This window comes from Pseudomonas sp. SDO52101_S400, from assembly GCF_054071635.1.
The window spans coordinates 1-47,021 of sequence record NZ_JBSVWF010000051.1; the positions used below are offsets into that span (position 1 = coordinate 1).

Here is a 47,021-nt window from a genome sequence, read left to right on the forward strand (position 1 = left end):
GTGACGGTACCGAATGGCGGTGACGAATGGCAGGGTTAAGACAGTTGCTCCCACAGGTATTTGTGCCGTACACAGAACTTGTGAACACCGGACACTGTGGGAGCGGGCTTGCCCGCGAAGAGGCCCGGCCAGACAACACAAAATCCAGGCTATTCGACCCGCATCTCGCCACTGAACACCAGCGTGTTACGGCAACGCCGGCACAGATAGCGTCGACCTTGCCTGACCAGGCTATGGCGCTGGGCCGAGAACGGGAAGTCACTGTCGGCACACGGGCATTTATAGATGTAGCGGGTCACGCTGCGGCGTTTGACTTCATAGGTATGGCAGCGATCCGGCGGCAGCTCGTAGACCCCGCGCATGATCAGTTGCCACTCCTCGCCATGGGGCTGGATGCGGTCACCGAACAGTTGATGGGCGATCAGGTGCGCGACTTCATGGGCCACGGTCTGCTTGAGGAAGTGTTCGGTGTTCTCCCGGTACAGCTGCGGATTGAAACGCAGCAGGTTCTCGTGCAGATGCGCGACCCCGGCTTTTTGCCCGCGCAGCTTGAGGCTCACCACGGGGCGTTTGAAAGGACGTTTGAAAAAGGATTCAGCGAGTTGGAAGCAGTCTTCGACGCGGGTATTGAGTTGCTCGGGCATGCTTGATGGATCTCCAGAGGCGTCGAGTATGCCGCAACCCCGGGGCGTTGCGAATCGCCGAGCTGCCGAATGGTCGTCGCTCTTTTTCACCCGGCACGAGAAGGCCGCCTCGCGGCGGCCTGTGTTGGCGGATCTTGTTCTTCTCGATTGTGCATTCAGCTAATTGGTGTAGACGGGCCCCACGCCCAGTCCCCAGACAATCACGGTGAACGCCATGATGGCGACCAGCACCACCAGACCCACCGCCAGCACCGAGCTGGAAAACAGGAATCCCTCGTCGGATGGAATGTTCATGAAGGTCGGCAGCCCCACATACAGCAGGTACACCGTGTAGCAGATGGCCGCCGTGCCGACGATCATCCCCAGCCACATATGCGGATACAACGCCGCCAGGCCACCGACGAACAACGGTGTCGCGGTATAGGTGGCAAAAGCGACGCAACGCGCCAGGCTCGGGTTGGCGTCATAAGTACGGGCCATCCAGTGCACGAAGGCACCCATGACCGCGACTCCGCCGAGCATCGCCAGGTAAGACATGACGGTCATCCAGATCGCGCTTTCGACGGTGAGCATCACCGGCGCACGGTTGCCGATCACCCAGCCGACCTGAGTTGTGCCGATAAATGCCGAAACGGCGGGGATGGCCGCCAGAATCAGCGTGTGCGTCAGGTACATGTGGCTGATGCTTTCCTCTTGGTCGCCACGGATTTCCTTCCATTCCTGATCGGGGTGGGTAAAAAGTCCCACTACGTGATGGATCATGCCAGTCACTCCTCTCGTTATTGCCATCGCCCCCCAGCGGAGCGCCTACGGGCCAATGTGGCCGAGCAAATACAGGTCTTCAGATTGTGTGCGACCTTATGTCGCAGTATAGAAAGGTCTTAACCGCACAGGTGATAGGGGCTTAGAGCAAATCGCGCTGTAAACGGGCGGGGTAATCGCGTCGGGGTCTGTGCAAACGGGCATTCGAGGGGGCGACAACCTGTGGCCACAACCCCGGTGTTTTTGCGTAAAATGCCCGCCTTTCGTCACACCTCACGGATTTCGCGTCATGGGCACTCTTACGGTCAACCAGAACAAACTGCAAAAGCGCCTGCGCCGCCTGGCCGGCGAAGCGGTCGCCGACTTCAACATGATCGAAGACGGCGACAAGGTCATGGTCTGCCTGTCCGGGGGCAAGGACAGCTACACCATGCTCGACGTGCTGATGCACCTGCAGAAGGTTGCACCGATCAAGTTCGAGATCGTCGCCGTGAACATGGACCAGAAGCAGCCGGGCTTTCCCGAGCACGTGCTGCCGGCCTACCTGAAAGAGCTGGGTATCGAGTACCACATCGTCGAGAAAGACACGTACTCGGTGGTCAAGGAGCTGATCCCGGAAGGCAAGACCACCTGCTCGCTGTGCTCGCGCCTGCGTCGCGGCACGCTGTACACCTTTGCCGATGAAATCGGCGCGACCAAAATGGCCCTCGGTCACCACCGCGACGACATCGTCGAGACGTTCTTCCTCAACATGTTCTTCAACGGCAGCCTCAAGGCCATGCCGCCGAAGCTGCGCGCCGATGACGGGCGCAACGTGGTGATCCGTCCGCTGGCCTACTGCAACGAGAAGGACATCCAGGCCTACTCGGACTTCAAGCAATTTCCGATCATTCCGTGCAACCTCTGCGGCTCCCAGGAAAACCTGCAACGTCAGGTGGTCAAGGAAATGCTTCAGGACTGGGAACGCAAGACCCCGGGTCGTACCGAAAGCATCTTCCGCAGCCTGCAGAACGTGATCCCGTCGCAACTGGCTGACCGTAACCTGTTCGACTTCACCAGCCTGAAGATCGACGAGACGGCGGCTTCGCGATTCGTCAATGTGGTGAACCTGTAAGCGATCCAGTCGCTCGAAAGAAACGGCGCTCGCGGGCGCCGTTTTCAATTCATTTTTTAGGAGAGGGCATGCGCGATTACAAGTGGCTGCACGAATACTGTCTGAACCGCTTCGGTTCGGCGGCTGAACTGGAAGCCCATCTGCCCGTTCCCAAGACCCCGGCGCAACTGCGCAAGGTCAGCGATGACCGTTACCTCTCGACCATGGCCCTGCGGGTGTTCCGTGCCGGGCTCAAGCACAGCCTGGTGGATGCCAAGTGGCCGGCCTTCGAAGAAGTGTTCTTCAAGTTCGACCCGGAAAAAGTCGTGCTGATGAGCGCCGAACACCTTGAGCGGCTGATGCAGGATGCGCGGATCATCCGACACCTGGGCAAGCTGAAAAGCGTGCCGCGCAATGCGCAGTTCATTCTGGACGTCGAGAAAGAGAAGGGCAGTTTCGGCGCGTTGCTGGCCGACTGGCCGGTGACCGACATCGTCGGCCTGTGGACCTACCTGAAAAAGCACGGCCACCAATTGGGCGGGCTGTCGGCGCCACGCTTCCTGCGCATGGTCGGCAAGGACACGTTCGTGCCGAGCTACGATGTGGTCGCGGCGTTGAATGCACAGAAGATCGTCGACAAGGTGCCGAGCAGTCTGCGGGACCTGGCCACGGTGCAGAACGCGTTCAACCAGTGGCATGAAGAGAGCGGTGGACGGCCGATGAGCCAGATTTCGATGATGCTGGCGTACACCGTCAATCACTAAGACCGCGTCGCCCGCATCGCTAGCAGGCCAGCTCCCACAAAAGATTCGTGAATAACGCAGATCCAGTGTGGGAGCCAGCCTGCTGGCGATAGCGGTCTGTCAGGCGACGGAGACTTCGCCTTCGCCGGACAGCTTGCGGTTCAACTGATACCGCCACCGCACATACAGCAGCGCCGAGCAGAACACCGCCAGACTGGCGATCATCTCCAGTACGCCAAACAGTTGCCGGCTCGGGTCATACGCCGCCAGTGCGCCCTTGATGAAATACAGATTCACCACAAAGCACATCCACGAATGCCCGCGTGCGCTGCCCATGATCATGCCCGGTGCCAGCACGATCCACGGGATCAGCTCGATCAGCAGAATCACCCACGGCCGCGCGCCGTGCAGGTCGGCGAACACCAGGTAATAAGCGGCGAGCAGTCCGGCCAGACCGAAAAAGCACAGCAGACTGATCACCCGCATCGCACGCACCCGTGGCTCCAGCCACTCGACGGCGGGCAGGACTTTCGGCTTTCTGGCCATTTCAGTTCCCCAGCTTCAAAGCCGTTTTGGCCAGGCGTGCGCCGAGTGCGCGGCACAGCGCCACTTCGTGCTGATCGAGACCGCTTTTGCCATTGGCCCCGGCATGATGGCTGGCGCCATAAGGCGTGCCGCCACCCTGGGTTTCCAGCAGCGCCGATTCGCTGTAGGGCAGACCTGTGATCAGCATGCCGTGGTGCAGCAGCGGCAGCATCATCGACAGCAGGGTGGTTTCCTGACCGCCGTGCAGGCTGGCGGTGGAGGTGAACACGCCAGCCGGTTTGCCGACCAGCGCGCCGGTCAGCCACAGGTTGCTGGTGCCGTCGAGGAAGTACTTGAGCGGCGCGGCCATGTTGCCGAAACGGGTCGGACTGCCGAGGGCCAGGCCGGCGCAATTCTTCAGATCATCCAGCGTGGCGTACAGGGCGCCTTCATCCGGAATGTCCGGCGACACGGCTTCGCACTCGGTGGAGATCGCCGGCACGGTGCGCAGGCGCGCTTCGAGGCCAGCCTGCTCGACACCACGGGCAATCTGCCGGGCCATTTCATTGGTCGAACCGCTGCGGCTGTAATACAGAACCAGAATGTACGGCGCACTCACGGCAACAGCTCCAGGATCTGCTCCGGTGGACGGCCGATGACGGCTTTGTCGCCGGCTTCAAGAATCGGTCGCTCCATCAACTTGGGATGTGCGGCGATGGCTTCGATCAATTGTTTCTCGGTGAGACTGGCATCCGCCAGGTTCAGGGTCTTGTATTCGTCTTCGCCGGTGCGCAGCAGTTGCCGTGCGCTGATCCCCAGCTTGCCGAGCAAGGCCTTGATTTGCGCGGCGTCCAGCGGTGTTTCGAGGTAGCGCACCACGTTCGGCGTCAGGCCACGGGCTTCGAGCAGTTCGAGCGCACCGCGGGATTTCGAGCAGCGCGGGTTGTGATAAAGCGTCAGATCGGTCATGGGCGGGTCGCTTCTTGCGTAGAGTGGCGGCTATTCTAACTGTGCAACGCGCAATCCAGAACCTTGGGAGGCGATGGGTCGCAGGCGCATTCAATTTTTGACAAGGAACATGACATGACACGGCGACTGGCAGCGGCATTGACGATCATCGGGGCGTTGATGCTGGGGGGCTGCGGTAACGACTACGGCATTGACCAGAACGGGCAGAAGGTGGCGTCCGAGCGTCTGGACAAGCAATGGGTCGTGCTCAACTACTGGGCCGAATGGTGCGGTCCGTGCCGCACGGAAATCCCGGAGCTCAATCATCTGGCCGAAGAACTCAAGGGCAAGAAAATCGGTGTGTTCGGGGTCAACTTCGACAACGTGCAGGGTGAAGAGCTGAAAGGTGCCAGCGAGAAACTCGGCATCAAGTTCACCGTGCTGGCGCAGGATCCGGCAGACCTGTTCGAACTGCCGCGCAGCGAAGCCTTGCCGGTGACCTACATCATCGACAACAAGGGCAAGGTGCGTGAACAGTTGATGGGCGAGCAGACGGCGGCGGGGGTGATGGCGAAGCTTGAGGCGTTGAAGGCGGCCAACTGATTCGTTTTTGAGGGCCCTCCCTCATCGGAACGCCGCCCGCCCAGCCCTCCCGAAACGTCGGACCGCCCGGAGGGAGAGGGAGCCGACCGAGTTGTCTGGCGTTATACGTCGACCTGAAAGAACCAGTCGATTATGGATTCGGCGAAGCCAAATCAAATCAATTTTGGATTCGCCAAGGCCGGGTCAGGTCGGTGTATTTCTGGAATATCCCCCAATCAGTCCCCTCTCCCAGTGGGAGAGGGTTAGGGTGAGGGGCTTGGCGATCTAAAAGATCAACCCTCTTCCAGCCACCAGCGCAAAGGCTTGCCTTCAGCCGGCCAGAAACGCATCTGCTCGATCGGCGAGATATCCCAGCGCTCCACTTTCTCCAGCGCCTGGAGGAAGCGTTGCTCCTGCTCCATCAGCGCCGGGGCACACAGTTTGCGGGTCTTGCCGATCTTGCCGAAGCTGAGCTTGTCGCCTTCCAGGGTGTAAGGCGCGAACCAGTGGTTGCAGCCGCCATTGCCATACGCCCGGCCATCATCGCCGAGGGTCACGGTCAGGTGGCTGTAGTCCATCAGTGGCCGCTCGCCGATCCACTCCAGAATGTAGCTGCGGTTCTGTTGCAGTTGCACAGGCTCCGCGGCGCAACCCATCAGGCCGGCGCCGACAGCGGCGGTCAGGGCCAGGTGTTTCATCACGCCGGCTCCTGGCATTTCGGGCACAGGTGCCTGTCACCGACCGCTTTCCAGCCCAGTTCGGCAATGCGCGCCGTGGCGGCCGGTTTTTCAGCCGGTTTGCCAAGCTTGGCATCCACCGCGAATTCGAAGCTCAGTTCCTTCGCGCAACTGTCGCAGTTGACCTGCCAGGTATGTATCGCCAGTTCGCCGAACACCGGGCCGGTGGTCATCGCGGTCCATTGACCTGGCGGGTTGATCAGGTGGCGGACGGTATCGACGGTCAGGCGCATGGACAAGTCCTTGCTGCCTTTGAGGGTCACGACCAGCACGTCGCCGATGCGGATCGAGCCACCGTTGCCGGTAACCTGATAACGGCCCGGTACAAGGGCGCGGCATTCGGTGAGGGTGTGTTGCGGGTTCATCAGGGTGTAGCGGAAATCGTGTTCGACCATGGGTCCTCCAAATATGCGCGACATGCTAGCACGGGCTGGATTGCAGAATAACGCGCGCTTGCGACCTTCGATCCGGTTCAAATCGACACCGCAGTCGTGGCAAACTGCCGCCTTCATTTCTAAGGAACGGAACATGGCGCTGATCGAATGTTATGAATGCAAGCGGAGCATCAGCCCCGAAGCGAAGACGTGCATTCATTGCGGGGCTCCGATGACGGGCGCGCACGTACCGGCAAAAGCGAACTCTGTCGCATCAACGATTTCCTTTGGCAGTTTGCCCCGGAACAAGGCGGTGACCGAAGCTTTCGTCGCAGAAGCCGCTCCTGCGCCTGCCCCGGAACACAAAGTCATGCCCGCCGCCGCTGGACGCCGGCGCCGGCAACAGGCCGAACAGGCAGCCGAGCAAGCGGTCGAGCAACAGTCGTATGTCGATGGTGTGCGCCCGGTAGAGGGCTGGCTGAAGATCATGGCGTTCCTGATGCCGATCATCTTTGTCTGGTTCCTGCTGCGCCGGGGGCATTCCCTCAAGCAGCGACTGTTTGGCTTCGGCTGGCTGGCGCTACTGATTTTATGCGTGGCGATTACCCCGACTCCGCCTCCGGCCTGACGATCGATTGTCAGCCCTCGACCTGGTTCTGCGGCGTTCCTGCCGCCCAGGTCGCGATGTTGTGCAGGGTGGTGGCGGCAATCGCGCCCAGCGCCTCGCGGGTCAGGAACGCCTGATGTGCGGTAATGATCACGTTGGGGAAAGTCAGCAGCCGCGCCAACACGTCGTCCTGTAACGGCAGGTCCGAGCGGTCCTCGAAGAACAGCTGCGCTTCCTCTTCATAAACGTCCAGTCCCAGATAACCCAGTTGACCGTCCTTGAGCGCATCGATCAGCGCCGGGGTGTCTACCAGACCACCGCGTCCGGTGTTGATCAGCATCGCGCCCGGTTGCATGTGTGCCAGTGAATCACGGTTGATCAGGTGTTTGCTCTGCTCGTTGAGCGGGCAGTGCAGGCTGATGATCTGCGATTGTTCGAGCAGTTGCGGCAGGCTGAGATAGCGCGCGCCCAAGGCTTCGACGGCCGGGTTCGGATACGGATCGAAAGCCAGCAACTCGCAGCCGAAACCGTGCATGATTTTCGCGAACGTCGCGCCGATCTGGCCGGTGCCGACAATGCCGACGGTTTTGCCGACAAGATCGAAGCCGGTCAGGCCATGCAGACTGAAATCGCCTTCGCGGGTGCGGTTGTAAGCTCGGTGCAGTCGACGGTTGAGGGCAAGAATCAAAGCCACGGCATGCTCGGCCACCGCGTGGGGCGAGTAGGCCGGAACGCGTACGACCACCAGCCCCAGGCGTTTGGCGGCGTTCAGGTCGACATGGTTGTACCCCGCCGAGCGCAGGGCGATCAGCCGGGTTCCGCCGGCCGCCAGACGTTCCAGCACGGGGGCGCTGAGGTCATCGTTGATGAAGGCGCAGACCACCTCGTGCCGGTCGGCCAGCGGCGCCGTGTCGAGACTCAGTCGGGCGGGTTGAAAGTGCAGCTCGATGCCGGCCGGGCAATCGGCGGCGAGGAAACTGTCGCGGTCGTAGGTCTGGCTGCTGAAAACGATCGTGCGCATGCAATCCTCCTGAAGCATCGACGCGGGCGCGAATCACCCGCGACAACTTTAGCCGCATCGGCGCGGATCGGCATTGCCGTGGATCAGGCGCTGATCTTCGCCTGCGCCGCCAGACGATTGATCGCCCGCTCCAGCTCATCCAGGGCGGTGGAAGCCTTGGGGTCTTCCTGTTTGAGCAGGGTTTCGCTGCGCTGGCAGGCCGCGCGCAATTGCGGCACACCGCAGTAGCGAGTGGCGCCGTGCAGGCGATGCACCCGTTCGATCAGGCCAGTCTGGTCGTGGCTGTCGCGGGCGCTGCGGATCGCTTCGCGGTCGGCCTCAAGGGACGCCAGCAACATGGCCAGCATGTCCGCCGCCAGATCCGCCTTGCCGGCGGCCAGACGCAGACCTTCTTCCTGATCGAGCACTGGCAGGTCCTGATGGCCTGCCAGGCTTTCGCTGTTGCGGTCCGGTGCCTGATTGCGCAGTGCCAGTCCTGTCCATTTCAACACCACTTGCGCCAGTTGGCGCTCGCTGATTGGCTTGGTCAGGTAGTCGTCCATGCCACTTTGCAGCAGTGCGCGTTTTTCGTTGGCCATGGCGTGGGCGGTGAGGGCGACGATCGGCAGCGGCGTGCAATGGCGCTCGCTTTCCCACTGACGGATCGTTTCGGTGCTCTGGCGCCCGTCCATGCCTGGCATCTGCACGTCCATCAAGACCAGATCGAAGGTTTCGCTCTGCACAGCCTTGACCGCCGCGTAGCCGCTTTCGACAGCGAGCACCTTGGCGCCCATGTCTTCGAGCAGCGTCTGTACCAGCAACAGGTTGGCCGGGTTGTCGTCGACGCACAGCACTTTCGGCGCACGGCTCGACAGCGGTTCGCCGGGTTCGCTGCGCATCTGGCGCGGGTTGACCATGTCCGACAATGCCCTGCGCAGTTTGCGGGTGCAGGCCGGTTTGGACTGGAGCTGGCTGTGCGGGTTGGGCACCGACAGATGAAACAGCGTCAGTTCGGTGGTCGGGCACAACACCAGTACCCGGCAGCCGAGGTGTTCGAGATCCCAGATGTGCTGGTTGAGGCGTTCCGGCGGCATGTCGTTGCTGGTGATGCCGAGCACCGCCAGATCGATGGCCTGATCGGTCTGGTGGGCGCCGGTGACGCCATTGGTCAGGCTTTCCAGGGTATTGAACGGGGTGACGTCGAGTCCGCAGTCTTCCAGTTGATGCTGCAACGCCTGACGCGCCAGTTCGTGGTTTTCCAGCACCGCCACCCGGCGGCCGAGCAACGGCGCGGCGGGCAGGTCTTCGGCATCGTCGCGGGTCTTGGGCAGACTGAGGCTGATCCAGAACTCCGAGCCTTCGCCCGGGGTGCTGTCGACGCCGATTTCGCCGCCCATCTGCTCGATCAGACGTTTGGAAATCACCAGACCCAGGCCGGTACCGCCGGGCTGGCGCGACAGCGAGTTGTCAGCCTGGCTGAAGGCCTGGAACAACGCGCGCACGTCCTGGTTCGACAGGCCGATGCCGGTGTCCTGAATGCTGATGCGCAGTTGCACGCTGTCTTCGTGTTCTTCTTCGAGCATGGCGCGGGCGACGATGGTGCCTTCGCGGGTGAACTTGATGGCGTTGCTGACAAGGTTGGTGAGGATCTGCTTGAGTCGCAGTGGATCACCGACCAGCGACAGCGGCGTGTCGCGATACACCAGACTCACCAGTTCCAGCTGCTTGGCGTGGGCTGCGGGGGCGAGGATGGTCAGGGTGTCCTGCAACAGGTCGCGCAGGTTGAACGGAATGTGGTCGAGGACCAGTTTGCCGGCCTCGATTTTAGAGAAGTCGAGGATTTCGTTGATGATTCCCAGCAGGCTGTCGGCGGACTTTTCGATGGTGCCCAGGTAGTCGAGCTGGCGTGGGGTCAGCTCGCTTTTCTGCAACAGGTGGGTGAAACCGAGAATGCCATTGAGTGGCGTGCGGATTTCGTGGCTCATGTTGGCGAGAAACTCGGACTTGATCCGGCTCGCTTCAAGGGCCTCCTTGCGGGCCAGATCCAGTTCGATGTTCTGGATCTCGATGGTCTCCAGGTTCTGGCGCACGTCTTCGGTGGCCTGATCGACGCTGTGCTGCAACTCTTCCCGGGCATTTTGCAGGGTGCCGGCCATGCGGTTGATGCCGGATGCCAGCTCGTCCAGTTCCTGGCTGCCGAGGGGCGGCAGGCGGGTTTCCAGATGACCGTCCTTGAGTTGCGCGACGGCTTGTTTGATCTGGCTGATCGGGCGGTTGATCGTGCGGCCCATGCGCAGGGCCAGCAGGGCGGCGCCGGCCAGTCCCGCCGCAATCAGCAGCAGGCTGGCGAACAGGCTTCGGTAACCGCGCAGCAACATGCCGTTGTGCGAGAGCTCCAGTTCGACCCAGCCGAGCAGACGGTCGGACTCTTCAGGGATCAGTTCGCCGGCGAGGTTGCGATGCTTGCCGAACACCGGCAGCAGATAGCGGGTGGCGTCGTTGCCGCTGCGGCGCAGCAGTTGTGTGCTGTCGCCGCTGGGGGCCTGGTTGAGCATGGTCGGGCCGGCGTGGGCCAGCGGCGAACGGTCGGGCGCGAGGAAGGTCACCGCGCGCACATCCGGCTGTTCAAGGGATTGGGTGGCGATGCGCTCGAGCAGATCGGAATCGCCGTGACCCATGGCTGGCGCCACGAGCGGAGCGAGTTGCTCGGCGATCATTTCGCCGCGCTGCATCAGTTGGGCCTGCAGGTCGGACTGCTGCGTCCAGGTGAAATAGCCGCCCAGCACCAGTGCCATCAGGCTGGTCGGCAACAGGGTCAGCAACAACACGCGACCTTTGATTCCCAGTTTCTTGAGCACGCCTATCTCCTGCATCCCGCTGATCGTTGACTCACACGTGCTTCCGGCACGCGGCATGGGCGCAGTGTAGCGATTTGCTTGCGGGCATTCCCGGGAAAAATGATGTCCTGATCCGTCGTTTCGGCGCCGGTCATTTGTCCGAGAGGTCAACCTTGGGTTGCCGGGCGACGGGCAATCTTGAATAATCGCCCAACTGAGAATTATTTGCAGATAGTCATGACTCCTGTCTCTGTTGGCCAGCCACGCATTCTTTCCATCGAAGACGATCCCGTGCTCGGTGCCTATGTGCACGAGCAACTGGGGCGCAGCGGCTTCCAGGTCACCTGGTGCCAGAACGGCAGCGAAGGCCTGAGCATCGCCCGGCGCCAGCCGTTCGATGTGGTGTTGATGGACATTCTGTTGCCGGGGCTCGACGGCCTGAACGTGCTGACGCAACTGCGTCAGAGTCATTCCACGCCGGTGCTGTTGATGTCGGCGCTGGGGGCCGAGGCCGATCGAATCAGCGGGTTTCGCCTGGGGGCTGACGACTATCTGCCCAAGCCGTTCAGCATGGCCGAGTTGCATGTGCGGATCGAGGCGATCCTGCGGCGGGTCGCCCTCGACCGCCGTCCGTCCGTCAGCGCAGAACCTCTGGCGGTGGGCGGTCTGCACTTCGACGACGAGCAGTGCGAGGTGTTCTATCGCAATCAACCGGCCGGCCTGACCCGCAGCGAATACCGCTTGCTCGAAACCCTCAATCGCAATGACGAAGAGGTACTGAGCAAGGCCTTCCTTTATCAGCATGTTCTTCAGCGCGGCTACGCGGCCCACGACCGCAGCCTCGACATGCATATCAGTCAGATCCGTCGCAAACTCAAATCGATCGGCTACACCGAACGGGAAGTGCGCACGGTATGGGGCAAGGGCTACGTTCTGAGCGCCGTCGATGAAGGTGTCTGACCTGCCGGGCCGGCATTCACTGTTCTGGAAGCTCGCCTGCCTGCTGGTGGCGTTCTGTCTGTTGATGATCTGGCTGAGCTGGTCCTGGGGCCGCTATATGGAGGAGCGCAATCAGTTCCTCTCCGATGAGGCTCGCGGCACGCTCACGCGTTATGCCACCGAAGCCGAAGAGGCATGGCGGCGCGATCGGCGTGATGGCGTCGACCGTTGGTTGCAGAGCATGGAATTGCGCGAAGCCGGTTGGGTCGGCGTGATCGGCGGCAACTTGCAGTCGCTGAGTAGCGATCCGCTGAATGAGCAGGAAATCCAGCACCTGACCTTTCTGCGGGGGCTCGACTGGCCGATTCACAAGAAAGGCCGGCCGTGGCTGCGTGTGCCATTTCCCACAGAACCGGCCGCTGGCAGTCTGGTCATCGAGCTGCCAGAGCGATTTCTGCCGGGCAAATACCGAGTGTTCTGGCGGGTGATCACCAACGGTGTGATTCCCGGTCTGTTCACCCTGCTGCTGTGCGTGGGCCTGTATCGCTTGCTGGTGGTGCCGCTGAACAACCTGCGCGAGCAGGCCAACGCATGGCGTGCCGATCAATTGAATGTGCGTCTGTCGAGCGGTATCACCCAGCGTCCGGACGAACTCGGCGAACTGGCCCGGGCCTTCGATTCGATGTCCGAACGCCTGCAATCCACCGTTGCCCTGCAACAGCAATTGTTGCGTGACCTGTCCCATGAACTGCGCACACCCCTGAGTCGTCTGCGGGTGGCCAGCGAAAGTGAGCAGGATCTGTTGTCGTTGCGTGAGCGCATTGGCCGCGAAGTCGATGGCATGCAACGGCTGGTCGAAGACACCCTGCAACTGGCCTGGCTCGAAACCGAACGTGCACCGCTGCCGGACGAAGCAATCCAGATCCAGGCCTTGTGGGAAATGCTCACGGAAAACGCCTGCTATGAAAGCTGTTACCCCGTGGGCCAGTTGCAGTGTGCGGTGGACTCATCGTGCTGGGTGCGCGGCAATCTCAACACCCTGGCCCAGGCGCTGGAAAACATCCTGCGCAATGCGATTCGTCATTCTCCAGCGGGCGGCATTGTGCGACTGGATGGCCGGCGTGACGGGGGCTATTGGCATCTATGGCTGGAGGACGAGGGTGGCGGGGTGGCCGAGGCGGATCTGGAGCGGATCTTCTCGCCGTTCACCCGGCTCGACGGCTCGCGTCCGGGGGATGGGGGATTCGGTCTGGGGTTGAGCATTGCGAGGAATGCGGTGCAGCGCCAGGGCGGGAGCCTTTGGGCTGAGAACGGCCCGTCGGGGTTGAGATTGAATCTGCGGTTGGTGGCTGATGATAGTGCTGTCAGTCCCGACGCGTTCGCTGGCAAGCCTGCTGCCACAGTGGACATGAATCGTCCGCAGATTGTGTGAGCGGCACAAGAGAGTGTCAGCACTGCTGACATTTTTTAAAAAGTCTCACCACTGGTGAGACTTTTGCTGCTTATTCCAAGAAACCATAAGCACCATACTTTGCGTGATATGGGCCGCGCAGGTTTGCCGGTATGATAGGCGCCCCCGCTGTCCGGATTGCGAAAAACGCCATGACCTTGCAGTACCCAACCATCGCCGATTGCGTCGGCAACACGCCGCTGGTGCGTTTGCAGCGCCTGCCCGGTGTCACCAGCAACACCCTATTGCTCAAGCTCGAAGGGAATAACCCTGCGGGTTCGGTGAAGGATCGTCCGGCGCTGTCGATGATCACCCGTGCCGAGTTGCGCGGGCAGATCCACGCCGGCGATACGCTGATCGAAGCGACCTCGGGCAACACCGGGATCGCCCTGGCGATGGCCGCCGCGATCAAGGGTTACAAGATGATCCTGATCATGCCGGACAACTCCAGCGCCGAGCGTAAAGCGGCGATGACCGCTTATGGCGCGGAGCTGATTCTGGTCAGCCAGGAAGAGGGCATGGAAGGCGCTCGCGATCTTGCTCAGCGGATGGAAGCCGAAGGCCGTGGCAAGGTGCTGGATCAGTTCGCCAACGGCGACAATCCCGAAGCGCACTACACCACCACCGGCCCGGAAATCTGGCGTCAGACCCAGGGCAGCATCACCCATTTCGTCAGCTCCATGGGCACCACCGGGACCATCATGGGCGTGTCGCGCTACCTCAAAGAGCAGAGCGACAGCGTGCAGATCATCGGCCTGCAACCGATGGAAGGCTCGGCCATTCCCGGCATCCGCCGCTGGCCGCAGGAATACCTGCCGAAGATCTATCAGGCCGACCGCGTAGACCGCATCGTCGATATGGCGCAAAGCGAAGCCGAGGACGTCACCCGTCGTCTGGCCCGCGAAGAAGGCATCTTCTGCGGCGTGTCCTCGGGCGGTGCGGTGGCAGCGATGCTGCGTCTGTCCAAAGAAGTTGAAAACGCGGTGATCGTCGCGATCATCTGTGACCGTGGCGACCGATACCTGTCGACCGGCATTTTCGACGCGCCCAACTGATGGCCAAGCATGAGAGAGGCCTGCGCTTCCAGCCCACCGGCGGCAGCAAGGCTCCGCAAATCCCGACCGGCAAAAAGCAGCGCTTGAAGATCGAGCGCCTGTCCAATGACGGTCGCGGCATCGCGTTTTTCGAAGGTCGTACCTGGTTCGTCCTCGGCGCCCTGGCGGGTGAAGAGGTCGAGGCGCGGGTGCTCGGTGCCCACGGCAAAGTGGTCGAGGCGCGTACCGAGCGTGTATTCACCGCCAGCGAATTGCGTCGCCCGGCCGCTTGTCAGCACGCCGGTCGTTGCGGCGGTTGCAGCGTCCAGCATTTGCCCCACGGCGAACAGCTTGCCCTGAAACAGCGCATGCTCGCCGAACAGCTTTCACGAGTCGCCGGTGTCGAGCCTGAAGAATGGGCAGCACCGTTGACCGGTCCGGAATTCGGTTACCGACGCCGCGCGCGGATCGCGGTGCGCTGGGACAGCAAAGCCAAAACGCTTGAAGTCGGTTTCCGCGCCGCTGGCAGTCAGGACATTGTGGCGATCAGCGAATGCCCGGTGCTGGTACAGCCCTTGCAACCGATCATGACCCGCTTGCCGGAGATGCTCCGTCGACTGAGCAAACCTCAGGCGCTGGGGCATGTGGAATTGTTCAGTGGTTCGTCCCTTGCCGTCCTGCTGCGTCACATGGCGCCGCTGTCCGAGGCTGACCTGACGATCCTCAAGGATTTCTGCGCGTTCCATCAGGCGCAGTTGTGGCTGCACGGCGAAGACGGGCCGCAACCGGTCGATGTCACGCAGTCGCTGGGCTATCGCCTGGAACCGTGGGATCTGGAACTGGCCTGGCGGCCGGGAGATTTCATCCAGGTCAATGCCGGGGTCAACGAAGCCATGGTTGCCCAGGCGCTGGAGTGGTTGAAGCCGACCGCCGACGAGCGTGTGCTCGACCTGTTCTGCGGGCTCGGCAACTTTGCCTTGCCGCTGGCCAAGGCTGTGCGTGAAGTGGTGGCGGTCGAGGGCGTGCAGACCATGGTCGATCGCGCTGCAGCGAATGCCGCTAGTAACAATTTGCATAACACAAAGTTTTTTCAGGCCGATTTATCCCAGCCTTTGACCGATGCCGAGTGGATCGGAAACGGCTTTTCTGCGGTACTCTTGGACCCACCGCGTGACGGTGCTTTCGAGGTAGTGCGCAAGCTCGCGACCCTGGGTGCCGAGCGGCTGGTTTATGTGTCGTGCAACCCTGCAACTCTGGCGCGCGATACGGTCGAATTGATCAAGCAGGGCTACCGGTTAAAACGTGCCGGGATTCTCGATATGTTTCCTCAGACGGCACATGTCGAGGCCATGGCGTTATTTGAAGCGAGCTAGGATGGCTCGTCTGATCCGACTGGTCCGCCTGTGCAGCGCTCGTCTTAGCCCCGCGAGCGCGAACGGGCAATGAAGGTCAGTGATTTGACGCATTGAATCTGCGTCGTAGGGAAGGTAAAGCAAGATGGTACAGGTGAGAGCACACCAGCCGATCAACACCGACGGCAGTATCAATCTCGAGGCTTGGCTCGATCATGCGGTCAGTGTCGATCTGGCACTGGATCGCGAAGCCTTGAAAGAAGCCTGTGAGTTCGCTCGACAGGCCGAGCAACAGTCCAACGCAGCGAAGAATCTCTGGACCGAAGGCAGCGGCAGTTTCAGCACCGGCCTCGAAATCGCGGAGATTCTCGCCGACCTCAAGCTGGATCAGGATTCGCTGGTCGCGGCGGTGCTTTACCGTGGCGTGCGCGAAGGTCAGATCGAACTGGCAGCGGTCAGCCAGCGCTTCGGTCCGGTGGTCGCCAAGCTGATCGACGGCGTACAGCGCATGGCGGCGATCAGTGCCAGCCTCAGTCCGCGCCAATCGATGGTGATGGGCACTCAGGGGCAGGTGGAAAACCTGCGCAAGATGTTGGTGGCGATGGTCGACGACGTACGCGTCGCGCTGATCAAACTGGCTGAACGCACCTGCGCGATCCGTGCGGTGAAAACCGCCGATGACGAGAAGCGCAACCGGGTCGCCCGGGAAGTCTTCGATATCTATGCGCCGCTCGCCCACCGACTCGGTATCGGCCATATCAAATGGGAACTGGAGGACTTGTCCTTCCGTTACCTGGAGCCCGACCAATACAAACAGATTGCCAAGCTGCTGCACGAGCGGCGACTCGATCGTGAGCGTTTCATCGCCGACGTGATGACCCAGCTCAAGGACGAATTGCAGGCCACTGGCGTCGACGCCGACATCAGCGGCCGGGCCAAACACATCTATTCGATCTGGCGCAAAATGCAGCGCAAGGGTCTGGAGTTCAGCCAGATCTACGACGTGCGTGCGGTGCGGGTGCTGGTGCCGGAAATGCGCGACTGCTACACCGCGCTCGGCATCGTCCACACCCTGTGGCGGCACATTCCGAAAGAGTTCGACGACTACATCGCCAACCCGAAAGAAAACGGCTACCGCTCGCTGCACACGGCGGTGATCGGTCCTGAAGGCAAGGTGCTGGAAGTCCAGATCCGTACGCATTCGATGCACGAAGAAGCCGAGCTCGGCGTCTGCGCGCACTGGCGCTACAAGGGCACCGACGTCAAATCCGGCTCGAATCACTACGAAGAGAAAATCTCCTGGCTGCGTCAGGTCCTCGAGTGGCACGAAGAGCTGGGCGACATCGGCGGTCTCGCCGAACAGCTGCGGGTCGATATCGAACCGGACCGGGTCTACATCTTCACCCCGGACGGTCACGCCATCGATTTGCCGAAGGGCGCGACGCCGCTGGACTTCGCCTACCGCGTGCACACCGAAATCGGTCACAACTGCCGTGGCGCGAAGATCAACGGGCGCATCGTGCCGCTCAACTACAGCCTGCAGACCGGCGAGCAGGTCGAGATCATCACCAGCAAGCACGGCACGCCGAGCCGCGACTGGCTGAACTCGAACCTCGGTTACGTCACCACGTCCCGGGCGCGAGCGAAGATCGTTCACTGGTTCAAGTTGCAGGCCCGCGATCAGAACGTCGCGGCGGGCAAGACCCTGATCGAGCGCGAACTCAATCGCCTCGGTCTGCCAGCGGTGGATTTCGACAAACTGGCCGACAAGGCCAACATGAAAACCGCCGAAGACATGTTCGCCGCCCTCGGGGCCGGCGACCTGCGACTGGCGCAACTGGTCAACCTGGCACAGCAACTGGTCGAGCCGGAACGCGGCAACGAACAGCTGGAACTGATCCCGCGCAAGGCCACCGGCTACAAGCCGGGCAAGCGCGGCGATATTCAGATCCAGGGCGTCGGCAACCTGATGACCCAGATGGCCGGCTGCTGCCAGCCGTTGCCGGGCGATGCGATCGTCGGTTACATCACCCAGGGCCGCGGCGTGAGCATTCACCGTCAGGACTGCGCCTCGGTGCTGCAACTGTCCGGGCGCGAGCCGGAGCGGATCATCCAGGTCAGTTGGGGCCCGGTGCCGGTGCTCACCTATCCGGTGGACATCGTCATCCGCGCTTACGACCGTTCCGGTCTGCTGCGTGACGTTTCGCAGGTGCTGCTCAACGAGCGGATCAACGTGCTGGCGGTCAACACCCGCTCGAACAAGGAGGACAACACCGCGCTGATGTCCCTGACCATCGAGATTCCGGGGCTGGACGCACTGGGGCGGTTGCTGGGGCGGATTTCCCAGTTGCCGAACATCATCGAGACGCGGCGTAACCGGACTCCATGAAACCGACCTACAGCCTTGAAGACCTGTTGTACCTGATGAACCGTCTGCGCGACCCGCAGTTCGGTTGCCCGTGGGACATCAAGCAGACCTACGCGACCATCGTCCCGCACACCCTCGAGGAAGCCTACGAAGTCGCCGACGCCATCGAGCGCGGCGACTTCGATCACTTGCAGGGCGAGTTGGGCGATCTGCTGTTTCAAGTGGTGTATTACAGCCAACTGGCCCGGGAAGAAGGGCGGTTCGAATTTGCCGGGGTGGTCGACAGCATCACCCGTAAACTGATCCGTCGCCATCCGCACGTATTCCCGACCGGCGATCTGTATGCGCCGTTGGACGTGCCGCGTCTGAGCGAAGAGCAGGTCAAGCAGCGCTGGGAGGAGATCAAGGCCGAAGAACGCGCCGAGAAATCCGCCGAGCCGCAACAACTGTCCCTGCTCGACGACGTACCTGCTGCGTTGCCGGCCTTGTCCCGCTCGGCCAAGTTGCAGAAGCGCGCAGGGCAGGTCGGTTTCGACTGGCCGGACGCGTTGCCGGTGCTGGACAAGGTGCGCGAAGAGCTCGATGAAGTGCTCGAAGCCATGTCCGAGAATGACCCGCAAGCGGTGGCCGACGAGATCGGTGACCTGCTGTTTTCCGTGGTCAATCTGGCCCGGCACCTGAAGGTCGATCCGGAAACCGCATTGCGTGGCGCCAACGGCAAGTTCGAACGACGCTTCCGTTTTATCGAACAGGCATTGCGCGACACCCACCGCCCCATGGAAGATTGCACCCTCGAAGAGTTGGACGCCCTGTGGGGTGAAGCCAAACGTCAGGAAAAGAATTTGCCCAGCTGCGGCTGAGCCGTTGCCCAAGTGAGTAAGCATCAATGAGCCTTTCCCTTCGCGACCAGTTGCTCAAGGCAGGACTGGTCAACCAAAAGCAGGCCAAACAGGTCAGCAAAGACAAACAGAAGCAACAGCGCCTGGCCCACAAAGGCCAGATCGAACTGGACGACTCCCAGCAGCGCGCTGCCCAGGAAGCTCAGGCCGAGAAGGTCAAACGCGACCAGGAGCTGAACCGCCAGCAGCAGGAAAAGGCCGAGGCCAAGGCCCGCGCCGCGCAGGTCAAGCAGTTGATCGAAGTCTCGCGTCTGCCGAAGCTGACGACCGAGGACTACTACAACTTTGTCGACGACAAGAAGGTCAAGCGCATCTCCGTCAACACGCTGATGCGCAACAAGCTCAGCAGCGGTTCGCTTGCGATCGTGCATCATGCCGGCGGCTACGAAGTGATTCCACGTGAAGCAGCCCTGAAGATTCAGGAGCGCGATCCTCAGCGCATCGTGCAGCTCAACGAGAAGGTCGAAGAGGTCAATGCCGAGGACGATCCGTATGCGGCTTATGTGATCCCTGACGATCTGATGTGGTAATCGGGACTCGCCGGGCTGCCAAGCGGCTCTGAAACACCCAATAACGACAAACCCCGCTCATTGGCGGGGTTTGTCGTTTTCAATGCTGTGGTTTCGGTTCAGGCGGATTTCAGATCCCGCTGCCGTTCTTGCAGTTCCAGTTCGGCCTTGTAGTTGTGGGCGTCGATCTCGTTGTGGAACATGCCGACCAGCAAGTCTTGTTGATGCACATCCCAGATCCGTACACCGGCGGCTACGCCTTCATGGGACATGTGTGAATCGTCGCGTTCAGTTACTTTTACAGTCATCTGCTAGCTCCAATCTCTGTTATCTGCAGCAAGGCGTGTGCAGGCCTCTGTTATAGAATTTGTTAGCCTGCTAAGTAAACGTTCGATTTGTGCAATGTATCCTTGCGAAATCTGCAACAGTCCTGGAGCCCGCCAAATACGCGACATTCGGTCGCAGGGCATTGAGTTCCATGACAAAAGCTTCATGTTCCTGACGGCGATTTTCAAGCAATACACCGACCCTGTGGGAGCGGGCTTGCTCGCGAATGCGATTTAACATTCAACATTTTTGTCGACTGACCCACCGCTTTCGCGAGCAAGCCCGCTCCCACAGGAGGTCGTGTTTATGGCTGGCGAAAAAAAACGCCCCGAACCAGTCGGGGCGTTTTCATGTGCGGCTCAGCGCAAGGGAATTACTTGCCTTCCCAACGCTTCAGCACGAGGGTGGCGTTGGTGCCGCCGAAGCCGAAGCTGTTGCTCATCACGGTGTTGATGGTGGCGTTTTCGCGGGTCTTGGTCAGCACCGGCAGATCGGCCACTTCAGGGTCCAGCTCGTCGATGTTGGCGGAACCGGCGATGAAGTTGCCTTCCATCATCAGCATGCAGTAGATCGCTTCGTGAACGCCGGCGGCGCCCAGGGAGTGACCCGACAGGCTCTTGGTGGAGCTGATGGCCGGTGCCTTGTCGCCGAACACTTCACGCACACCTTTCATTTCCGCGACGTCGCCGACCGGAGTCGAGGTGCCGTGGGTGTTCAGGTAGTCGATCGGGGTGTCGACAGTAGACATTGCCATCTGCATGCAGCGGATGGCGCCTTCGCCGCTTGGAGCCACCATGTCGTAGCCGTCGGACGTCGCGCCGTAGCCGACGATTTCCGCGTAGATCTTCGCGCCACGGGCCAGAGCGTGCTCCAGCTCCTCGACCACGACCATGCCGCCACCGCCTGCGATGACGAAACCGTCACGGTCGGCGTCGTAGGCGCGGGAGGCTTTTTCCGGGGTGTCGTTGCGCTTGCTGGACAGGGCGCCCATTGCGTCGAACAGGAACGACTGGCTCCAGTGCTCCTCTTCACCGCCACCGGCGAACACGATGTCCTGCTTGCCCATCTGGATCTGTTCCATGGCGGTACCGATGCAGTGAGCACTGGTGGCGCAGGCAGATGCGATGGAGTAGTTCAGGCCCTTGATCTTGAACGGAGTGGCCAGGCACGCCGAAACGGTGCTGCTCATGGTCCGCGTTACACGGTATGGGCCGACGCGCTTGACGCCTTTCTCGCGCAGGATGTCCAGCGCTTCCATCTGGTTCAGGGTCGACGCACCGCCCGAACCTGCGATCAGGCCGGTACGTGGGTTGGACACCTGCTCTTCGGTCAGACCGGAATCGGTGATGGCGTCTTTCATGGCCAGGTAGGCGTAAGCCGCTGCGTGGCCGACGAAGCGATAGATCTTGCGATCGATCAGTTCTTCAAGGTTGAGGTCGATGGAGCCGGAAACCTGGCTACGCAGACCCATTTCGGCATATTCCGGGTTGAACCGGATGCCAGGGCGGCTTGCACGCAGGTTAGCGGAGACGGTCTCTTTGTCATTGCCCAGGCACGAAACAATGCCCAGACCAGTGATAACGACGCGGCGCATGCGAATAACCCTTAGAAGTTGTCAGTGGAGGTGAACACGCCGACGCGAAGGCCTTCGGCGGTGTAGATTTCGCGACCGTCGACAGTCACCGAACCGTCGGCAATGGCCAGGTTCAGCTTGCCCTTCAGGACGCGTTTGATATGAATGTTGTAGGTGACTTTCTTGGCGGTCGGCAGGACCTGGCCGAAGAATTTCACTTCGCCCGAACCCAGCGCACGGCCGCGGCCCGGCAGGCCTTGCCAGCCCAGGAAGAAGCCGACCAGTTGCCACATGGCGTCCAGACCCAGGCAGCCCGGCATCACCGGATCGCCCTCGAAGTGGCAAGCGAAGAACCACAGGTCAGGGTTGATATCCAGCTCGGCGACCAATTCACCTTTGCCGTACTTGCCGCCTTCTTCGCTGATCAGGGTGATGCGATCCACCATCAGCATGTTCGGGGCGGGCAGTTGCGCGTTACCTGGGCCGAACAGCTCACCGCGACTGCAGCGCAGCAGGTCTTCCCGAGTAAAGGCGTTTTGTTTGGTCATGCGAGCTCCTCAATAATCCCATGCGGCAGGTGGGGCAAATCTTCCCGACCGATCGACGCGTTCATGCCTCGAACCGGCAGCCTACTCATAGACTATTGCGTTGTGGTGAAAGTCACAGCACCAAGGACATGAATGTACACTTGTGCACTGAAATTTTTATTCAAGCCCCTTTTGAGGCTCGTTCGGGTGCCTAAGACTGCCGCACTTTCGCATTTCACGCCAGTCGCAGATGCTCGAAAGGGCCTCCCTACTGCACCCAGCGCTGCAGAATCTGCTGCAGGTCGTTACGTTTGAACGGCTTGGCCAGGTAATCATTCATCCCCGCCGAGAGGCAGTTTTCCCGGTCACCCTGCAACGCGTTGGCGGTCAGGGCGATGATCGGTACATGACCGCAGCCGGGCAGGCGACGAATCTGTCGGGTCGCCTCGTAACCGTCGATGATCGGCAGTCTGCAATCCATCAGAATTGCTTCGAAACGATTGCCTCCAGCACTGCGCACGGCCTGCATGCCATCGGTGGCGACGCTCACAGTGAAGCCCAGACTGCGCAACATGGCTTCGATCACGGTCTGGTTGACCGGATTGTCCTCCACCAGCAAGACATTTCGTCCTTCACCGTGAGCGTTGCCATTTATAGCCCGTGGCGCCGCCAGCGCAGGCAATGCCTGCTTATATAGAGCCAGCGGAATTTCCAGGGTAAACACCGAGCCGCGACCTTCTTCGCTTTGCGCACGCAAGGTGCCGCCCATCCGTTCGGCAAGGGTGCGGGCAATCGGCAGGCCCAGACCGGTTCCGCCATAACGACGCGAAATCGAGCTGTCGGCCTGCTGGAACGCGTTGAACATCAACTCCAGGCTCTCGGAGGAAATCCCGATGCCGCTGTCGCGCACCGAGCAGGTGAACCAGAGCAACTCGTGATCCAGCGACTGCCACTGTGCCTCGATGCTGACGCGACCCTGTTCGGTGAACTTCAGCGCATTGCCCACCAGGTTGACCAGAATCTGCCGGATCCGCGTCGGGTCGCCCTGTACCTGCAAGCCGCGCAGGTCTTCGGGAATCCGCAGTTGCAGGGTAAGGCCGCGCTGCGCCGCACTGTGCTGGAACGACTGGGCGCAGGCGCCGATCAAGTCGGCGAGGTTGAACGGAATGTGCTCCAGCTCCAGTTCCGAACGCTCGATGCGCGAGAAATCCAGAATGTCGTTGATCACCTTGAGCAAATGCTCGGTGGACTCGGAAGCCAGCGCCGCGTATTCGATCTGCTCCTCGGTCATCTCGGTGGTTTCCAGCAGTTGCAGCATGCCCAGTACACCGTTCATCGGGGTGCGCAGCTCATGGCTCATCATCGCCAGGAAATCCGATTTGGCGTTGTTGGCCTTTTCCGCCTCTTCGCGGGTCTGGATCAGTTGCGCCATGGCCTGGTGCTGTTCGCGGCTGGCCTGCTCCAGCGCCTGGGCCAGATTGTTGATGTGCTGCGACAGGGTGCCCAACTCGGTGTCATCGACAATTGGCAGCGGGGTCTTGTAGTCACCGTCCTGGATCGCCTTGACCGCATCGCTGATATCGCGGATCGGCTGTGACAGGCTGCCGGCCAGTCGCCGCGCCAGGACAAAGGTGAAGAGCAGAGCGAACAGCGCCAGAATCCCGGCCTTGAGCAGGATTTCCTGCTGACGCTGACTGAAGGCATCGTTGGACAGGCCGACGATCACCCGGCCCAGATAATCTTCGCTGGCGCCGCCGTTGGTGCTTTTGCCGTCCTGAAAGAAATCATTGTGCAGGGCAATCCGTTGCAGCCGCACCGGTGACTGGAACACTTCGACCTGATGCGGGCGCTTGTGCGCATCCGCCGGTTGTTCGACATACGCCAGAATGCGGTTGGCGCTGTCCTGCACTTCAAGAAAACGCACGTTCGGTGTCGCCAGCGTGGCTTTGAGCAGGCTTTCCAGTACTTCGTTGTTGCCGGAAATCACCCCGTACTCGGTGGCCGGCGCGAGCTGGTTGGCGATCAGTTGACCGGTGTGGTTCAGCTCCTGGCGCAAATCCTGGATGCGCACGAAGGTGAAAAAACTGATCAGCAGCAGGGTCAGCAACAGCGCAGGGCCCAGGCTGATCAGTTGGGTGCGGGTATTGATGTCCCAACGGCGGAAAATCATGGGCGGCGCTCTCCTTCGGCCAGCTCTGCGGCAACAGACGCTTCATTCATCGGTTCTATCCCTAATGAACGAGCCACCTGCGCATTGCTTGATACTTTAAAACGCTCGGGGTAGAGCGCTCTCGGCCAAGTGGTCGGTGGACGGTCGAGCAGTTCGTCGAGTACCGCCAGCCAATCACTCTGGTCGCTGTAAGTACTGGCGAGGCTGCCGGCACGCACGAACGAGACGTTCGGGCCGATCAGCGCCAGTTGCCGCGAATAGCTGCTGAGCAGCAGGTTCTTCGCGGTTTTCGGGTTGTACAGGTCGGGATCGTCGAGACCCAGCAGCACATCGCTGTTTTTCAGCACGGTCTGCAACGGGCGGCTGTCCAGGGTGTTGTCCCAGCGCTGCGGGACGATTTGCAGATTCATTGGCTGGGCGGCCGATTGCAGCTCCTTGAGCAGGAACTCACTGTGCTGATCGAACAGCACGCCGACCCGCACGGCCTGGGGCAGAATCCGTCGGATCAACTGCATTTGGCGACTCAGCGGCGGATCGCTCCACAGCAGGCTCAAGTGCGGCGGCTGCGTGGTGCCGAAGCGCTGCCGGGCTTGCAGCCGGCTGATGCGCAGTACCAGAGTGGCCGGGCCCTGGCTTTCTTGCATGCGCCAGTCGAGGCTCGGCAGGTCCAGCAGGATCAGACGCAGGCTGGACGGCAGCTTGCCCGGCGCCGGCAGGCTCGCCAATGGCTGGAAATGTACGCGGTCGGTGGGGCGCAGCTCGCTCAGGGCCTGGACGAACGATTGCACGCCGGGGCTTTCCTCGGCGCCGGTCAACAGAATGTCGGCGGCCTGCACCGCCACGCCGTGCAGCCAGGCAGTCAGGAACAGACACAGTCCGGCCAGCCATTGGCTGACCGTTGGCATCTTCCGTGACAGGGCGTAACGCATCTAGAACTCCAGCTCGGCGCTGAAGTACATCACTCGGCGTTCGTCGTAATTGTTGTCGACGAAAGTGGTCGGCTCATTGTCCAGGCGCTGTTGCAGCACCCCGGCCAATTGCAGTTGAGCCTTGCCCAGCGGGATGCGTTTGGCGATGCGGGTATCGACTCGCTCGAAGCGATAGCCGTTGAGTGCGTTGTCGCCGTAATAGAAGAGGGCGCTGTTCCAGCCCTGACCCCAGTCGCGCAGCCAACCGGCCGAGCCGCTGTTGCGTGCGGTGAACTGCTGGTCCAGCGGGTTGCTCGCCTCGGCGTCGACGTAGGCGTAGGTCAGGCGCAGTCGATCGGCCGCACTCAGGCGCCAGTCCAACTGGGTTTCGGTGCCGCGAAAGCGCGAGTCGTTGGCGTTGCTGGCGATGTACTGATTGTTGCGCAACGGCTCGCTGATCATCCCGGTGATTTCGTCGTAGAACAGCTTCACGTCCAGCGCCAGGCCCCACTCGGGGAAAAAGCCGTTGTAGCCCAGTTCCCGCGAGCGCATGTGCTCCTGGTCCAGATCGCCGGGGCCCCGGGTCTTGACGAAGTAGCGGGCCGAAGACTGGCCGTAGGCGGAGGGGCGCAGGTTGGTCACCTGATAACTCCAGTTGACGTTGTTCTCGAACATGTCCGGCGAGCGGATGGCTTCCGAGTACACCGCACGCAGGCTGTGGCGCGGGTTGATCAGGTAATTGACGGCAAACCTGGGTGTCAGCGAACTGCCGATCAACTGGGTGTTTTCAAACATGGCGCCGCCCTGCAACAGCCAGTGTTCGCTGGCGCGCCATTCCAGTTGGCCGAACGTGCGCCACGTGGTGTCGTCCAGCGTTCCGTTGAAATAGGTCTCGGAGTCGGCCCGGTCGTAACGATAGTTCAGGCCGCTGACCAGGCGCAGACTGTCGGACAGGCTGAGGGTGTCCTGTAATTCCAGGTCATAGCGCGACTCACGGGCGCTCTGGTCGATGTCGCCGCACAGGGTCTGGCGCGCACCATTACGCCACTGATCCAGGACCTGATTGGCCAGGGCCATTTGTTGCGGCGTTCCGGGCGGTGCGCCGGGGCCGGTGAACATGGTCATGTTGCGCGCCAGGCGCTCGGTGTAATTCGGGTTGAGTTGCCACAGCTCCGTGAGTTGCGGGCTGAACGACACTTCGGCGTCGCAGGCGCGCCAGGTTTGCTGGCGGTCCCAGTGTTGCGCCGAGCCTTGTACATAAAGGCTGTGATCGGGATTGATGTCCAGGTTCCAGCGCACCGATCCGGCGTAATCCTTGGCGATCACGTCGGAATTGTTCCCGGCGGCGGTAATCCCGGAGAACACCGGACGGTAGGTATAGGGCCGCTGGTTGGTCCCGTCCTTGGCGTTAAGCTGCCAGTCCACGCTCTGGTTGTCGCTAAGGGTCTGGCTGACCGCAAGGCTGAAGCGGTTCAAGCGGCGGCTGTCGCGGTAGTCGGCGCCGGTGCGGTCGCTGTCGAAGCCGTCGTCCTCCTGGCCGGACAGCGACAGGCGCAAGTCACCGCCATTCCAGCCCGTTCCTTGGCTGGCATAGAAGTCGTTGATGCCCCGTTGACCACGGGTGATTTTCAGCCGTGTGCCGTGGCTGTCGGCCGGGTTGCGGGTGATGATGTTGACCACCGCCATCAGCGCGTTGGCGCCATAGCTGACAGTGTTCGGGCCGCGGAAAACTTCGATGCGTTCGATGTCTTCCATGGCCACCGGGATGTCGCTCCAGTCCACCGTCGCGAGGCCGGCGCGGTACACCGAGCGGCCATCGATCAGCACTTGCATGCGCCGCGCTTCAGTGGCGTTGGTGCCGTGATAGTTCACCACCGCCTGATTGCCGCTGATGTTGCCGACCATCATCCCCGGCACCAGGCGCAGCAGTTCGCTGATGTCGCGGGCGCCGCTGGCACTGATCAGTTCGCTGTCGATCACGGTCATGCTGCCGGGGACTTCTGCCGGCGACTGTTTCAGGCGTGTGGCCGTAAGGATCTGGGGCAAGGCCTCGCTGTCGAGAAACAGGTCGTCCGCCAGCAACATCGGGCTGAACAGCAGCGCCAATAGCAGGGACGAACGCGGGGAGGGAGTGCCAGAAAACACGACGCAGCCTTGATAGCAAAGAATTGGCGCGCATGTTAACCGAGGACAGTGACTTTTCCAGTCACGTTGCAGGCATTTTCCTCGGTTTTATTGGTCTTCTTCCTACAAGTGCCGGTAATTGACGTCGGGGCTGTCCGAGAAGGGGCCGCTCCGTATAATGCCCGCATCGCCACTGGTATGGATTAACGGATTACATATGACTGAACAGCGCCCGATTGCGGTCCTGGGAGGCGGAAGTTTCGGTACCGCCGTGGCCAATCTGTTGGCCGAGAACGGCCATCAAGTCCGGCAGTGGATGCGTGACCCCGAGCAGGCCGAGGCCATCCGGGTCAATCGCGAGAACCCGCGTTATCTCAAAGGCATCAAGATTCTGCCCGGCGTGACGGCGGTCACCGACCTGCAGGAAACCCTCGACGCCTGCGAACTGTGTTTCGTGGCGTTGCCGTCCAGCGCGCTGCGCACGGTATTGGCGGCGCATGCCGAGCGCCTGAGCGGCAAGATGCTGGTCAGCCTGACCAAAGGCATCGAAGCTCACACCTTCAAACTGATGAGCCAGATTCTCGAAGAGATCGCCCCGCAAGCACGCATCGGCGTGTTGTCCGGGCCGAACCTGGCACGGGAAATCGCCGAGCACGCGCTGACCGCCACGGTGGTCGCCAGCGAAGACGAAGAACTGTGCAAAGAAGTGCAGGCCGCGCTGCATGGCAGCACCTTTCGCGTCTACGCCAGTGCCGACCGTTTCGGTGTGGAGCTGGGCGGTGCATTGAAAAACGTCTACGCGATCATCGCCGGCATGGCGGTAGCGCTGGAGATGGGCGAAAACACCAAGAGCATGCTGATCACCCGCGCCCTGGCTGAAATGACCCGGTTTGCGGTGAATCAGGGGGCTAATCCCATGACCTTCCTCGGTCTGGCCGGGGTCGGTGATCTGATCGTCACCTGCTCGTCGCCGAAAAGCCGCAATTATCAGGTCGGTTTCGCCCTCGGCCAGGGCTTGAGTCTCGACGAAGCGGTGTCGCGCCTTGGTGAAGTGGCCGAAGGTGTCAACACCCTGAAAGTGCTCAAGGCCAAGTCCCAGGAGGTCGGCGTGTACATGCCGCTGGTCGCCGGGCTCCACGCGATCCTGTTCGAAGGGCGCACGCTGGAACAGGTGATCGGCCTGTTGATGCGTGCCGAGCCGAAGACTGACGTCGACTTCATTTCCACCAGTGGTTTCAACTGATTGCCTTTTATTTCAGGGCAGGGGAGCTAGACATGAACGATCCGAAAACCGAAGCCAAGTACGAATCCATCCTGCTGCGGGTGTTGTGGATGATCGTCTACATCGTGGTCTGGCAGGTGGCGCAGTTCATCCTCGGCGCGGTGGTGCTGGTGCAGTTGATCTATCGTTTGATCTATGGCGCCCCGAGCGCCAGCCTGATGAATTTCGGCGACAGCCTGAGCCAGTTCCTGGCCCAGATCGGCCGTTTCGGCAGTTTCCACAGCGACCAGAAACCCTGGCCGTTCGCCGACTGGCCGGCGCCGCGTACCCCGGAAGGTGAAGCGCCACACGTTGTCGCGCCGGCACCGCATCCGGCCCGGGATGAGGAACCCAAGCTATGAAACTCTGGGTATTGCGTCACGGCGAGGCCGAGCCCTATGGCTCGCGCCCCGACTCGGAGCGGGAACTGACTGCTCACGGCCGCAAGGAAGTGCTCAGCAGCGCCGCCCGATTGATGGGCCAGCCACTGACGGCGATCTACGCCAGCCCTTACTTGCGGGCGCAGCAGACCGCGCAACTGGTACGCGAGGCGCTGGGTTTCGAACCGGAGATCCGCACGGTCGAGTGGCTGACGCCCGAGGTCGATCCGGATCGCGTCGCCGAGCAACTGGTATCGGTGAGCAACGTGCTGCTGGTCAGCCACAACCCGCTGGTCGGGCATCTGCTCAGCTACCTGCAGCATGGCGCCGGTTATCCGCCGGAAAAGGTCAGCACCGCCGGGCTGGCCGAGCTTGAGCACAGCGAGTTGCTGATCGGGTCGATGACGCTCAACAGCCTCAAGCATCCGTGAAATTTTTTGTATGAAATAGTCAACCAAGCACTTGCTTGGTTGACTACGCTTGCTCCATCCCAAAAAGAAAGGAGCGAGTCGCATGTCTGCTGCTTTTCGATTGCCGCTGGACGTGTTCTACGAGCGCGAGGCCCGGCACCCGCGCCAGCGTTTCCTGGTGCAGCCCATTGGCGGCGGGCAGGTCGAGACGCTGACCTGGGCCGACGTCGGCCATCAGGCCCGTTGCGCCGCGCACTGGCTGCGCTCCCGGGAGTTGCCCCAGGGCAGCCACATTGCCCTGATCTCGAAAAACTGCGCCCACTGGATCATCGCTGACCTGGCGATCTGGATGGCCGGGCACGTTTCGGTACCGCTCTATCCCAACCTCACTGCCGACTCGGTCAATCAGGTCCTCACCCATTCTGAAAGTGTATTGGCGTTCATCGGCAAACTGGATGACTGGCCGGCCATGTCGACCGGTTTACCGGCGAGTCTGCCGACCATCAGCCTGCCGCTGCATCCGCCGGGCACGTTCGATTTCAACTGGGACGACCTGCAACGCAGCTCACCGATCCAGGACGACCCGCGCCCCGCCGCCGATCAACTGGCGACGATCATCTACACCTCCGGCACCACCGGCCTGCCCAAGGGCGTGATGCACAGTTTTGCCAATCTCGGTTTCGCCACCACTCGCGGTACGCAACTGTTCGGCCTCAATGAAAACGACCGGCTGCTTTCCTATTTGCCGCTGTGCCATGTGGCTGAACGAATGTTTGTCGAACTGGCGTCGATCTATACCGGGCAGACGGTTTTCTTTGCCGAGAGCCTCGATACTTTTCTCACCGATCTGAAACGGGCTCGGCCCACGGCGATGTTTGGCGTGCCGCGGATCTGGACCAAATTCCAGATGGGCGTCTACAGCAAGATCCCGGCGAAACGTCTGGATTTTCTCCTGGGTCTGCCCTTTATCGGTAAACGGATCGGCCACAAGGTGTTGGCCGGATTGGGGCTGGATGCCCTGCGTGTGGCGTTGTCCGGTGCAGCGCCGGTGCCACTGACACTGTTGCGCTGGTATCAGAAACTCGGGCTCGACGTGCTGGAGGTCTACGGCATGACCGAGAGCTGCGGTTACTCGCACATCTGCCTGCCGGGGCAATACAAGGAAGGCTGGATCGGCCGGCCATGTCCCGACGTCGAGGTGCGAATCGACGAGTCCGGCGAAGTGCAGGTACGTAGCCAGGCGAACATGCTCGGCTATTTCAAGGAGCCGCAGAAAACCGCCGAAACCCTGACCACCGATGGTTTCCTGCGCACCGGCGACAAGGGTGAGCAGGATGCCGATGGACGCTTGCGCCTGACCGGGCGGCTCAAGGAAATCTTCAAGACCAGCAAAGGCAAGTACGTCGCCCCGGCACCGATCGAAAACCGCCTCGCCGTGCACACCCGGATCGAGCAGGTCTGCGTGGTCGGCGATGGTCTGAGTGCACCGCTGGGGCTGTGTGTGATCTCGGCAGCAGGGCATGAAGACGCACGGCCGCAACTGCATTCGAGCCTGGAAAAGCTGCTTGAGGAGGTCAACGCCGTCCTCGACAAGCACGAGCGCCTGCGCCGTCTGGTGGTGGTCAAGGACAGCTGGGCGGTGGAGAACGGCTTCCTCACGCCGACCCTGAAGATCAAGCGCAATGTCATCGAAGACACCTATGGCGCGCGCTTCGAAGAATGGAGCGAGCGCAGCGAGGCGGTGCTGTGGCAGGATTGAGCGTCGATCAAAACAACAAAGGAAGCCTGCGATGACCTTGTGGCGCACCACTCCGAACATCGAGCAGTTGAACGCAATCCAGAAAAACACCATCGGCGAAGTGCTGGACATCCGTTTCGAGTCCTTCGACGAAGAATCGCTGACGGCCAGCATGGTCATCGACCATCGGACCCACCAGCCTTACGGCCTGCTGCACGGCGGCGCCTCGGTGGTGCTGGCCGAAACCGTCGGCTCGATGGCCAGTTACCTGTGCATCGATGCCAGCAAGTTCTATTGCGTGGGACTGGAGATCAACGCCAACCATCTGCGCGGCCTGCGCAGCGGACGGGTGACTGCGGTGGCCAAGCCGATTCACATCGGTCGCACGACCCACGTCTGGGACATCCGCCTGACCAGCGATGAAGGCAAGGCCAGTTGCGTGTCGCGGTTGACCATGGCGGTGGTGCCGCTGGGCGAGCAACCGCCGGCGCGTTGACCGATCCGTCATAGCTCTGACCGGACTGTCATCATTCCTGGCAGTTACGGTCATTGCTGTGGAGCGCGGTCTTACGGACAATCAACGCCACGTTTACCGCCGATGGATTTGCCCGTATGTCGCAACCGATCTTCTTCGCCCACGCCAACGGTTTCCCTTCCGGTACCTACGGCAAGCTGTTCTCGGCGCTGGCGCCGGAGTTCCGGGTGACGCATCTGGAGCAGCATGCCCACGACCCGCGATTTCCGGCGGGTGACAACTGGTATCACCTGGTCGACGAGCTGATTCATCACCTGCAACAACAGGACGAGCCGGTCTGGGGTGTGGGTCACTCCTTCGGCGGGATGCTGCATTTGCACGCCGCACTGCGGTGCCCCGAGCTGTATCGCGGGGTGGTTATGCTCGATTCGCCGGTACTGACCCGCACCGACCGCTGGGTGATCCGCGCTGCCAAGCGTTTTGGCTTCATCGACAAACTGACTCCGGCCGGCCGCACTTTGGGGCGGCGCGAAGAGTTTGCCGACCTCGACAGCGCCCGCAGCTACTTTGCCGGCAAGACCCTGTTCCGAAGCTTCGATCCCGAATGCTTCGATGCCTACCTGCAACACGGCTTGCACAAGGTCGGCGACAAGTTGCGCCTGCGTTTCGATCCGGCCACTGAAATCAGTATCTATCGCGGCGTGCCGCACACCAGTCCCGGGCGCCCCCGGCAGCTTCAGGTGCCGTTGGCGGTGGTGCGCGGACACAAGAGCCGCGTGGTGATGAACCATCACACCCGCTTCGTCGGCCGTCTGCCTCAGGGCGAGTCGCTGACCGTGCCCGGCGGCCACATGTTTCCGCTCGAACGCCCGCAGGACACCGCACAACTGCTGAAAAACCTGTTCACTCGCTGGGAAAACCGCCAGCACAAGGATTGCGCATGAGCCCGGCGGTCGAAGAGGTGCGCCTGAGCTTGCCGCATATCGAACTGGCGGCGCATCTTTTCGGCCCTGAAGACGGCATGCCGGTGATTGCCCTGCACGGCTGGCTCGACAACGCCAACAGCTTCGCCCGCCTTGCACCACGGCTCAAAGGCCTGCGTATTGTTGCGCTGGACATGGCCGGTCACGGTCACTCGGGACATCGTCCTAACGGCGCCGGTTACGCGTTGTGGGACTATGCCCATGACGTGCTGCAAGTCGCCGAGCAACTGGGCTGGCAGCGTTTCGGCCTGCTCGGGCACTCGCTGGGGGCGATCGTTTCGCTGGTGCTGGCGGGTTCGCTACCGGAGCGCATCAGCCATTTGGCGTTGATCGACGGGGTGATTCCTCCTACGGATAAAGGCGAAAACGCTGCCGAACGCATGGGCATGGCCCTGCAGGCACAGCTCGATCTTCGGGAAAAACGCAAACCGGTCTACAACACTCTCGACCGGGCTATCGAGGCGCGCATGAAAGGCTTGGTAGCGGTCAGTCGTGAAGCCGCCGAACTGCTGGCGCAACGAGGCCTGATGCCAGTGCCCGGCGGTTACACCTGGCGTACCGACAACCGTCTGACCCTGCCATCGCCGCTGCGTCTGACTCAGGAACAGGCGATGGCCTTCATCCAGCGCATTGCCTGTCCGACGCAATTGGTGGTGGCGGCCGACGGCATGCTGGCCAAACATCCCGAGCTGCTGGAACGTCTACCCTTTAACCGGGAACAGCTGCCGGGCGGGCACCATCTGCACCTGAACGACGAGTCGGGTGCGGTCCTTGTCGCAGACTGTTTCAATCGGTTCTTCGCCATTCCTTGACTTGCCTCGGGCAACTGTCGAGGCTGGGCGGGTTGAAATGGGAGACAACCACAATGGATTACTACACCGCTGCGAACCCGAATAGCCAGAAAGACGCCCCGGCCATGCCGATCCGATGAGCCTGTCCATGCGATCTTTCAGTCTGCTGGTGCTGTGCTGTTTCAGTCCCGTGTTGCTTGCTGCCGACCTGCCGGGCAGTCAGGATCTGCCGATCGTGCCGCGTCTGGCCGATGCGCAGATCGTCGACTATCGCCCTCCCGTGGAGCTGGGGCGGATTTACCCGATGGGCTCGATCCGCAAGATCAGTGGCCAGTTGCGTTTCGATGGCCAGGTCGGCGCCCGTGGGCAAACCACCTCGGTCACCTACGAATTGCCCCCCGAACATTCTGCCAACGAAGCTTTCACCGTCGCCCGCGAGGCCCTGCAAAAGCAGGATGCCGAGCTGTTGTTCTGGTGTCAGGCCAGGGATTGCGGCGAAAGCAGCCTGTGGGCCAACGAAGTGTTCGGCAATGCCAAGCTGTACGGCGCCGACGAGCAGCAGGCCTATCTGCTGTTGAGGCTGGCGGCGCCCCGCGACAACACGCTGGTGGCGCTCTACAGCATCACTCGCGGCAATCGCAAAGCATATCTGCACGTCGAGCAGTTCGAGTCCGCTACACCGTTGGGTGTTCTCCTGCCGACGTCCGCGACCCTGTTGCGTCAGTTGAAAGATACCGGTGAGCTGAAACTGCCGAAACTGGCCGGCGATCCCGATGACACCTGGCTGCGCCTGCTGTCCCGTGGCCTGAACCTCGACACCACGTTGCGGGTCACGGTCTCCGGGCTCAAGGCCGAGGCCTGGCGTCAGGCGCTGATTGCGCAGGGGGTGCGCGCGGCACGGATGGAAACCGGCAATGTCGAAGGTGCCGGCCTGCGCATCGATCTGTTGCGATAAGGTGTTTCTGGCGGACACGTCCGGCGTGTTCGCCTACTCTTTGCCTGACTGATTTTTTCGAGATTTCACATGCCCAATAATGATCGTCTGCTGGTGCAGATCCTGTTGCTGGTGTTGTTCGGCGCCAGTTTCTGGGTGATGGCGCCGTTCTGGTCGGCGCTGTTCTGGGGCGCGGTGCTGGCGTTCGCCAGTTGGCCGTTGATGCGCCTGCTGACGCGCTGGCTCGGCGGCCGCGAATCTCTGGCGGCAGGTATCCTGACCCTGGGCTGGATGCTGCTGGTGGCGGCACCACTGGTCTGGTTGGGTTTCAACCTGGCCGATCACGTGCGCGATGCCACGGTGTTCATCAAGGATGTGCAGGTCGATGGTCTGCCGGAAGCACCGGCCTGGCTCGGCACGATTCCGCTGGTGGGTGAGCGGCTGGTCGGGTTCTGGAACAGTGTCGATCAGCAGGGCGCGGCGCTGATGGTGTCGATCAAGCCTTATCTGGGGCAGGTCGGCAACTGGTTGCTGGCGCGCAGTGCGCAGATCGGCGGCGGGATTCTCGAGCTGACCCTGAGCATTGTCTTCGTGTTCTTTTTCTATCGTGACGGTCCGCGACTGGCGGCGTTCGTGCACAGCCTGCTGGAGCGGTTGATCGGTGATCGTGCCGGGTACTACATCGAGCTGGTGGCCGGCACTGTACAGCGGGTGGTCAACGGGGTCATCGGTACGGCGGCGGCGCAGGCGGTTCTGGCGCTGATCGGGTTCCTGATTGCCGGGGTGCCGGGGGCTCTGGTGCTGGGGATCGTGACGTTCCTGCTCAGTCTGATTCCGATGGGGCCGCCGCTGGTGTGGATTCCGGCCACGGCGTGGCTGGCCTGGAAGGGTGAGTACGGGATGGCGGTGTTTCTCGGGATCTGGGGGACGTTCATCATCAGTGGCGTGGACAACGTGCTCAAGCCGTATCTGATCAGTCGTGGCGGGAATCTGCCGTTGGTGATTGTGTTGCTCGGGGTGTTTGGCGGGTTGATTGCGTTCGGGTTTATCGGGTTGTTTATCGGGCCTACGCTTTTGGCGGTTGCTTATAGTTTGTTGACGGATTGGAGCAAGAGTCAGGTTCGGGTTGAGGATCGGCGTTGACGGTGGGCCTTGGCGGCCTTCGGGCCGGCCAGGCTTTGGGTTGTTTTGGGTGAATATCCGTTTCTTCGGGTGGTGCCGCTGGCGGTTTCGCTCTTACAGCGACTCACTTTTGCAGACGCCCAAAAGTAAGCAAAACGCTGGGCCCCGGCGTTCGGCCTCTCGCTGAGGCTCGAGGTTCCTTCGTTCCGGGATTCATCCGGGGGCATCGCCTCCGGTTTGCTTCGCTGCACCTCCTCTCGATGTGTTTGGCTTCGCCAAACGGCGCTACGCGCCCACCCCCGGATAAATCCCTCCACTCAGCCTTCCGATGGGGCCGGCACGTCAAAAGCTTTACTCGAGCTAACGCTCATCGTGTTGAGTGGTGGAAAGCCAAAGCCAAAGCCAAAGCCAAAGCCAAAGCCAAAGCAGAGGTAGAGGTAGAGGAGGCAGGTGCGGGATGTGTGCTTTTAAAGACCCGAGTTCACCTCGGTATGCCACGTCGGCGTACCTCTCCCAAACAACTCGGTCAGTCCCCTCTCCCTTCGGGAGAGGGCTAGGGTGAGGGCCGCTTTGATGACACACCGCAAAGCCAAAGCAAACCACTCACCCAGCCAGAGTTAATCGCTCCTCAGGTCTTAACTCGAGAGCAATTCTTCTCATCCAATCTCAAGTCGCCACATTCAAATACTTGCCCACCGACGCCGTACTATCGAGCGAATACTGCTTGCTCAAATTGGCAATCATCCGGTTCAACGCTTCGGTCGTGGTTTGAGTGGTACTGGCGGTCTGTTCATCGTTCGGTCGCTGACGCCCCGCGTGTAACGCAGCCTTCAATTCATCACTGCTCACGCCACCACTGCTGTCGCTATCCAGTACCTTGAGCAGCGCCGCGCTGCTATCGGTGCTGGAGGACGATGTGCTGTCGCTGGTCTGCAACACGCTGCTCAACTCAGTCGCCGTCACATTTCCATCACCGTCCGCATCAAGCTGGCTGAACAGTTCGTCACTGGAAACCCGGGGCGGCGGTGGTGGCGGGGTGAGGCTGGCGGTGAGTTCGTCCTGGCTGACGACGCCGTCCTTGTTCTTGTCCAGGGCGGAGAAGATTTTGCTGCTGTCGGCGGTGCTGCCGGCGCTGGTCAGGCCGCTGCTCAGTTCGTCGCCGCTGATGGCGCCGTCGCCGTCGGTGTCGAGGGCTTTGATCAGGGCGTCGGCCAGGTCGGTGTCGGGGGCCTGGTCGTGATCGGGTGGCGGTGGTGGCGTCATGGCGGCCATTTCGTCGGCGCTGAGGCTGCCGCTGCTGTCGCTGTCCAGATCGCCGAATTGTTTGCTCAGGTTGACCAGCAATCCGTCGTTGGATTTTTGCGACAGGGCGCTGCTCAGTTCGTCCTGATCCACCGCGCCGTCGCCGTTGCTGTCGAGTTTGGCGAACAGTTCCTTTTGCAGTTGCTGGCTGCGAGTGTTTTGCGTGGTGGTGCTGCTGGTGCTGGTGTAGTTCGTGTAGTTGCTCACGCTACCGATCATCGGGCTCTCTCCTTGGGCTGGAAAACCGGTTTGTGTACCGGCTCAGGCAGCGTCAAGGCGCGAGGTGTCTTGGGTATGTGGATTTTGTACCGGGCGGTACACAGTCGGCTTCAGTGGCGGGGCAGGCGAATCACGGCGGTGAGGCCGCCGCCGGGGGTTTCTTCGAGGTTCAGTTGTCCACCCTGGCGTTGCGCGGCTTCCCGGGCGATGGTCATGCCCAGGCCGACGCCGCCGGAGTTGCGATTACGTGAGCCTTCCAGGCGGAAGAACGGTTCGAACACGGCTTCACGCTTGTCCGCAGCGATGCCCGGGCCGTGGTCGATGACGCGGATCAGCAGTTGTTCGCGCTGATCCTGCAGTTCGATGTGTGCCTGCCCGGCATAGCGCAAGGCGTTGTCCATCAGGTTGTTGATGCACGAGCGCAAAGCCATCGGCTGCACCTGCAAGGGCGCGCAGTGGCCGCTGACCTGTACGTCGGCGCCCTGGTCCTGGGCGTTCTCGCACAGGGACTCGACCAGCGCCTGCACGTCCATCAATTGCAGCGCTTCGCTGGTGCGTTGTTCGTGCAGGTAGGTGAGGGTGGCGTCGAGCATGCCGATCATGTCGTTGAGGTCCTGACGCATCTGGCCCTGGAGTTTGTCGTCGTCGATCTTTTCCAGGCGCAGTTTCAGCCGCGACAGCGGTGTGCGCAGGTCGTGGGAGACGGCGCCGAGCATGCGTGCGCGTTGCTGTACCTGCTCGCGAATCCGTTGCTGCATCAGGTTGAAAGTGTGCGCCGCCTGGCGTGCTTCGCGCGGGCCGGACTCATCCAGCGGGGGGCTGTCGAGGTTTTCACTGAGGCGTTCGGCTGCGTTGCTCAGCCGCTGGATCGGTCGGCTCAGCAGTTTGGCGCCGTACCACGCAGCGATCATCAACGAGATGAACTGAAAGGTCAGCGGCACCAGTGGCCCGCCAAACCATGGGCGTGGGGGACGCCGTGCGAAGCGCGGGTCCGGCGGCGGCTGATGGCCGTCGAGACCTTCGGAAAACGTCGGCGGTGGAGGCGGTGGTGGCGGGCCGTAATGGTGGAACCAGGCGAAAGCCAACAGGTGCGCCAGGACGATCGCCACGAACAGCATGCCAAACAGGCGGCCGAACAGCGTGTCGAAGCGCGCCCGCATCAGCCGATGTCCCGTGCGTCGAACAGGTAACCTTCACCGCGTACGGTTTTGATCAGCTGTGGGGCTTTCGGGTCGTCGCCGAGTTTTTGCCGCAGGCGCGAGACCAGCAGGTCGATGCTGCGGTCGAAGGCTTCGATCGAGCGGCCCCGGGCGGCGTCCAGCAATTGTTCGCGGCTGAGTACCCGACGCGGACGCTCGATGAATACCCAGAGCAGGCGGAATTCGGCGTTGGACAGCGGCACGACCAGACCATCGTCAGCGATCAACTGTCGCAGGACGCTGTTCAGGCGCCAGTTGTCGAAGCGAATGTTCGCACGCTGTTCGGTGCGGTCGTCGCGCACCCGACGCAGAATCGTCTGGATCCGCGCCACCAGTTCCCGGGGTTCGAACGGTTTGGCCATGTAGTCATCGGCACCCAGTTCCAGGCCGATGATCCGGTCGGTGGGTTCGCAGCGAGCGGTGAGCATCAGGATCGGGATGTCCGATTCGGCGCGCAGCCAGCGGCACAGCGACAGGCCGTCTTCGCCGGGCAGCATCAGGTCGAGCACCACCACGTCGAAATGTTCGGCCTGCATCGCCTGGCGCATGGCCGCGCCGTCGGTGACACCGCTGGCGTGAATGTTGAAACGGGCCAGGTAGTCGATCATCAGTTCGCGGATCGGCACGTCATCGTCGACGATCAATGCCCGGATGCTCCAGCGCTTGTCGTCTTTCTGCTCTTCATTCACGGAGACTTGGGAGTTGTGCATGGGGCTGTTCATCTGCCAGTAGGCCGCCAACCACAAAGATAGGCTGCGAGGTTGTGGTTTCAGCATAGGCGTCCGGCCGTGAGGCGGGAAGGGCTGCTGTAAGGACATGTTGCGGCTGGCGAGGCTAGCGCGGACGCATGTTGTCGGCGTGTCGGTTGTGTATCGGCTTCGACACAATACCCTGCAAGGCTATGCTGATCACGTCCGGCGCGACGATTTACCGATCATCGGGTGCCGCGCCGCCGCCGGTTCCGCTACAATGCGCGCCGATTTCGACTTGCCTGAGAGCCCATCCATGTCCGCCTGCCAGACTCCTATCATCGTCGCCCTGGATTTTCCCACCCGTGACGCCGCACTGAAGCTGGCCGACCAGTTGGACCCGAAACTGTGCCGGGTCAAAGTGGGCAAGGAACTGTTCACCAGTTGCGCCGCGGAAATCGTCGGCACCCTGCGTGACAAGGGTTTCGAGGTGTTCCTCGACCTGAAATTCCATGACATTCCCAACACCACGGCGATGGCGGTCAAGGCCGCTGCCGAGATGGGCGTGTGGATGGTCAACGTTCACTGCTCCGGCGGCCTGCGCATGATGGCGGCCTGCCGTGAAGAGCTGGACAAGCGCAGTGGCCCGCAACCGTTGCTGATCGGTGTCACCGTGCTGACCAGTATGGAGCGTGAGGATCTGGCGGGTATCGGTCTGGACATCGAGCCGCAGGAGCAGGTGCTGCGCCTGGCAGCACTGGCCGAGAAGGCTGGTATGGATGGTCTGGTGTGTTCGGCGCTGGAAGCCACCGCGCTGAAAACCGCGCATCCGTCGCTGCAACTGGTGACCCCGGGGATTCGTCCGGCGGGCAGTGCGCAGGACGACCAGCGTCGCATCCTGACCCCGCGTCAGGCGCTGGATGCCGGTTCCGATTATCTGGTGATCGGCCGTCCGATCAGCCAGGCGGCAGATCCTGCCAAGGCGCTGGCCTCGGTGGTTGCAGAACTGGCCTGAGCGAACAGCTGAAGATGCAAAGAAGGGAGCCCGATGGCTCCCTTCGTTGTTTTCAGACCTTCAACACCAGTTTGCCGAAGTTCTCGCCGCTGAACAGTTTGCCCAGGGTTTCCGGGAACGTTTCCAGGCCGTCGACGATGTCTTCTTTGCTCTTGAGCTGCCCCTTGGCCATCCACCCGGCCATTTCCTGGGCGGCGCTGGCGTACTGCGCCGCGTAGTCCATCACCACGAAGCCTTCCATCCGAGCGCGGTTGACCAGCAGCGACAGATAGTTGGCCGGGCCTTTGACCGCTTCCTTGTTGTTGTACTGGCTGATGGCGCCGCAGATCACTACGCGCGCCTTGAAGTTCAGACGGCTCAGCACCGCGTCGAGGATGTCGCCGCCGACGTTGTCGAAATACACGTCCACGCCTTTCGGGCATTCACGTTTAAGGCCCGCCAACACGTCTTCGCTCTTGTAGTCGATGGCACCGTCAAAGCCCAGTTCGTCAATCAGGAACTTGCACTTGTCGGCACCGCCGGCGATGCCGATCACCCGGCAGCCTTTGATTTTGGCGATCTGCCCGGCAATGCTGCCGACCGCCCCCGCGGCACCGGACAACACCACGGTGTCCCCGGCCTTCGGTGCGCCGACATCGAGCAGGGCGAAGTATGCGGTCATGCCGGTCATGCCCAGTGCGGAAAGATAAACCGGCAGCGGTGCCAGTTTCGGATCGACCTTGTAGAAACCTCTTGGCTCGCCGAGGAAATAATCCTGCACGCCAATGGCACCGTTGACGTAGTCGCCGACCGCAAACCCAGGGTTGTTCGACGCGATGACTTTGCCTACGCCCAATGCGCGCATGACTTCACCGAGACCGACCGGCGGGATGTAGGACTTGCCCTCATTCATCCAGCCACGCATGGCGGGGTCGAGGGACAGGTATTCGTTCTTGACCAGTATCTGTCCCGCCGTCGGCTCACCCACCGGCACTTGCTGATAAGTGAAGGTTTCTCGGGTGGCGGCGCCCACCGGGCGTTTGGCAAGCAGGAACTGACGATTGGTCTGGTTAGTCATGACAGGCACTCAACGGGATGAAGCCTTGTTGATAGACCGTCCCGGGGGATGCTGCAAGGTTGGCTGACGAGGCGAATGCAGGTCGATCAAACAGGGTGATAGTGGGCGGCACAGGTTTATCACTGCAATTCATGGGCAGTTAAACGGCCTTTTGATAGTGCTGCCGCCGGGGAGGTGGCTGTGACTATGCTGCCCTCATCAATCCCCGCATTCGAGGACATCGCAATGAACATGACGTTTTCCGGTCAGGTAGCCGTAGTCACGGGCGCCGCCAACGGTATCGGCCGCGCGACCGCCCAGGCGTTCGCCGCCGAAGGTCTGAAAGTGGTGGTGGCCGACCTGGATGCCGCCGGGGGCGAGGGCACTGTGGCGCTGATTCGTACAGCCGGAGGTGACGCGACCTTCGTACGTTGCAACGTTACCGTCGAAAGCGATGTGAAAAATCTGATGGACGAGGTGATCAAGACCTACGGCCGTCTCGACTATGCCTTCAACAACGCCGGCATCGAAATCGAGAAAGGCAAACTGGCCGAGGGCTCGATGGATGAGTTCGATGCGATCATGGGCGTCAACGTCAAAGGCGTCTGGCTGTGCATGAAATACCAGTTGCCGCTGTTGCTGGCGCAGGGCGGTGGGGCGATCGTCAACACCGCGTCGGTGGCCGGGCTGGGCGCCGCGCCGAAGATGAGTATCTACGCCGCCTCCAAGCACGCGGTGATCGGTCTGACCAAGTCTGCCGCCATCGAATATGCCAAGAAGAAAATCCGCGTCAACGCCGTTTGCCCGGCGGTGATTGATACCGACATGTTCCGTCGCGCCTATGAGGCTGACCCGAAGAAGGGCGAATTCGCCAACGCCATGCATCCGGTCGGCCGCATCGGAAAGGTCGAGGAAATTGCCAGCGCCGTGTTGTACCTGTGCAGCGATGGCGCAGCTTTCACCACCGGTCATTCACTGGCCGTAGACGGTGGTGTTACCGCATTCTGAAAAAGTGTCTGTTGATGCAGGAAAAGACCCGCCTGCCGGCGGTTTTTTTCGTCTGTAGTCAGTTCCATATCATTGATAAACAATGTGTTTCAAATAGTTAGAACGGTGGCTTTTGACGGTTTTGTCGCACAGCCTGACCGGCGCGGCTGTGATTTACTGCCGCGAGTAAAACGGACAGGAGTTTGGCCACTCATGGAATTGAGAATTGACCGACAGGCAATGGTGCCGGTCGTACAGCAGATTGTTGATGGGTTGATCGAATGGATCGTGCAGGGACAGGTGCCGCCGGCAACGCGCTTGCCTTCCGTGCGACAAATCGCTCGGTCGAATCTGCTCAGCCAGTCGAGTGTCATGGAGGCCTGTGAGCGTCTGGTGGCACAGGGGGTTCTGGCCTCGCGCCAGGGCTCGGGGTTCATGGTGGCGGCTGGCAAGGTATTCGGCAATTGCGCCTTTGAAGACGAACGCCATGGCTGTGATGCTGATTACGAATGGCGCGGAGGTCTTAAGCTGGGCGACGGCGCTTTGCCGGAGAGTTGGCGAGAGCCGGATGATCTCAGCTATGCGATCCGTCAGGTGGCCCGCACTGATATGGCCAGTCTGTTCAACTACAACACGCCTCTGGGGCTCCTGTCGCTGCGCGAGCAAATCGTCAAACGACTCGGATTGCTCGATATCAAGGCTGACGACCAACGGGTGCTGACCACGGCAGGCGCCAGCCACGGTCTGGATCTGATCGTGCGTACCCTGTTCCGGGCTGGTGACTGCGTGGTAGTCGAAACACCGGGTTATGCGCCGCTGTTTGACCTCCTGCGGCTGCACGGTGTGCGCATGCTGGAGGTTCGCCGTACGCCTGGTGGGCCGGATCTTGAAGCGCTTGAAGTGTTGTTGCAGCAGTTCCGGCCGGCGGCGCTGTTCATCAACAGTCATCACCACAACCCCACGGGGAGTTGTCTGGCACCGGCAGTGGCGCGGCGCATTCTGCAATTGAGCAAAACCTACGAACTGCGGCTGATCGAAGACGACGTCTACGCCGACCTGCATAACGGTAGCGGCACGCGGCTCGCGGCACTGGATGCAGAAGAGGGGCGGGTGATCTATGTCGGCAGTTTCTCCAAGACGCTGAGCAGCTCGCTGCGGTCTGGCTTTGTATTGGCAAGTGTCGAGGTGATCGAGCAACTGACGCGGGTCAAGATGATCAGTTGCATGGGCACTTCAAGGTTCAGCGAGGCGGTTCTGGCGGTACTGCTGGCCAGTGGCGCCTATCGAAAACTGGTGCAGCGCCAGCGCCTGCGGCTCAACACTGACCGTACGGCGGCCTTGCAGGCGCTGGAAGATGCCGATTGGGAGGTGTTTGGCAAACCGACGGGCGGCCTGTTCATTTGGGCTCGCTCGCCGCTGGCGGACGAAGGGCGTTTGCGCAGGCAGGCCTCTCGTCATGGCGTGCAATTGTCCTGTGCTACATCCTTCAGTCCCAGTGGCGAAGCCAGTGACTGGCAGCGCATCAATGTGGCTTACGCCTGCGATCCGCGGGCGCGCCAGTTTTTTCGCAGTGCGGCCGTGGATCGACCTCAAGTGTTCTGAAAACGACGCGTGCGTAGCTTTTTGCCATTATTCCGACGCCAGAGACTTGTGCTGCTTCATGGCCGTTGCGACTCTTCGGCAACAGACTTTGGCAGGGGACTACGCGCAATGATTTCGGCCGTGCAAGGACGTTTTGCCAACCTCGGTATGGCGAAAAAACTGGGTATCGGGTTCGTGCTGGTGTTGCTGTTGACTGCCTTGGTGGCGGCCATCGGCGTCTGGTCCCTGCAGACCATCAGTCAGCGCTTCGACGGGCTCAAACAGATGTCCTCACTCAACAGCGGCCTGCTCAAAGTGCGCCTGCTGGAGCAGGACTACGCCTTGCACGGCAATCCGAAAACCGCCGATGCCTTGCACGAGGGAGTGGATGGCCTGATCGCCATGGCTGACCAGCTCAAGGCTTTGTCTCCGGGCAATGAGTCGGTCATGAACGATGTCCAGCAGTCGCTGGGCGCTTACCGTAAAGCCTTCGATGAGTTCGTTTCGCTGACCCAGGCCAAGGATCTGGCGCTGGAGATGGCCAGTTGGTCGGTGTCCAGTGTTGCCAACAACCTCGACGTCCTGCAGGCCGGGCTTGCCGATGATGGCGCCTATACCCTGAAAGACAGCGAGGGCAAGGACGGGGCGCAGTTCATTGAACAGGCGAGCCAGGTCAGCCAGGTATCGCGGCTGATGCTGCAGGCGATGAACGAAGCGCGGGTCCGGCTGGATCAGAGCCGCAAGGGCGACGACAGCGCCAAGGGCAACATCGAACAGGCCGCCCAGGCCCAGGCACAAGCCGAACAATTGAAGTCCACGGTCAAGGACGAAGGTTATCTGACGGTCCTCAATGAGGTGTCAGGGCACATCGCCGGTTTCAATGACAAACTTGCCGAGTACACCGGGCTTCTGGCTCAGGAAAAAACCGTCTACGAGCAGCTGCATCAGCGTGCCGCCCAGGTGGTGGAACGGGTCGATCAGGCCTATGTCGCCCAGGACGTCGCGATGCAGGGTGAGTTGAAGAAGAACTCGGTGCTGATCATCGGCTCGTCGGCGTTGGCATTGCTGGTCGGGCTGATTGCGGCGTGGGTGATCACACGATTGATCGTCGCGCCGTTGCGCAGCGTGATGCATGTCGCTCAGCGGATCGCCGCCGGTGACTTGAGTGCAACCGTGGAAGTGACTCGTCGTGACGAGATCGGTCAACTGATGCAGTCCATGCAGCAGATGGGCGCGGGCCTGAGCACCATCGTCAGTGGGTTGCAGGCTGGCATTGAACAGCTGGCCAGTTCCGCGCAATCACTGTCGGCGGTGACCGAGCAGACCAACCTTGAAGTCAGCAGCCAGAAAGAGGAAACCGAGCAGGTCGCCACGGCGATGAACGAGATGACCGCCACCGTACACGACGTGGCGCGCAATGCCGAAGAAGCGGCGCTCGCAGCGCAGACTGCCGACGACAAGGTCGAGAGTGGCCAGCAGGTGGTGCGTCAGAGCATGGCTCGGATCGAGCAACTGGCGGATTCGGCGACGTCGGCCAGTTCAAGCATCGAAAGCCTGAGCGCAGAAATCCAGAACATCGGTACGGTGCTCGAGGTGATCAAGAGTGTTGCCGAACAGACCAATCTGCTGGCGCTCAACGCCGCTATCGAGGCGGCGCGGGCGGGCGAGCAGGGCCGGGGTTTTGCGGTGGTCGCCGATGAGGTACGGGCGCTGGCCCGACGCACCCAGCAGTCGACCGAGGAGATCGAGCGACTGGTCAGCGCCTTGCGTTCGGCGGCGCATTCGTCGGTGCAGCAGATTCAGAGCAGTGGCGAGCTGGTGAAGCTGGCGGTGAGTGATGCGTTGCAGACCGAGAGTGCGCTGGGGAGTATTGCGGCGGCGGTTTCGTTGATTCAGCAGATGAATCAGCAGATTGCGGCGGCGGCCGAGGAGCAGAGTTCGGTGGCCGAGGAGATCAATCGCAGTGTGACCAGTATTCGGGCGAGTGCGGATCAGTCGTCGATTGCGATGCGCGGGAATGCGGCTTCGAGTGTTGAGCTGGCGCAGTTGGGGAGTGAGCTGAGGGGGATGGTTGGGCACTTCAGGCTTTGATTTGTTTTGACCTTGGCGGCCTTTGGGCCGACCAGGTTCCCGTTTTATTGCGTTCATATCCGTTTCTGCGGGTGCTGCCGCTGGCGGTTTCGCCCTTACGGCGAGTCCCTTTTTCAAACGCCAAAAAGGAACCAAAAGGCTGGGCCCCGGCGTTCGGCCCCTCGCTGAGGCTCGGTGTTCCTTCGTTACGGGATTCATCCGGGGGCATCGCCTCCGGTTTGCTTCGCTGCACCTCCTCTCGATGTGTTTGGCTTCGCCAAACGGCGCTACGCGCCCACCCCCGGATAAATCCCTCCACTCAGCCTTCCGATGGGGCCGGCACGTCAAAAGCGGTACTCGAGCTAACGCTCATTGTGTTGAGTGGTGAAAGCCAAAGCCAAAGCCAAAGCAGGTGCGGGATGTGGGCTTTTTAAGACCTGAGTTCACCTCGGTATCTCACGTCGGCGTACCTCTCCCAAACAACGCGGTCAGTCCCCTCTCCCACCGGGAGAGGGTTAGGGTGAGGGCGCTTTTGATTTTGATTTTCCCCGCAGCCAATAAAAAAGCCACCTCCCGGTGGCTTCTCTCTTTGACTGCACTCAGTCGTAAATAACTTTCTTCTTCCAGTCCGCATCAGCCTCGACATCCTTGAGGCCGGCAGTCAGCTGGTTTTCTTCGCCTTCGACCGGGGCGATCTTGTCCATGACCTGGGCGTTGGCGCGGGCCAGGAGTTTTTCCAGGTATTGGAGTTGTTCGGCGTAGATCTGCGGGTCCTGCTGTTTGCGCAGGTATTGCACGCCACGTTCGAAGGCGAGGCGGGCCTGGCCCGGCTGGTTCTGTTGCAGGGCGTGCTGGCCGAGGTTGTTGAAGAACTCGATGTGCAGCAGCACGAGGATGTGGCGTACTTCGCGAATCCAGTGCTTGGCTTCGTTCGGTGGCAGGAAGCCGTCCTGGGCGGCCCGGGTGATCTGGCCGTGGAGGGCTTCGAGGAGGAAGCGCACGTCCTTGGCCTTGGCTTCGGTCTGGATCGGGGCCGGCGGGTTGTTGACCGGAATCGACTCGCCCTGGGCGACGAGGGCGCTCAGTTCGGTGATGCGGGCCTTGGTTGTGGCGCTGGTCTTTTCCAGGTTCAGCAGGCGCTGACAGACGTTCAGTTCCAGGCGGGTCATCAACAGCTTCAGGGCCGGGGTCATGAACTGGCCGGGGAAGGTTTCGGTCAGTTCGCCGCAACGGCGCAGGCGGTCGTTGAGTTCGACCTTGGTACGGGCCTTCTCCAGTTTGGTGTTTTCCACCACATGGTTCATGTAGCCAATGGCGATCAAGATTGCGATCCCGGCTATGACTAGCAGGGTGATCATGAGTGGTGTCACCGGTAAGACCTCTTTATAGGGTTCGCGTGCGAGTGTAGTGGCTTGGCATATAAGAGCCTAGCGCCGCTCGACGGGTTGGATCGGCGAAGCTCAATCTGTATCGGCCGCAGGGCTGCTTATATAAATGCTGGCCCTTGGGGTGCAGATTGCCATCACGTGTGCGGTGGACTATAACGCCTTGGCGAGTGTCGGAATATAGGCGTCAATCGTCGGGCGACGGAAAAGTCCGAATGGGCTCGTAAAGCGGGGCGAAGTCATTGATTTAAATAAATTTATATCAGGGGGTTGACGACCTTCCAATCCATCCATAGAATGCGCGCCACTTGCAGCGTAAAGCACACAGCGATACGAAGCAGGGAGTGAATGTTGTAGTGTGTCCCCTTCGTCTAGTGGCCTAGGACACCGCCCTTTCACGGCGGTAACAGGG

The 47,021-nt window shown here is 61.3% G+C and carries 44 protein-coding genes and 1 pseudogene; 25 read left to right on the forward strand and 20 right to left on the reverse strand.

What is annotated here, in order from left to right; translation table 11 throughout:
• Positions 1-149: 149 nt before the first annotated feature.
• Together ACW9HX_RS22295 and ACW9HX_RS22300 are read right to left on the reverse strand one after the other, a co-directional pair.
• Positions 150-644, reverse strand: coding sequence for a SprT family zinc-dependent metalloprotease (locus ACW9HX_RS22295; RefSeq protein ID WP_007957760.1), 495 nt, complete (start codon positions 642-644; stop codon positions 150-152).
• A gap of 159 nt (positions 645-803) precedes the next feature.
• Positions 804-1,406 carry a Yip1 family protein gene (locus tag ACW9HX_RS22300; protein ID WP_007917515.1) on the reverse strand — a complete coding sequence of 201 codons (603 nt, stop codon included), beginning with the start codon at positions 1,404-1,406 and terminating at the stop codon, positions 804-806.
• Between the two features lie 289 nt (positions 1,407-1,695).
• Here ACW9HX_RS22300 and ttcA point away from each other — a divergent pair, with 289 nt between their 5' ends.
• Positions 1,696-2,520, forward strand: a complete 825-nt coding sequence (gene ttcA, locus ACW9HX_RS22305; protein WP_096818033.1) for a tRNA 2-thiocytidine(32) synthetase TtcA — start codon at positions 1,696-1,698, stop codon at positions 2,518-2,520.
• 68 nt (positions 2,521-2,588) lie between these two features.
• Positions 2,589-3,263, forward strand: a complete 675-nt coding sequence (locus ACW9HX_RS22310; RefSeq protein WP_457382278.1) for a DNA-3-methyladenine glycosylase I — start codon at positions 2,589-2,591, stop codon at positions 3,261-3,263.
• Positions 3,264-3,362: 99 nt separating this feature from the next.
• On the opposite strand, the gene ACW9HX_RS22315 is transcribed toward ACW9HX_RS22310, so the two are convergent.
• From ACW9HX_RS22315 to arsC, 3 genes are read right to left on the reverse strand one after another with little or no spacing between them, the layout of a single operon-like run.
• Positions 3,363-3,788 (reverse strand): DUF2069 domain-containing protein, encoded by a 426-nt coding sequence (locus ACW9HX_RS22315; RefSeq protein WP_457382279.1) that lies wholly within the window; start codon positions 3,786-3,788, stop codon positions 3,363-3,365.
• Between the two features lies 1 nt (position 3,789).
• A complete protein-coding gene (gene wrbA, locus ACW9HX_RS22320; protein ID WP_457382280.1) occupies positions 3,790-4,386 on the reverse strand; it encodes an NAD(P)H:quinone oxidoreductase in 597 nt (198 codons plus the stop codon).
• Complete coding sequence (gene arsC / locus ACW9HX_RS22325) at positions 4,383-4,736, reverse strand: arsenate reductase (glutaredoxin) (RefSeq protein WP_011335489.1); 354 nt, start codon at positions 4,734-4,736, stop codon at positions 4,383-4,385. Before arsC ends, wrbA begins: the two co-directional genes overlap by 4 nt.
• A gap of 114 nt (positions 4,737-4,850) precedes the next feature.
• Between arsC and ACW9HX_RS22330 the strand changes: the two genes are divergently transcribed.
• Positions 4,851-5,318 (forward strand): TlpA family protein disulfide reductase, encoded by a 468-nt coding sequence (locus ACW9HX_RS22330; RefSeq protein WP_457382281.1) that lies wholly within the window; start codon positions 4,851-4,853, stop codon positions 5,316-5,318.
• 272 nt (positions 5,319-5,590) lie between these two features.
• Here the strand turns inward: ACW9HX_RS22330 and ACW9HX_RS22335 are convergent, their stop codons facing one another.
• Together ACW9HX_RS22335 and ACW9HX_RS22340 are read right to left on the reverse strand one after the other, a co-directional pair.
• The gene (locus ACW9HX_RS22335) at positions 5,591-5,995 is read right to left on the reverse strand and encodes an META domain-containing protein (RefSeq protein WP_457382282.1); all 405 of its coding nucleotides are present in this window, start codon (positions 5,993-5,995) and stop codon (positions 5,591-5,593) included.
• A complete protein-coding gene (locus tag ACW9HX_RS22340; protein ID WP_457382283.1) occupies positions 5,995-6,429 on the reverse strand; it encodes a hypothetical protein in 435 nt (144 codons plus the stop codon). The genes ACW9HX_RS22335 and ACW9HX_RS22340 overlap by 1 nt, the downstream gene beginning before the upstream one ends.
• A gap of 133 nt (positions 6,430-6,562) precedes the next feature.
• On the opposite strand from ACW9HX_RS22340, the gene ACW9HX_RS22345 reads away from it, so the two are divergent.
• Positions 6,563-7,036 (forward strand): hypothetical protein, encoded by a 474-nt coding sequence (locus tag ACW9HX_RS22345; protein WP_457382284.1) that lies wholly within the window; start codon positions 6,563-6,565, stop codon positions 7,034-7,036.
• 10 nt (positions 7,037-7,046) lie between these two features.
• On the opposite strand, the gene ACW9HX_RS22350 is transcribed toward ACW9HX_RS22345, so the two are convergent.
• Positions 7,047-8,036: a 2-hydroxyacid dehydrogenase gene (locus tag ACW9HX_RS22350; protein WP_457382285.1), complete on the reverse strand. Its 990-nt coding sequence runs from the start codon at positions 8,034-8,036 to the stop codon at positions 7,047-7,049.
• A gap of 83 nt (positions 8,037-8,119) precedes the next feature.
• Positions 8,120-10,873: a response regulator gene (locus tag ACW9HX_RS22355; RefSeq protein ID WP_457382286.1), complete on the reverse strand. Its 2,754-nt coding sequence runs from the start codon at positions 10,871-10,873 to the stop codon at positions 8,120-8,122.
• Positions 10,874-11,089: 216 nt separating this feature from the next.
• On the opposite strand from ACW9HX_RS22355, the gene ACW9HX_RS22360 reads away from it, so the two are divergent.
• The 7 genes from ACW9HX_RS22360 (at position 11,090) to ACW9HX_RS22390 (ending at position 19,424) form a co-directional block, all read left to right on the forward strand.
• Positions 11,090-11,812 carry a response regulator transcription factor gene (locus ACW9HX_RS22360; protein WP_457382287.1) on the forward strand — a complete coding sequence of 241 codons (723 nt, stop codon included), beginning with the start codon at positions 11,090-11,092 and terminating at the stop codon, positions 11,810-11,812.
• On the forward strand, positions 11,799-13,223 hold the full coding sequence (locus ACW9HX_RS22365; protein ID WP_457382288.1) for a histidine kinase sensor domain-containing protein: 1,425 nt from the start codon (positions 11,799-11,801) through the stop codon (positions 13,221-13,223). The genes ACW9HX_RS22360 and ACW9HX_RS22365 overlap by 14 nt, the downstream gene beginning before the upstream one ends.
• Positions 13,224-13,393: 170 nt before the next feature.
• Positions 13,394-14,296, forward strand: a complete 903-nt coding sequence (cysM, locus tag ACW9HX_RS22370; RefSeq protein ID WP_457382305.1) for a cysteine synthase CysM — start codon at positions 13,394-13,396, stop codon at positions 14,294-14,296.
• On the forward strand, positions 14,296-15,648 hold the full coding sequence (gene rlmD / locus ACW9HX_RS22375; RefSeq protein WP_457382289.1) for a 23S rRNA (uracil(1939)-C(5))-methyltransferase RlmD: 1,353 nt from the start codon (positions 14,296-14,298) through the stop codon (positions 15,646-15,648). The genes cysM and rlmD overlap by 1 nt, the downstream gene beginning before the upstream one ends.
• A gap of 124 nt (positions 15,649-15,772) precedes the next feature.
• Positions 15,773-18,016: a GTP diphosphokinase gene (relA, locus tag ACW9HX_RS22380; RefSeq protein ID WP_096818008.1), complete on the forward strand. Its 2,244-nt coding sequence runs from the start codon at positions 15,773-15,775 to the stop codon at positions 18,014-18,016.
• Positions 18,013-18,855, forward strand: a complete 843-nt coding sequence (gene mazG, locus ACW9HX_RS22385; RefSeq protein WP_457382290.1) for a nucleoside triphosphate pyrophosphohydrolase — start codon at positions 18,013-18,015, stop codon at positions 18,853-18,855. Before relA ends, mazG begins: the two co-directional genes overlap by 4 nt.
• Positions 18,856-18,881: 26 nt before the next feature.
• Positions 18,882-19,424 (forward strand): DUF2058 domain-containing protein, encoded by a 543-nt coding sequence (locus ACW9HX_RS22390; RefSeq protein ID WP_007957793.1) that lies wholly within the window; start codon positions 18,882-18,884, stop codon positions 19,422-19,424.
• Between the two features lie 98 nt (positions 19,425-19,522).
• Here ACW9HX_RS22390 and ACW9HX_RS22395 read toward each other — a convergent pair whose 3' ends face one another.
• From ACW9HX_RS22395 to ACW9HX_RS22420, 6 genes are all read right to left on the reverse strand, one after another.
• On the reverse strand, positions 19,523-19,711 hold the full coding sequence (locus ACW9HX_RS22395) for a hypothetical protein (protein WP_007957795.1): 189 nt from the start codon (positions 19,709-19,711) through the stop codon (positions 19,523-19,525).
• 392 nt (positions 19,712-20,103) lie between these two features.
• Positions 20,104-21,324, reverse strand: coding sequence for a beta-ketoacyl-ACP synthase I (gene fabB, locus ACW9HX_RS22400; protein ID WP_096818004.1), 1,221 nt, complete (start codon positions 21,322-21,324; stop codon positions 20,104-20,106).
• Between the two features lie 11 nt (positions 21,325-21,335).
• Positions 21,336-21,851 carry a 3-hydroxyacyl-[acyl-carrier-protein] dehydratase FabA gene (gene fabA / locus ACW9HX_RS22405; RefSeq protein WP_003227150.1) on the reverse strand — a complete coding sequence of 172 codons (516 nt, stop codon included), beginning with the start codon at positions 21,849-21,851 and terminating at the stop codon, positions 21,336-21,338.
• 247 nt (positions 21,852-22,098) lie between these two features.
• A complete protein-coding gene (locus tag ACW9HX_RS22410; RefSeq protein WP_457382291.1) occupies positions 22,099-24,000 on the reverse strand; it encodes an ATP-binding protein in 1,902 nt (633 codons plus the stop codon).
• On the reverse strand, positions 23,997-24,929 hold the full coding sequence (locus ACW9HX_RS22415; RefSeq protein ID WP_457382292.1) for an ABC transporter substrate-binding protein: 933 nt from the start codon (positions 24,927-24,929) through the stop codon (positions 23,997-23,999). Before ACW9HX_RS22415 ends, ACW9HX_RS22410 begins: the two co-directional genes overlap by 4 nt.
• Entirely contained in the window at positions 24,930-26,993 is a 2,064-nt protein-coding gene (locus ACW9HX_RS22420) for a TonB-dependent receptor plug domain-containing protein (RefSeq protein ID WP_457382306.1), read from the reverse strand.
• Positions 26,994-27,249: 256 nt separating this feature from the next.
• Here ACW9HX_RS22420 and ACW9HX_RS22425 point away from each other — a divergent pair, with 256 nt between their 5' ends.
• The 9 genes from ACW9HX_RS22425 (at position 27,250) to ACW9HX_RS22465 (ending at position 35,147) form a co-directional block, all read left to right on the forward strand.
• Positions 27,250-28,275, forward strand: coding sequence for an NAD(P)H-dependent glycerol-3-phosphate dehydrogenase (locus ACW9HX_RS22425; RefSeq protein ID WP_457382293.1), 1,026 nt, complete (start codon positions 27,250-27,252; stop codon positions 28,273-28,275).
• 32 nt (positions 28,276-28,307) lie between these two features.
• The gene (locus ACW9HX_RS22430) at positions 28,308-28,655 is read left to right on the forward strand and encodes a DUF4389 domain-containing protein (RefSeq protein ID WP_457382294.1); all 348 of its coding nucleotides are present in this window, start codon (positions 28,308-28,310) and stop codon (positions 28,653-28,655) included.
• Entirely contained in the window at positions 28,652-29,104 is a 453-nt protein-coding gene (gene sixA / locus ACW9HX_RS22435) for a phosphohistidine phosphatase SixA (RefSeq protein ID WP_085710970.1), read from the forward strand. Before ACW9HX_RS22430 ends, sixA begins: the two co-directional genes overlap by 4 nt.
• An 82-nt stretch (positions 29,105-29,186) precedes the next feature.
• Positions 29,187-30,842 carry an AMP-binding protein gene (locus ACW9HX_RS22440; protein WP_457382295.1) on the forward strand — a complete coding sequence of 552 codons (1,656 nt, stop codon included), beginning with the start codon at positions 29,187-29,189 and terminating at the stop codon, positions 30,840-30,842.
• Between the two features lie 31 nt (positions 30,843-30,873).
• Positions 30,874-31,317 (forward strand): hotdog fold thioesterase, encoded by a 444-nt coding sequence (locus ACW9HX_RS22445; RefSeq protein WP_007957810.1) that lies wholly within the window; start codon positions 30,874-30,876, stop codon positions 31,315-31,317.
• A gap of 116 nt (positions 31,318-31,433) precedes the next feature.
• A complete protein-coding gene (locus ACW9HX_RS22450; protein ID WP_457382296.1) occupies positions 31,434-32,240 on the forward strand; it encodes an alpha/beta fold hydrolase in 807 nt (268 codons plus the stop codon).
• Complete coding sequence (locus ACW9HX_RS22455; protein ID WP_457382297.1) at positions 32,237-33,091, forward strand: alpha/beta hydrolase; 855 nt, start codon at positions 32,237-32,239, stop codon at positions 33,089-33,091. Before ACW9HX_RS22450 ends, ACW9HX_RS22455 begins: the two co-directional genes overlap by 4 nt.
• 127 nt (positions 33,092-33,218) lie before the next feature.
• Positions 33,219-34,025 carry a DUF4892 domain-containing protein gene (locus ACW9HX_RS22460; RefSeq protein WP_457382298.1) on the forward strand — a complete coding sequence of 269 codons (807 nt, stop codon included), beginning with the start codon at positions 33,219-33,221 and terminating at the stop codon, positions 34,023-34,025.
• A 69-nt stretch (positions 34,026-34,094) separates the two neighbouring features.
• Positions 34,095-35,147, forward strand: coding sequence for an AI-2E family transporter (locus ACW9HX_RS22465; protein ID WP_457382299.1), 1,053 nt, complete (start codon positions 34,095-34,097; stop codon positions 35,145-35,147).
• A 645-nt stretch (positions 35,148-35,792) separates the two neighbouring features.
• Here the strand turns inward: ACW9HX_RS22465 and xopAW are convergent.
• The 3 genes from xopAW to ACW9HX_RS22480 form a co-directional block, all read right to left on the reverse strand.
• A complete protein-coding gene (gene xopAW / locus ACW9HX_RS22470) occupies positions 35,793-36,647 on the reverse strand; it encodes a XopAW family type III secretion system calcium-binding effector (protein WP_457382300.1) in 855 nt (284 codons plus the stop codon).
• 110 nt (positions 36,648-36,757) lie between these two features.
• Entirely contained in the window at positions 36,758-37,807 is a 1,050-nt protein-coding gene (locus tag ACW9HX_RS22475; protein ID WP_457382301.1) for a sensor histidine kinase, read from the reverse strand.
• Positions 37,807-38,556 (reverse strand): response regulator, encoded by a 750-nt coding sequence (locus tag ACW9HX_RS22480; protein WP_085710962.1) that lies wholly within the window; start codon positions 38,554-38,556, stop codon positions 37,807-37,809. Before ACW9HX_RS22480 ends, ACW9HX_RS22475 begins: the two co-directional genes overlap by 1 nt.
• A 295-nt stretch (positions 38,557-38,851) precedes the next feature.
• Here ACW9HX_RS22480 and pyrF point away from each other — a divergent pair, with 295 nt between their 5' ends.
• On the forward strand, positions 38,852-39,550 hold the full coding sequence (pyrF, locus tag ACW9HX_RS22485; protein WP_007960372.1) for an orotidine-5'-phosphate decarboxylase: 699 nt from the start codon (positions 38,852-38,854) through the stop codon (positions 39,548-39,550).
• 52 nt (positions 39,551-39,602) lie between these two features.
• Here the strand turns inward: pyrF and ACW9HX_RS22490 are convergent, their stop codons facing one another.
• A complete protein-coding gene (locus ACW9HX_RS22490; protein ID WP_457382302.1) occupies positions 39,603-40,607 on the reverse strand; it encodes an NADP-dependent oxidoreductase in 1,005 nt (334 codons plus the stop codon).
• 225 nt (positions 40,608-40,832) lie between these two features.
• Here ACW9HX_RS22490 and ACW9HX_RS22495 point away from each other — a divergent pair, with 225 nt between their 5' ends.
• The 4 genes and pseudogenes from ACW9HX_RS22495 to ACW9HX_RS22510 all read left to right on the forward strand — a co-directional run bounded on the left by ACW9HX_RS22495 (position 40,833) and on the right by ACW9HX_RS22510 (position 45,245).
• Entirely contained in the window at positions 40,833-41,594 is a 762-nt protein-coding gene (locus ACW9HX_RS22495) for an SDR family oxidoreductase (RefSeq protein ID WP_457382303.1), read from the forward strand.
• Between the two features lie 192 nt (positions 41,595-41,786).
• Positions 41,787-43,175, forward strand: coding sequence for an aminotransferase-like domain-containing protein (locus ACW9HX_RS22500; protein WP_457382304.1), 1,389 nt, complete (start codon positions 41,787-41,789; stop codon positions 43,173-43,175).
• A 147-nt stretch (positions 43,176-43,322) separates the two neighbouring features.
• Positions 43,323-44,384, forward strand: a pseudogene (locus ACW9HX_RS22505) (HAMP domain-containing protein); the annotation flags it as partial.
• Complete coding sequence (locus ACW9HX_RS22510; protein WP_457382307.1) at positions 44,382-45,245, forward strand: methyl-accepting chemotaxis protein; 864 nt, start codon at positions 44,382-44,384, stop codon at positions 45,243-45,245. The pseudogene ACW9HX_RS22505 and the gene ACW9HX_RS22510, both read left to right, overlap by 3 nt.
• Positions 45,246-45,823: 578 nt before the next feature.
• Here ACW9HX_RS22510 and ACW9HX_RS22515 read toward each other — a convergent pair.
• On the reverse strand, positions 45,824-46,582 hold the full coding sequence (locus ACW9HX_RS22515) for a hypothetical protein (protein WP_065261849.1): 759 nt from the start codon (positions 46,580-46,582) through the stop codon (positions 45,824-45,826).
• Positions 46,583-47,021 lie beyond the last annotated feature (439 nt).

What these genes read in the sequence shown, in the direction of transcription:
- ACW9HX_RS22340 (WP_457382283.1), bottom strand. Translation starts at nt 6,429, where the DNA reads ATGGTCGAACACGATTTCCGCTACACCCTGATGAACCCGCAACACACC.
- ACW9HX_RS22425 (WP_457382293.1), top strand. Translation starts at nt 27,250, where the DNA reads ATGACTGAACAGCGCCCGATTGCGGTCCTGGGAGGCGGAAGTTTCGGT.
- ACW9HX_RS22335 (WP_457382282.1), bottom strand. Translation starts at nt 5,995, where the DNA reads ATGAAACACCTGGCCCTGACCGCCGCTGTCGGCGCCGGCCTGATGGGT.
- sixA (WP_085710970.1), top strand. Translation starts at nt 28,652, where the DNA reads ATGAAACTCTGGGTATTGCGTCACGGCGAGGCCGAGCCCTATGGCTCG.
- ACW9HX_RS22450 (WP_457382296.1), top strand. Translation starts at nt 31,434, where the DNA reads ATGTCGCAACCGATCTTCTTCGCCCACGCCAACGGTTTCCCTTCCGGT.
- ACW9HX_RS22455 (WP_457382297.1), top strand. Translation starts at nt 32,237, where the DNA reads ATGAGCCCGGCGGTCGAAGAGGTGCGCCTGAGCTTGCCGCATATCGAA.
- rlmD (WP_457382289.1), top strand. Translation starts at nt 14,296, where the DNA reads ATGGCCAAGCATGAGAGAGGCCTGCGCTTCCAGCCCACCGGCGGCAGC.
- cysM (WP_457382305.1), top strand. Translation starts at nt 13,394, where the DNA reads ATGACCTTGCAGTACCCAACCATCGCCGATTGCGTCGGCAACACGCCG.
- fabA (WP_003227150.1), bottom strand. Translation starts at nt 21,851, where the DNA reads ATGACCAAACAAAACGCCTTTACTCGGGAAGACCTGCTGCGCTGCAGT.
- ACW9HX_RS22460 (WP_457382298.1), top strand. Translation starts at nt 33,219, where the DNA reads ATGCGATCTTTCAGTCTGCTGGTGCTGTGCTGTTTCAGTCCCGTGTTG.
- mazG (WP_457382290.1), top strand. Translation starts at nt 18,013, where the DNA reads ATGAAACCGACCTACAGCCTTGAAGACCTGTTGTACCTGATGAACCGT.
- ACW9HX_RS22300 (WP_007917515.1), bottom strand. Translation starts at nt 1,406, where the DNA reads ATGATCCATCACGTAGTGGGACTTTTTACCCACCCCGATCAGGAATGG.
- ACW9HX_RS22475 (WP_457382301.1), bottom strand. Translation starts at nt 37,807, where the DNA reads ATGCGGGCGCGCTTCGACACGCTGTTCGGCCGCCTGTTTGGCATGCTG.
- ACW9HX_RS22495 (WP_457382303.1), top strand. Translation starts at nt 40,833, where the DNA reads ATGAACATGACGTTTTCCGGTCAGGTAGCCGTAGTCACGGGCGCCGCC.
- fabB (WP_096818004.1), bottom strand. Translation starts at nt 21,324, where the DNA reads ATGCGCCGCGTCGTTATCACTGGTCTGGGCATTGTTTCGTGCCTGGGC.
- ACW9HX_RS22490 (WP_457382302.1), bottom strand. Translation starts at nt 40,607, where the DNA reads ATGACTAACCAGACCAATCGTCAGTTCCTGCTTGCCAAACGCCCGGTG.
- ACW9HX_RS22410 (WP_457382291.1), bottom strand. Translation starts at nt 24,000, where the DNA reads ATGATTTTCCGCCGTTGGGACATCAATACCCGCACCCAACTGATCAGC.
- ACW9HX_RS22360 (WP_457382287.1), top strand. Translation starts at nt 11,090, where the DNA reads ATGACTCCTGTCTCTGTTGGCCAGCCACGCATTCTTTCCATCGAAGAC.
- ACW9HX_RS22390 (WP_007957793.1), top strand. Translation starts at nt 18,882, where the DNA reads ATGAGCCTTTCCCTTCGCGACCAGTTGCTCAAGGCAGGACTGGTCAAC.
- ACW9HX_RS22430 (WP_457382294.1), top strand. Translation starts at nt 28,308, where the DNA reads ATGAACGATCCGAAAACCGAAGCCAAGTACGAATCCATCCTGCTGCGG.
- ACW9HX_RS22500 (WP_457382304.1), top strand. Translation starts at nt 41,787, where the DNA reads ATGGAATTGAGAATTGACCGACAGGCAATGGTGCCGGTCGTACAGCAG.
- ACW9HX_RS22310 (WP_457382278.1), top strand. Translation starts at nt 2,589, where the DNA reads ATGCGCGATTACAAGTGGCTGCACGAATACTGTCTGAACCGCTTCGGT.
- ACW9HX_RS22510 (WP_457382307.1), top strand. Translation starts at nt 44,382, where the DNA reads ATGGGCGCGGGCCTGAGCACCATCGTCAGTGGGTTGCAGGCTGGCATT.
- ACW9HX_RS22350 (WP_457382285.1), bottom strand. Translation starts at nt 8,036, where the DNA reads ATGCGCACGATCGTTTTCAGCAGCCAGACCTACGACCGCGACAGTTTC.
- ACW9HX_RS22315 (WP_457382279.1), bottom strand. Translation starts at nt 3,788, where the DNA reads ATGGCCAGAAAGCCGAAAGTCCTGCCCGCCGTCGAGTGGCTGGAGCCA.
- ACW9HX_RS22345 (WP_457382284.1), top strand. Translation starts at nt 6,563, where the DNA reads ATGGCGCTGATCGAATGTTATGAATGCAAGCGGAGCATCAGCCCCGAA.
- ACW9HX_RS22365 (WP_457382288.1), top strand. Translation starts at nt 11,799, where the DNA reads ATGAAGGTGTCTGACCTGCCGGGCCGGCATTCACTGTTCTGGAAGCTC.
- relA (WP_096818008.1), top strand. Translation starts at nt 15,773, where the DNA reads ATGGTACAGGTGAGAGCACACCAGCCGATCAACACCGACGGCAGTATC.
- ACW9HX_RS22440 (WP_457382295.1), top strand. Translation starts at nt 29,187, where the DNA reads ATGTCTGCTGCTTTTCGATTGCCGCTGGACGTGTTCTACGAGCGCGAG.
- ACW9HX_RS22295 (WP_007957760.1), bottom strand. Translation starts at nt 644, where the DNA reads ATGCCCGAGCAACTCAATACCCGCGTCGAAGACTGCTTCCAACTCGCT.
- ACW9HX_RS22415 (WP_457382292.1), bottom strand. Translation starts at nt 24,929, where the DNA reads ATGCGTTACGCCCTGTCACGGAAGATGCCAACGGTCAGCCAATGGCTG.
- xopAW (WP_457382300.1), bottom strand. Translation starts at nt 36,647, where the DNA reads ATGATCGGTAGCGTGAGCAACTACACGAACTACACCAGCACCAGCAGC.
- ACW9HX_RS22420 (WP_457382306.1), bottom strand. Translation starts at nt 26,993, where the DNA reads ATGTTGCTGGCGGACGACCTGTTTCTCGACAGCGAGGCCTTGCCCCAG.
- ACW9HX_RS22330 (WP_457382281.1), top strand. Translation starts at nt 4,851, where the DNA reads ATGACACGGCGACTGGCAGCGGCATTGACGATCATCGGGGCGTTGATG.
- ACW9HX_RS22465 (WP_457382299.1), top strand. Translation starts at nt 34,095, where the DNA reads ATGCCCAATAATGATCGTCTGCTGGTGCAGATCCTGTTGCTGGTGTTG.
- pyrF (WP_007960372.1), top strand. Translation starts at nt 38,852, where the DNA reads ATGTCCGCCTGCCAGACTCCTATCATCGTCGCCCTGGATTTTCCCACC.
- arsC (WP_011335489.1), bottom strand. Translation starts at nt 4,736, where the DNA reads ATGACCGATCTGACGCTTTATCACAACCCGCGCTGCTCGAAATCCCGC.
- ttcA (WP_096818033.1), top strand. Translation starts at nt 1,696, where the DNA reads ATGGGCACTCTTACGGTCAACCAGAACAAACTGCAAAAGCGCCTGCGC.
- ACW9HX_RS22515 (WP_065261849.1), bottom strand. Translation starts at nt 46,582, where the DNA reads ATGATCACCCTGCTAGTCATAGCCGGGATCGCAATCTTGATCGCCATT.
- ACW9HX_RS22395 (WP_007957795.1), bottom strand. Translation starts at nt 19,711, where the DNA reads ATGACTGTAAAAGTAACTGAACGCGACGATTCACACATGTCCCATGAA.
- ACW9HX_RS22445 (WP_007957810.1), top strand. Translation starts at nt 30,874, where the DNA reads ATGACCTTGTGGCGCACCACTCCGAACATCGAGCAGTTGAACGCAATC.
- ACW9HX_RS22480 (WP_085710962.1), bottom strand. Translation starts at nt 38,556, where the DNA reads ATGCACAACTCCCAAGTCTCCGTGAATGAAGAGCAGAAAGACGACAAG.